The sequence below is a fragment of the Pseudothermotoga sp. genome (assembly GCF_031962025.1).
Taxonomy (GTDB): domain Bacteria; phylum Thermotogota; class Thermotogae; order Thermotogales; family DSM-5069; genus Pseudothermotoga_B.
The window spans coordinates 209,646-267,316 of sequence record NZ_JAVRKW010000001.1 but is presented as its reverse complement, the minus strand read 5'-3'; the positions used below and the strand labels follow the sequence as shown (position 1 = coordinate 267,316).

Here is a 57,671-nt window from a genome sequence, read left to right as displayed (position 1 = left end):
TAGGTCGTGCCAATTATATCGCTGCTGACAATTGGATCAGTGTTGTACTTAACGATGCCTTTTAGAGAACTTTCACACGCTTGCTTTACAACTTCGTTGACTTCATCAATCGTTGTTTGTTTCTCGACGACTGCAACAAAATCAGAGATAGATCCATCAGGCACCGGTACTCTCAATGCAACACCATCAAGCTTTCCTTTGAGTTCTGGAACAACTAAAGCAACAGCTTTTGCGGCACCAGTAGTAGTCGGTATTGTATTGATAGCAGCAGCTCTGGCTCTTCTCAAGTCTTTGTGTGGTAAATCAAGTACTCTCTGATCGTTGGTATAAGCATGCACAGTTGTCAGAAAACCACTCAAGATGTTGAATTTTTCATGCAGTACCTTGATTATCGGCGCAATTGAATTTGTTGTACAGGAAGCACATGAAATCACCGTATGTTCTGGTTTCAAATTCTTCTCGTTACATCCTATGACGACGGTTATATCTTCACCCTTTGCCGGAGCTGTGATTATGACTTTCTTGGCGCCTGCCTGAAGGTGCAGCGAAGCCTTCTCTTTGTCGGTGAAAACACCTGAAGACTCAATAACTATGTCCACACCGAGATCTTTCCAGGGAAGTTTGGATGGATCTTTTTCGCTGAAAACCATGTAGCTCTTTCCGTTGATGATCAATTCCTTATCCTTGGCAAGAACTTCGTTTGGATAAATTTTGTGAACAGAATCGTACTTGAATAGATGAGCAAGAGTCGGGGCATCGGTAACATCGTTGATGGCAACTACCTCGAGGTTCTTCCAGTTACGCCTCAGGATCTCTCTGAGTACAACTCTTCCCACTCTTCCAAAACCGTTGATAGCTACTTTCATACTTTTTCCCTCCTTAACGTGGGTGTCTAAGGATATTCTACTTGGTTATGTTTACAACATTTACGAATTTGTGTAAAATCTCACAAATTGGGAAGACCTTCAAAGCCAACAACTTTTGAGAATTCCTCATTCCTTTTCTTTGTAACTTCCCTCATGGCTTCATTGATTGCCGCAATCAGTAAATCGTTGAACATCTCACGATCCTCAAGCAGTGAATCATCGTATTCTATAGCAGAAACTTCATAATTGCACTTTGCAGTTATTTTAACGGCTCCTCCGCCAGATGTTCCAATAACCTCTATTTTCTCGAACTCTTCTTCGATTTTCTCAAACTGCTCTTTCATCTGTTGCTGGAGCTTTTCAATGCCTTCTGGTCTCTCAGGCTTGCCATAACTCCTTCCACCGAATCCTTTAATTTTTTTCACATCCACTCACTCCTCTATGCGAATTTTGCCTGGAAAGCTTTCCTGGAGTTTTTGAAGTATCCTTTTTTCCCGTTCTTCGTCAATGATGATGTTTATCACAACGTCTTTCTTCATCTTTGATTTGAAAAGATACTCAACTTCAAGGATCTTTTCTCTCAGATACTCGTATTGAAACTTCTGAGATGGAAGAAATGATATCTCAACAGTATCACCTTTTTGGACGATTTTTGACTGGGCAAGTGCGACGTATATCGATGTGTCTTTTTCTTCTTTTATCCAGTTCAGCACTTTTTCAATTTCAGATTCAGAGTTATCCTCTAATCGAGTTTTGCTGTTGATTTCTCCAACTGAATCTTTCTTGTGAATTTGCTCAACAGGCTTTTCCGAGGTTGTTTGCTCTGATAGATGTGCATTTGCAAGATTCATCGATAAAATCTTACAGATGACTTTCTTGTTCTCTGCAAATCTCAATTCTCTGGATATTTCAATCAAGTTTCTGGCAAGTTCGAGCAATTCTCTGGATGGTTTTTCTGAAATTTTTTCCTCTATTTTTTCAATTGCCAGCTGAACAAGCTGGTAGACATCATAGCCATCTTCGAAGACACTGTCGATCAGCCGATCTATTTGTGAGACCTTTCCGCCCAGTAGATACTCGATGTATCTCTCAACAGTCTGTGAAGGCACAAGACCGAGGGCTTTTTCGACAACCAAGCTTGTTATATCGTCCGTAGTGTAATTAGCGATTTGCTCTAAATAAGACAGAGCATCTCTCATCCCACCAGCCGATCTTTTTGCGATCAATTTTGCCGCATCTTCGTGAAGTTTCAGATTTTCCTTTTCCGAGATCTGTAAAAGGTTTTTGACAAGATCGTCTTCGGTGAAATTTTTAAATTCAATTACCTGGCACCTTGAGATTATGGTACTCGGTACCTTTTCCAGATTTGTTGTCGCAAGGATAAAGGTTATTTTCTCGGGTGGTTCTTCCAAGGTTTTCAATAAAGCATTGAATGCCTCACGTGTGAGCATGTGAAATTCATCGATTATGTAAACTTTGTATTTGCCAAGCATTGGTCTAAAGCCTACAGCATCTCTAATCCTGCGAATCTCATCTATTCCCCTATTGGAAGCTGCATCGAGTTCTATAACATCAGGATGTATACCCTTGTCGATTGCAATACAGCTATCACACTGACAGCACGGCTCATAATCATTCCTGTTGGGGCAGTTCAAGGCTTTTGCCAGTACTCTTGCCACTGAAGTTTTTCCGGTACCGCGAGGACCAGTGAAAATGTATGCATGGGACACCTTATCTTTCAGAATCGCATTCTGAAGAACCAGTTTGGCTTGTAACTGGTCTATAATTTGGTTGAAGTTCTTTGGCCTGTATTTGCGATAAAGAGCTTCCACAAAGTTCCACCCTGTGAAATTATAACAGATCAGAGCTCTGGAGGTGCAAAAAGTGTTTGCTGGGAAATTGAAGATAGCGACGTTGATTGTCATTTTGATCGCAGCTTTGTTAATTGCAGAACCTGCACCAGATTGGTTTAGAGACATGGTCGTACAAGCAAGGTCCAGGCACGGTTTGATTGTTGACAATGAGATCATCGATGAACTGTACACGGCAATCGTAGAGATAAGTAAAAAATATGATTTTGACCCAATCTTAGTAATAGCACTTATAAACGTCGAGAGTGAGTTCAGAAATGTGGTCGGTATGGCTGGAGAAATGGGATTGGTCCAGATAAAAAAAGAAACGGCAGAATTCGTAGCTCAGAAATATTCACTCGCCGAACCAGAGGGAGGATGGTCGGCTCTTTTATGGGATTTTCGCATAAACATTGAATATGGTATTCTATATCTCAAGTACCTGCTCGACAGGTACTCTGGCAACCTGTTAAAAGCACTTGAGATGTACAATGGTGGTAATATGAAAACAGAGTATGCCAACAGGATAGTCAAGGAGTACAAGGAGTTGATGCAGAATAAGGTTGTTAATAGTGGAAGATGATCAAAAAATATCCCGCCTTCTGGAAATACTCTTTTCGAATCACGGGTATGAGGTATACGTCGCAGGTACAGGCGAAGAAGGATGGAAGATGTACTCGATGTATAATCCTTCTCTGGTGATACTTGATTTGATGTTACCCGGTATGGATGGTTTTGAAGTCCTTGAAAAAATAAGGTCTGTAGATGAAGAAGTTGGGATAATCGTATTGACAGCTCGCGGAGAAGTGGAGAACAAGATACGTGGTCTCAAAAAAGGTGCAGATGACTACGTACCCAAACCGTTCCACTTAGATGAGTTACTGGCAAGAGTCGAAGCAGTTGCAAGGAGAGTGAGAAAACCAGAACAGTTCAAAATTGGGCAGCTTGTTTTTGATATAAATTCAAAGATGGTGATCTTTCCAGACGGTTCAGCCACAGTGCTTTCAGAAAGGGAAAGTAGCCTGCTTTACTATCTCTGCATAAATGAAGGCAAGGTTGTGAGTAGAGAAGAATTGCTCAAAGAAATCTGGGGTGACAGCGAATACATAAGCAAGAATATTGTTGATGTTTATGTGAAATACCTGAGAGATAAAATGAAAGAATATGGTCACATGATAAAGACCATCAGGGGAGTTGGATATGTTCTCAACACTTAAATGGAAAATGGTGTTCTGGCAGACGGTGCTTTTTTCCGTAATACTCGGTCTTGGATTGATAACTGCCTACACTTTGGTCAAGAATATGCACCTGAATCGCTCGACAGAAAATCTCAGAAGAGATGTACTAAACGCTCTCAAAATGCCCGGGAGAGTTTTAATGAACCTTCAGCTACCACCGGGTGTAGCTGTACTGGATGATAATGGAAATTTGGTATTGGGAAGCATCAACACAGAACATGAATATTTTAGGAAATTCGTTGAACAGGTTTTGAAAGTGAGACGACCAACTTACATAAAACTCGGGAAGGATGAATATTTTGTCGCAAAAGCCAGATTTGTAAGCGTTTTTGGAGAAAGAGATTTTTACTTGCTCGCTCCAGCAGGAGGTATGGGAGATTTTCTGAAAATTTTGTCGCGGGCATTTATCATCTTCTGGATATTCTTCAGCGGAATATCTTTTCTTGTGGGTAATTACTTTGTCAGTAAATCCCTTGCACCGATGAATAGAATCACAGATGAATTGAAAGAGATAAACACAACAGATCTGACAAAAAGGGTCTACGATCCTGGACTCAACGACGAAGTTTCCAAGCTTGCCAGGACTATCAACAACATGCTCGATCGCTTGAAGATCGGTTTTGAAGCCCAGAACGATTTCATAAACGATGTTTCACATGAACTGAGAACACCCCTGACCACAATACAGGGTTATGCGGAATTGATTCAGCGCTTTGCCGACAGAAAAGATATCGTCATAGAATCGGCTCAGACAATACAGGAGACTTCTGTAAAACTCATTAACCTTTCTGAGACATTGCTTATGCTCTCAAAACCTATAACCAAATTGGAAATAAAAACTATCGAATTAAGACCATTTTTGCAGGAGTTAGCTGATGAATTTAAGCACCAGTTCAGTGATTTTCAAATAGATGTGGAAGGAGAGGGAAGTGGCTGTGCAGATCCAAAGGTATTGCAGATTATCGTCAAAGCCCTGACTGAAAATGCGATAAAGTTCTCAAAAGATAAAAAACAGGTGATTCTAAGATGCGGTAATGGATGGATAAGTGTCAAGGATTTTGGCATAGGAATAGATGAATCGGAAAAAGAAAAGATCTTTCGAAAGTTCTACAAAGCCGATAAATCGAGATCGAGCAATGGGTATGGCTTGGGTCTGTCTTTGGTTGAAAAACTCTCTCGAATAATGGGATGCAAGATAGATGTTAAAAGTAAACCCAATGAAGGAAGTGAATTTACAGTGATTATGCCTGAATGTCACGAGGAGGAAAGGACATGAAAGTTGGAGGACAAGCGATCATCGAAGGCGTGCTGATGATGGGCACAAATGTGGCAATAGCAGTCAGAGACAACAAAGGAAAAGTGGTGGTTGAAGAGATCGGCAAAAAAACTCCATCGAATTCCAAACTGTTCAGAATAGCTTTTCTAAGAGGGATTGTCAGCCTTTACTATTCTCTTTACTACGGGATATACGCACTTGACAGGTCTGCTGAAATAAGTTCCGGGCAAAAAATGAAAAAATCACAAGCCATTACATCGCTGCTCTTTGCTATTGTCCTGGCTGTAGGTCTTTTCTTCGTTTTACCGGTTTTTCTGACAAATCTATTAAAGCCTTTAAGAGGCAATGAGTTTGTATTCTCTCTTGTTGAAGGCTTGATCAGATTGGGCTTGTTTTTGCTATATGTCTATGTCATTTCACTTTTCAAAGATGTGAAGAGAATCTTTCAGTATCACGGTGCTGAGCACATGGTCATTCACGCATACGAGGCAAATGAAGAGTTGACTGTCCAAAATATTAGAAAATACAGCACAATCCATCCAAGGTGTGGAACGAGCTTTGCCATGATTTTTTTGATAATCTCCATTGTCGTTTTCAGCGTACTTGGTTCATTAGTTTCTCTTGGAATATTCTGGAAAGTACTCAGCAGGATAGTACTGATTCCGGTTGTAATAGGATTTTCGTATGAATTTTTGAGAATATCCTCTATGGGTTCAAAACTCATGAAAATTCTGACTTCCCCTGGTTTGATACTTCAAAAACTCACAACAGCCATACCCGATGATTCACAGATCGAGGTTGCTGTGGCTGCCCTTAGAAAAGCAGTAGATGAACAGCCCGGTACAGATCAAAAGAAAAACACCGAAGGACCAGAATTTTTCGGTTAGTCCCAAAAGGTTACACATAAAAGAAAATCCAATCAACAGAACCAGAGTTCGCCAGACACCTATTTTTCTCATGAAAAGATGATGTGTGTGGTTTTTGTCAGCGATGAAAGGGTTTTTGTGCCTGATTGTGCGTCGTAAAAAACTGCTCACAACTTCATAAGCAGGATATCCTAGAAAAACTGTTGCGTAGCACAGATCTCCTTTGAAAAAAACGAGAGCAGAGAGTGGTAGAACAGCTCCCAGAATAGCTGAGCCACTGTTACCAAGAAACGATTTCGCTTTTGGCAGATTGAAGGGTAAAAAACCTGCAATTGCAAGACCAAGAGGCCATTCGCCAATTAAAAATGCACTGATCATTGAGGTAGAACATGCAAGCGCATCCATTCCATCGATCATGTTCAGGGCATTGAACATGGACATGAACCAGAATACCTGAACAATCTTTGCGACAAACCCGGGCAATGGATTGGAAAGAAAATATATCTCATCTGGACCGATCATCATTTGGACAAGAGCTATCATTAACTGGAATGGTAATTTTATTTTGTATGATAGCTGCTCAATATCGTCTAAGATGCCCAAAAAGAATGCAAGACAGATGATTAATGCCATTTTAGTCTGGTTTTCCACCACAAGCAAAGCCACAAAAATAGCTATCCCACCGGTCAGCGGTATTGGTATTTTATGAATCTTTCTGCTGCTCGGCAGATCTACAGGAAATTTCTGCGGGAAGAATCTGACAAACAGCAGACTCAAAAAGAATGATATTATAAAGCTCATCTGCAACCTCTCAAAATGACCTCAAAAATTTGTAGATTTTCTCAGCTACTTGATCAGGTTCGTTTACAGAAATTTGCAGAATTTGATCTATGGTATGACACAGAGTATTGTAATCAACGGATTTTTTATTTTTTACCACCATCACCTTTGGATGAGATGTTGGCATGACGATCTCATCCTGGTAAAAAAGCTCCTCTGTTATTTTCTCACCATTTCTGGCTCCCGTGTAAATTATCTTGATATCTTGGTCAGGAACAAGACCGTGCAGGATTATCAAAGTCCTTGCAAGTTCATCTATTGAAACAGGTTTACCCATATCCAGCACGAATAGATCCTTGTTTGTCCCAAAACTCGCAGCTTGCAGGATAAGAGAAACTGCCTCTGATATACTCATGAAGTACCTTGTCATCCTGGGATCTGTGACAGTTAATGGTCCTCCTCTTTCAATCTGTGCATTGAATTTTGGTATTACACTACCTCTACTGCCTATAACATTGCCGAATCTGACGATCACGAAGTTGGTCTCACATGCAGAATCGATAGAAAGAAGCAACAGTTCGGCAAGTCTTTTTGTTGCGCCCATTATCGATGACGGATTCACAGCTTTGTCGGTTGAAATGAATACCATTTTTTCCGCTTTGTATTTACAGCACAGCTCGGCAAGGATCTTTGTTCCAAGTGCATTTACTCGAACAGCCTCGTATGGATTTTCCTCCATCAACGGCACGTGTTTGTGAGCTGCCGCGTGAAATATTATCTGAGGCTGCATCAAAGCAAAAATTTGCTCCATTCTAACAGCATCTGCCACATCAGCTATTACACGTTTTTTTACCAGATCAGGATGGGCAATTGACAGTTCTTCGTCTATTTGATAAATACTGTTTTCTCCTTTACCAAGTAATATGAGCAACGACGGTTCAAGATTTGCAAGTTGCCTGCACAGTTCACTTCCTATGCTTCCACCGGCACCGGTTACGAGCACTCTTTTACCTTTTATATAGGATCTTATCATTTCTAAGTCAACTTTTGTCTCAGTCCTGCCAAGCAGATCTTCCACCGTCAGTTCTCTCAGATAACCCACTTTTGCTTGTCTGTCTGTCAGCTCATATATTCCCGGAAGAGTGCGGATTTTCACAGTTTTCGGATCAATCAGAGAAACTATTCTTCTCATCTGCTCAGCATTGGCTGATGGAATAGCTATTATAACTTCATCGACTTTCAATAGCTGGATAACGTCCTTTGCTCGATCGATCGGACCGAAGATCGGTACCCCGTGAATTTTTCTACCTATCTTTCTTGAAGAGTCGTCCAGAAAACCCACAACCTTTCCAAGGTTGGGTCTGTGCTCAAAATCTTCAAGCAACATCGTCCCTGCACTGCCAGCACCAACTATCAGCACTCTCTTCTTACCAGATGGTTGTACGCTGTTGAGCCACTGCCAGAAAAATCGACTTGCCATCAAGAGCATTGCAGAACCAAGAAAGGTCATCATACCAACCGAACGCGGCATAACAATAGATTTTGTCAGATGGAAAAACAAAACAGACAGCAAATAAGCTAATACAGATCCACGGATCAGAACAATCATATCCTTGAAAGATGCATATAGCCAGACGATGCTGTAAGTACCATTTAATGTGTAAACAACTGATGCTATCAAACAGTAAATAGGTATACTCCAAAAATACTTTGCAAGTTCTGGCCAGTCAAAACCAAGTCTGACAAACAGTGCCACAATTCCAGCAAAAAAAGTTAAACCAACATCAAAAACAAAGAGAATGAACTTTCTCAATATTTCACCACCTTGTTGTCAACTCCATTCCTGTTTTAGGCACAATGCCATACTTTTTGAGAATCTGGCGAACATCTTCAGTTACATAAACTCTCACTATCTGAACCAGATTGTTAGCCATTAATCGATAAGCTGGATATTCTTTGAGAAATTCATCCAGGGAGAAAACCTCATCCTTCGAAGGATCATACAGATAAACATTGCTCTTGAGAAATTCATCTGGATGCACGAGTGAAAGTTTGTACGGCGTGTCTGTCTTAAAGATCTCTTCAAAATCGTCCAGAATCCTTCTCAGTTCTTTTCTGTCCTCTTCTGGAATCTGTGAGGACTGCAACAGGTTTTCTAACTTCAATCTGATCTTTTGAAGTGTATCTGCTACAACACCTTTACTCATAATCGACGGATCGATACCCACAGCCGAAAAAGTGATCTCAGCAATCAGTTTCCACAAATCTCTCTTTTCAAAACGCCTCAGCAGTTTGTAGGCTTCTATCAAATAATATTCGTCTTCTTCTAAATCGATTTTCCCGCTTAAAAGATCTTCTTCATTTGCATTATATCTCTGCAATATATTTTCAAACTCCAGTTTTATCTGTGCAAAGATGAATTGATCTGTTAAGTCAAGGAACTTTTGAAGATCGTTCACTTTCTCAGAGAGTTTGAGTGGTTTGTAGATCAAAGAAAGCATTTGCTGAATCATCAAATCTGCTGCTCTTGAGGTCTTGTGAAAATACACATTTTTGTACATCATGAACCTGCCAAAAAGGCTTGTATAGATTTGATCCAGAACTTTGGCATGATAACATAAAATCCTGTGACCATCTTTTTCTTTGATGAACGAATTTCTTATGATTCTATCCACAGCTCCTACTCCAAAATGGGTTGTCCCACTGTAGTAAGAGTCACGCAAAAGAAAATCAAGCCTGTCAGCACCAAGAGGTCCCTGAACGACATTGTACTCAACTGTTCCCGATTCTTCTCCTTTGAAAATTTCATCAACCAAATACATCAATCTTAAAAAAGAGTCTTCATTGACGACATCAATTTTCAGCGTTTCAGAAAGGTCTTCAGCAACAGCTTTCTTCATCCTGGGATCAGATATTCTCTGGTATGATCTCATCATTTCAGATGGCATCAGTTCAAGTAGAATTCTTTTTCTGTACTCGTCATGACCATCCTTGAATCCCATTCTCGCGTACACGACATCGTCGAACTGGTGGCTGAAAGGACCGTGACCAATATCGTGCAGCAAACCTGCCAGTCGAACGATCCTTCTGGTTGCGTGATCTTCAAAAAGTCTCATCCCATAAAGACCACAGATATGCATAACGCCGAGCGAATGAGCAAATCTGGTGTGTGTTGCTCCGGGGTACACAAGTTCTGCACCGACAAGCTGGGAAAGATATCTCAATCTCTGCACAGGTCTTGTATCAATCGCTAAAATCTCTAAGGGATACAGAAATATCTCCGAATGTATGGGATCTCTCGATACTTTGTAATACAAGAAATATCACCTCTTTTCAATTCTGAAGAAATTATAGTATAATTTCCCAGTCAAGAGCACAGGAGGTAAAATGTACGCGGTTGTAAAGTATAAAAAATACGGTCTTATGAGGTTTTTATCGGCAATAGAAACATCGAATGCGATTGAGAGAAATATCCGTCGCGCCGGGTTACCTTTTGAACTGAGCAAAGGTTTCCATCAAAAAATTAAAATCTCGTACTTAGACCCAATGCCAACTGGTGTTGTAAATCTCGCACTTTATGCGAGAATCGAGTTGCAGTATAAAGCTGAAGAAACATTAGAAAAACTCAGAAAAACCTGCGTGTATCAACTGTACCCATACAGAATCTGGTGGACTGATTTGAATCCAAACAAAGTTGTAACAGGTTATGCATTTAGAATATTCATTCCACACAGGTGTGTCGATCTTTCCAGATATGATCCGAATAAGATAATACATGTAACTGAGAAATCAAAATCTGGTTCGATCAGTGATTTTTTTGAAAACGTGGAATTCAACTTTCAGGGTGAATTTGTTGTGATAAGATACATACAGCAAAGAAACAAACTCGTTCGTTCACGGTACCTGTACGAACCAATTCTGATTCAAAAGGATTGCTTCACACTAATTCAATGTGTGGAGGCGATCTGTGATGGGAAAGAACTCTCGGCGCTTTTGGAGGAATCTGCGTGGGCTATAGAGTATTAGTCGTTGACGATTCAGAAGTCCTAAGAAAAATTGTGAGCTTTAACCTCACTCGAGAAGGTTATCAGGTTGATGAAGCAAAAGACGGGAGAGAAGCCCTTGAGAAATTGCGTCAGATCAAACCGGATCTTGTCATACTTGACATAATGATGCCATACGTTGATGGCTTTGAGGTTCTCAGAAGTATGCGGAAAGACCCAGAACTTTCTCATATTCCCGTAATAATGCTGACTGCAAAAGGCGGTGAAGATGATCCGAAAACAGCACTCGAACTTGGTGCGAACGGTTTTCTCACCAAGCCTTTCAGTCCGCTGAAGCTCCTTGAAGAAGTTCGCAGGGTGATACAACGTGGAACATGAAATCAAGCAAGTTTATGAAAAGATCTCAAAAGCTGTGAACCTGCCGCCATATCAAGGCATGGCAAGTTTGAAGGATATAATCACAGCTATTGATAAAATACTGTCAGAGCTGAATGAACATCGCAAAGAATATGCAAAATTACTTGAAGAACATATCGAAGAGTTATCAAAAACCTATCAGGAGATCTCAACGCTTTTTGAGTTAAATAACGTTTTCACCAATGTGGTTGAGCCATCTGAAGGTCTTGAACCACTTGTAGAGTTACTTAGACAGACTATACCATTTTCAGGTATTCTCATTGAACTGAATGTCGCTGATAGACAGATAAAACACGAGAAAATCTTCGAACTTGACAAGGAAACTTTTCAGAAAGCAAAACAACTGATCAGAATGGATGATGACAGTATCGTTTTAATAGAACCAACTCACAATTATTTTGTTCGGAACCTGCTGTCTGTTCCCATAAAAAGCGGTAAATCTCTGTGGGGAAGAATAACTCTGATCGAAAGAACTCCTGACATGTTCACGGCAGCTGACAGAAAGATCCTTGAGGCTGCGGCTCAGCAGTTGTCTTCGATATGTGAAAGGTACATGAGGTTAAAACGAGAAGTGGAAAGGCAGAGGCTCAAAGAGCAACTCGAAATAGCCAGGCAAATACAAATGAGGCTTTTCCCAAGAAAATTACCAAATCTCAGTTACGTTGATATAAGTGCTGACACGGTACCAGCCATTCAGGTTGGAGGAGATTATTACGACATACTGATCAGAGAAAAACGGGTTTTTGTTACCGTGGCAGATGTATCTGGAAAGGGTATTCCAGCGGCTTTGATGATGACTTCGTTGCGAAGTGCTCTGAGAACACTTTCTAATAGCGTTGACAGTGTATCAAAGCTTGCCGAACAGCTTAACAATGTACTGTGTGAAGATCTCGAAGAAGACAGGTTTGTAACAATGGTTTTACTCTGCTTACATTGCGATGGCACACTTCAGCTTGTAAACGCCGGACACAATCCGGTGTTATTGCTGAGTCAGGACAAAATCAGCACTTTTGAGGCAGAAAATTTACCGCTTGGTATAATGAAAGACACGAATTTCAACACATCTGAATTGAAAATGAAGCCGGGAGATATCCTGGTTGCTTATACAGATGGCGTCGTTGAAGCTCGTGATATTCATGGTAATGAATATGGGTTTGAAAGATTGTGCAAACGAATTTTTGAGTCAAGGCACTGTGATGTTGCTCAAATTCTCCAGAGCGTGAAAAATGACCTTGAAAATTTCTCAGGTGAAAGCCCGAGGCATGACGATACAACCATAACGGTGATAAAATATCTTGGAGATAATTCTTCTTAGGAGGGAAGAAAATGTCTGGTCACAACAAATGGGCGAATATTAAACATCGAAAGATGGCTCAAGATGCAAAACGTTCTCAGATGTTCACCAAACTGATCAGGGAACTGATCGTCGCAGCTCGCGAAGGTGGAGGAGATCCGGAAACAAATCCAAGGCTGAGGACGGCAATCGAAAAAGCAAAAGAGGCAAACATGCCAAAAGACAACATCGAAAAGGCTATCAAGCGCGGTACAGGTGAGCTTGAAGGAGTAGATTATCAGGAGATCATCTACGAGGCTTACGGTCCTGCAGGTGTGGCACTGTATATACGCGCCCTGACCGATAACAAAAACAGAACTGCGCAGGAATTGAGGCACATTCTGAGCCGACACGGTGGAAGCCTTGCCGATCTTGGTGCGGTAAGCTGGATCTTCGAGAGAAAGGGAATCATCAATGTGCCGCGCGATCAGGTCGCTAACGTCGAAGAGGTAGTTATGCTGGCAATTGATGCCGGTGCAGAGGATATCAGCGACCAGGAAGATCCGATAAGGATAGTCACATCGTCCGAGAATATGATGGCGGTCAAAGAAGCACTTGAAAAAAACGGCTACAGAGTTGACGCCAGCATATCTTACATCCCAAAAAATACCGTTCAGGTTACTGGAAAGGATGCAGAAAGAGTACTTGCACTGTTGAATGCACTTGAAGATATGGACGATGTGCAAGATGTGTATTCAAACTTTGAAATGGACGATGCAGAAATGGAGGCAATACTTTCACAAATGAATCAATGAAAGGTTTTCTGCTTTTCTATTTGACAGTACCGGTCTATTTTTTAGCTGCCGTGGTAAACTTTGACACTGCCCTTGGCAGCTATTATTGGTTTGGCGTGACAGTTTCTCCGCACGTTGAATTTTGGCGTGTACAGGCAGATCTCGGATTCAGTTTGGCAGTTCTTGAAGACGAATCAAATTTGAAAGTTTTGCCAATTTATGAACCATTTGATAATCTGAAATATTTTTCGTTGAACCTTGGCGATGCAGGAGCCAGATATGTCGTACCATACAGTGGCTGGTTGAGTTACAGTAACCTTGATTATCAAAATCACACGCTCAGCTTCTGGTGGTTCAATGGCTCTATGGGATTTGTTTTGCAGGATAAATATTCCTTATTCTTCAAGGTTCCATATTTTTCTATCTGTGTTGACAGTACTGGTGGCTATCACCTTGGAATTGCTGTGAAATTCTCTGGTTTACAGATAGAACCTTTTACATCCAATTACGGTTATGGATTGGGATTAACACTGGATAAATTTTCTGCCTTTTTCATACCAAACATGGGCTTTAGAATCGGTCTTGGATTAGACAGACTTTTTTTCTTCGGACAGTATCTTGCAGGTAAAACAGACATAGGATTTGGCTGGTTCAACAAAGATGAATGGATTTTGATGACAGACAAATCTTTCGACGTCAGAAAAAAGATGGATCAGATTTATCTGATATTCCATTTTCAAAAGGAGCGGTGGTATGCAGGACTATCTTTCCCAATTTTCTGGTGAACTCCCGATGGAGGATTTTCAGTGGTTTATCAAAGAAGTTCACAGATATTTCGGATTGGACTTATCGGGCTACAAACCCCACAGAGTGAAGCGCAGAATAGAAATACTCATAAAAAAATACAGGCTGTCTTCTTTTCAGGAATATTTGAAATTTTTGCTTTCAAACCCGGCTGCCAAGGAAGAATTTCTCGACAAACTCACGATAAATGTGACAGAATTTTTCAGAAACCCGGAAAAGTGGTGGGAACTACGCGACAGATATTTGCCTGAGCTTCTTTCTGTGAGTAAAGGAAGGTTCAGAGCGTGGAGTGCAGGCTGTGCAAGCGGTGAAGAACCATATTCTCTGGCTATTTTACTTGAGGAACTGAAAGCCCCATTGGGCGCATCGATACTCGCAACAGATCTGGACGAAAGAGCACTTGAAGAAGCAAAAGAAGGTTTGTATGAAGCAAGATCTATGGTAAGTACTCCAAAATCCTATCTTGACAGATATTTTGAATTACTCGACGGTACTTACAGGATAAAAGATTTTGTAAAGAAAAGAGTTGAGTTCAAAAAGCACAACATGCTTCAGGATCCTTTCCCCAGTTCAATTGATCTGATAATCTGCAGGAATGTGGTGATATACTTTGAAGCCTCTGCAAAAGACCAGCTTTACAGGAATTTCGTGAAGGCTCTGAGACTTGGCGGCATCTTATTTGTCGGGAGCACGGAGAGAATTTTCGACTATGCAGAAATAGGTCTGAAGATAGTCAGTCCGTTCTTCTATCAGAGGGTGAAGTAAGGTGTTCTGGGTGACACTGGTCGTTTTGATGGATCAGTTTTCGAAAATGCTGATAGAAAAGTTTTTGTTTCAACCTTTCTTTGTCATTCCAGGAGTTTTGTGGTTTACCTACACCAGAAACACCGGTATAGTTTTCGGTCTGTTCTCAAGATCGCCTTGGGTGTTGTGGGTAACTCTTGCCGTGACGCTCCTTCTTTCGTTGGCTTTTGATTTCATAAAAAGTTCGGCTCTTACAAAAATCGGCCTGCAGATGATCGTTGGTGGAGCAATCGGCAATATCGTCGATAGGTTCAGGTTTGGCTATGTTGTTGATTTCATAAACCTGAGGTACTTTCCAGCCATTTTCAACGTTGCCGATCTTTTCATCACACTCGGTGGCATACTGATATTTTTGAGTCTCTTGATGGGGGAGAAGAGTCTTGGAAATAAAGGTGAACAAGGGTGAACAAGAGCAAAGACTCGATCTTTTCCTGCTGCAGAAGATCCCCGCAAAAATCTCAAGGAATTTTGTGCAAAAAGCCATAAAAGAAGGAAAGGTAAAAGTCAACGGTAAGCCACAAAAACCAAGTTACAGAGTGAAGATAAAAGATGTGATATTCATACCAGATCCCGAACCAGCCGTGGTTCCCTCAATTGAGCCAGAACCAATACAGCTTCAGATACTTTACGAGGATTCTGATTTGATAGTGATAAACAAACCAGCAGGCATGATAGTTCACCCTATCCCTTCGCATACAAGCGGGACACTTGTAAACGCATTGCTATATCATTGTAAAGACCTACAGGGGATTGGCGGGGAATTGAGGCCTGGTATTGTTCACAGGCTGGATAAAGATACCTCCGGAGTCATGGTTGTTGCGAAAAACGATCTGTCCCATAGAAGTCTTTCACAGCAATTCAAAGATCGGAAAGTTTCCAAGATGTACCTCGCTCTGGTTAGAGGTAAGATAGATGAACCACAGGGAGAGATCAAAGTATCCTTAGCACGCCACCCGGTTCTGAGAACAAAGATGGCTGTGAATGTATCTGGCAGAACTGCAATAACATTCTACAGAGTTTTGAAATACTTCGATGACAGAGCATCCTTGGTGGCAGTTTATCCCAAAACAGGACGTACTCACCAGATAAGAGTGCACATGAAATACATAGGTCATCCGATTTTAGGAGATAAACTCTACGGCAGTAGCTGTGATGCGCCCCGTCAGATGTTACATGCTGCAAAACTTGGTTTTTACCATCCAAGGACTGATGAATGGCTCAGTTTCAATGCTCCTGTACCCGATGATTTCAAAAAACTCATCGTTGAGTTGAATTTTCAAGCCGCAAAGATAACATGATACCAGCCATTGTCACTCCATATTCTTTTGATGGTTCGATTTTGAGAATTGAACAGGTTATCCAGAAAGCTTGTGAATCTGGCTTGAAATCTCTGCTAATTGCAGACAAAAATTTTCACAGTGCTGTGATTTTCAACAGTATTTGCAGAGAGAAAGGGTTGATACCTGTTCATGGATTGAGAATAGGGGAAAAGATCTTCTATGCGAAAAATCGCATGGAATTTGATGAACTCGTAAATGCATACAACCAAGGAAGAGAACCAAAAACCGACTGGTTGCCTGTTAATTCCGTGAAGTTGATTTACTACCTTGAAAACTCTCAATGCGATGCCCATGAAATAATGTGTCAACTGCTTTCAGTTAAAAGCAATCCGCAGGCATCCTTTGAAGGAAAGTTTGAAGATGTAGCCACATCACTTGGCTGTGAGATGTACGATTTACATGTAAACATGAAATTCCCCCAACCACAGAAATTCTGGTTAAGAAGTTTTCTGGACAAAATAGAACCCAGATACAAAGAGAGGTTTGAAAAAGAACTACAGGTAATCGAAAAACTGAATTTTGAGCCATATTTTTACACGGTGAAAAAAATCGTCGACATTGCAAAATCCTTGGATATCTGTGTTGGTCCTGGTCGTGGCAGTGCAGTGGGATCTGTCGTTTCCTATATACTGGGAATCACGAAGATCGATCCACTGAGATACAATCTGTTGTTTGAAAGATTCTTGAATGAATACCGTCAAAAGATGCCAGATATAGACATAGATGTCGAGGATGAAAAACGTGCTCTTTTAATCGAAAAACTTGCCCAGGAATTTGCCTTTGTAGCTCAAATTTCTACATTTTCAACGCTATCTTTAAAATCTCTGCAAAATGAATCGAAAAGGCTGGGGATAAAGATATCACCAAAGATAATCGATCTAATCAGCAAATTACCCTTTCACAGGAGCACGCACGCAGCCGGTATTGTCATAGCAGATTCCAGTATGTGTTTACCTGTCGTGCCAGGCACAAAACCCGCTTTACTCGAGTACGATATGGATTCTCTTGATAGGATTGGTGTCACGAAAATAGATGTTTTGGGTCTGGCGACTCTATCACTTTTATGTAAACTGAAAAAGTCCATCGGTCTCAAACAGATTCCGATCGATGATTCTTCGGCTTATAGAGACATCTCGACTGGCAGGACACATGGCATTTTTCAGTTGGAACGTTTATCGGTGCGAAGCCTATGTAGGCAGATCAGACCACAGAACATCGAAGAGCTTTCAGATCTGCTTGCGATGAACAGACCTGGACCATTACTCGCCAAACTGAATGAACTTTATTCTGAGAGAAAACGTGGCTGTGGTGAATCCAGTCAGTTTTTTAAAGAAACCTTTGGTGTGATGATATACCAGGAACAGTTGATGAAAATCGCCGTGGAGCTGGCTGGAATGACACCTGATGAATCAGATCTTTTCAGAAGTGCTATCTCGCAGAAAGATGCGATCGCCATGAAAGATGCTGCAGAACAGTTCAGGTACAAAGCAATGAGCAGAGGATACGATAAATCTGTGATAGAACAACTTATAGAAACTATACTCAGGTTCTCATCTTATGGTTTTAACAGATCTCACAGCATTGCCTACGCGCATATAAGTTATGAACTTGCTTATATAAAACACCATTTTCCAAAAGAATTTTTCACACATTATCTCAAAGAACACTTCAACGACAAAGACAAAATCTTTCTCTCAGTCCAGGAACTTCGTTCACTTGGCTTTCGAATAAGATGTCCTTCGGTCAACCCGATTGAATTACAGGAAAATGAATTTCAGCTACCGATTCAAGTAATAACAGGTGTGAGCAACTCTATCGCCGATGCGTGTACTCTTAAAGGTCCCTTTTCAAGTATCGATGATTTTGCAAGAAAGGTTCCTGTACCTACTTTGACTCTACAGAAACTGGTATTCGCGGGGGCTTTTGATTGTATATATTCCAGTCGTGAAGAATCGATAAAAGCCTTCAATGCGTACCAGAAAGGATACGATCCAACCTTAATTGAAATATCATCGATCTTTGGAACACACCGTGAGGAAAAACCTATAAAATTAAACCAAAAAGACATCGCGGCACTTGAAGAGCAAGCCTATGGTTTTCCCCTGACGCCTTTGCAGGTTTCTTTGAGCAGTACATTTGCTCCTGTGAGCGAAGTTTTCACAAGTGCAAGAATATTACCGGTAGCGGTACTGGCTGATTCCAATTTTGTCAGCGATGGCAAGACGATAACACGAATAAAGGGTAATTTGTCTGATGGAGAATATGTTTGTATTTTGAAACCGGATGGATCGATCGAGGCATATCATGACCTGTCAAAAGTAGACTCAGCCGTTTATGAGGTAAAAGGTTGTTTTGATCAAATGGATTTTGAACCTGCTTCAAACAAAGAAACCACTGAGGTTAGACTCACTGGTAGGAAAGTCTATATCGATTCAGCAAGACCGTTGATCGATAATTACAAAATAAAGATTGTCTTCAAGTAACTAAATCAGGTTGGATTGTTCCAATTTGAAACACAATTTGGACAACCACTATGGTAGAATTTCAAAGAAAACGCTGCAAAAAAGAGTGAGGTGTTACTATGCGTGTTATCCTTGATTGTGATCCTGGCCATGACGATGCTTTTGCCATTTTACTGGCTGCGGCTTGCAAAGAGATTGAGCTACTCGGTGTAACGACTGTTGTGGGAAATTCCTATCTGGAAAACACATCAAAAAATGCACGAACAATTTTAGATCTTTTTGATATAGATGTTCCTGTCTTTGCCGGATGTGGCAGACCGCTTTTCAGAGATATCGTTGTGGCACCGGACATACATGGCAAATCGGGGCTTGAAGGTGCACAGCTTCCTGCGGCAAAACGTCCTATTGAAAAAATTCACGCCGTTGATTTCATAGCCCAAATGCTGGAAAAATATTCAGACATCATCTTGGTTCCGACGGGACCTTTGACCAATATCGCACTTTTCATGATCCGTTATCCGCATTTGATTAAACGAATAAATTCGATTGTTTTGATGGGTGGTTCAATTGCATTCGGCAATGTTACGCCCGTTGCAGAGTTCAATATATTTGCCGATCCAGAAGCTGCAAAGATAGTATTCAATTCAGATGTTCCAATAGTCATGGCACCGCTGGATGTCACTCACAAGGTAATAGTCACAGAAAAAGAAGTAAACAGAATGAGACAGTTAGGTCCAAAATTCGACCTTCTGGCAGATCTTCTTGTATTTTTCAAATCCACGTACAAAAAGGTTTTTGGTATAGAAGGAGTGCCACTGCACGATCCATGTACTGTTATGTATCTTCTGCATCCGGAGATTTTCCAGGTCAGAGATTATCATGTTGATATTGAAACAAAGGGAGAGCTGACCTACGGACAGACAGTCGTAGACATATGGCGAACAACTGGAAAGAATCCGAATGCCAGAATCATGTTGAACGCAGACAGTTCAAAGTTCTTTGACATCTTCTTTGAAAAACTCAGTCTGTTGAAGGAGGTTTGATCTATGGTTGATCCCAGATATCACATAAGGGTGAAACCCGAAGATGTTGGAAAGTATGTCATCGTTGTTGGTGACAGGGGTAGAGTAGAGCGTGTAGCAAAGTACTTTGAAAACGCGGTGAAAGTGGCAGATAATCGAGAGTACCTGACCTATACCGGTTATTTGAAAGGCGAAAAGGTGAGCGTCATGTCAACCGGCATGGGTGCACCTGCCATGGCAATAGGTATCGAAGAACTCTCAACGACGAATGCAAGATTCGTGATACGGGTTGGTACGACAGGAGCCCTTCAGAAGAATTTGAAACTCGGAGACAGCATAATCGTGAATGCGGCTGTCAGATTAGATGGCACAACATCTCAATACATAATTCCTGAATATCCTGCCGTTGCGGATTTTCAAGTTGTCGATGCACTTGTAAAAGCGGCAAAAGATGTCAAAAATCCTTTTCATGTCGGTACAGTTCTCTCAACCGATTCGTACTATGGAAGGAATTTTGACCCACAAAAGCATGATTATCTTGAAAAGCAGTTGATAAAGGCAGGAGTTCTTGCCGTAGAAATGGAGATAGGAGCACTCTACGTAGTTGGTGGCATAAAACACTTAAAAACAGGCGCAGTCTTAACTGTCAGAGAAGAAATAATCGATGAAGGATACATACAGGCTGGTGAAAAATTCGAAATGGGTCTGGAAAATTCAATCAAGATAGCCGTCAGGGCTATAGAAATCCTGATTGAGGGAGGTGCTGGTAGGTGAGAAAATTACTGGTTCTGCTGCTTGCTGGATTAATGCTGATGAGTTTTGCGAAACCTCTGAAGGTAGCACTGCTTTTGAATGGAAATCTTGGAGACAAGTCCTTTTTTGATTCTGCCGGAAGAGGCTTGGAAATGGCTATCAAACAACTCGGAATTCAGGGAAAGATCATCGAAGCTTCTTACAAACAGGAAAACTGGAGACCGTACCTGGAAGACCTTTCTGATCAAGATTACGACATAATCATCGTTGGAACCTGGCAAATGCAGGAAATTCTCGAAGAAGTAGCCCCACTGAACCCAGACAAAAAATACTTCATTTTCGACACATCGGTCGATTACTCCAAACCCGGATTAAACAATGTTTACTCCATACTCTACAAACAAAATGAAGGTTCTTTCCTTGTAGGAGCTCTTGCGGCTTTGATCACAACTTCTGGAATGCCAAAAACCAATCCAGAACCAGTCATCGGTTTTCTCGGTGGTATGGATATTCCAGTTATAAATGACTTTTTGGTTGGTTACATCGAAGGTGCAAAGTATATAAATCCCAACATAAAAGTTCTCATATCCTATGTTGGAAGTTTCAACGATCCCGCAAAAGGTAAAGAATTGAGCCTTGCCATGTACCGTCAGGGAGCAGATATCATCTTCAACGTTGCCGGAAACACGGGAATAGGGTTGCTGGAAGCCGCAAAAGAAGCTGACCGCTGGGCAATAGGTGTCGATTCTGACCAGGCACTGATCTACGAAAGTACAGACATAGAAATAGCTAAAAGGATAGTAACATCTATGATGAAAAATGTCGATATTTCCATACTCAGAGGCATCAAATTGCACATGGAAGGTAAACTCACTTACGGTAAAGCAGAGGCACTTGGAATATCAGAAGGTGGCGTTGGAGTGGCAGATAACAAATATTACAGAGAATTGGTACCGGAGCAATTCCGCAACAAGATCAAGGAAATAGAAGACAAGATCACAAAAGGTGAGATCAAAGTTAGTACAATTTTTGGCATGTCTCAAGATGATTTGAACAAGTTGAGAATGAGCGTGAAACCCTGAGGGAGCATCTGCTCCCTCTTTCTGGTGGGGAGAAGATGAAGGCAATCGAAGCCATTGACATCACAAAGATTTATCCAAATGGTGTCGTTGCAAACAAAAATGTGAATGTTTCAATCAATCAAGGCGAAGTCCATGCAATAGTCGGTGAAAATGGTGCTGGGAAAACCACACTCATGAAGATCTTCTTTGGCATCGAAAAACCCACGAGTGGCGAGATAAGAGTCTTCGGTAAAACAGTTCATATAAATTCACCCAAGGAAGCCATTGCCCTTGGAATAGGCATGGTGCATCAACATTTCATGCTCGTCCCGTCATTCAGTGTGGTTGAGAACATCATGCTGGGTATAGAACCAAGAAAAAGGTTTTTCTCAGCCGACTTTAAAAAGATGGAGAATATAATTTCTGAATACGCCAGAAGTTTGAACTTCGAGATTCCACTGTGGGAAAAAGTTTTAGATCTGCCGGTTGGTGTGAAGCAGAGAATAGAGATTTTGAAAGCACTCGTGAGGGGTGCAAAGATACTGATACTCGATGAACCTTCGTCAGTTCTGACACCGCAGGAAGTGAATGACCTGTTCGAGGTGCTCAGAAGATTGATCAAAAATGGTTTAACAGTTATCTTTATAACACACAAACTGAATGAAGTTAAACAGATAGCCGACAGAATAACAGTGATGCGCAACGCACAGGTTGTTGGAACTTATGAAAACAAAGATCTCACCGAAACTGATATCGTTGAACTCATGATCGGAAGAAAATTTGAATATGACATAAAAAGAGAACTGAGAGAACCCGGGGAAATTTTGTTAACTGTGAAGGACCTGAATTATTTTCGTGAAGATGGTGCCCATGTTCTTAAAAATATCACTTTTTCTTTGAGAGCCGGGGAAATACTGGCTATAGCAGGACTTGAAGGTAACGGTCAGAAAGAACTGGTCGAAATATTAACCGGTTTGAGAGAAAAAGCCACTGGTCAGATCCTATTGAACAACAGCAATATACTCGGTGCATACCCCTGGAAGATCAGACAGGCTGGTATTTCTCACATTCCAGAGGACAGAGTTGAGGTGGGATGTGCACTTGACCTATCCATTGCAGAAAACCTGATATCAGATAGATTTCACACAAAACCCTATTCCGGTAAACTGTTTTATAAAAAGAAAACCGCAACTGATTTTGCCAGCAGGATGATAAAGGAATTCAACATCAGAGCAAAAAGTCCAGCGACAATGGTCAGAATGCTTTCCGGTGGAAATATGCAAAAAGTTGTCGTTGCCCGCGAGATGACCAATTCTTCAAAAATAGTAATAGCGAATCAACCTACTCACGGTATAGATGTTGCTTCAAGTGAATTCATTCGCAAAAAACTCATCCAGATAAGAAATGAAGGCAAAGGAGTGCTTCTCATATCGACCGATTTACAGGAGGTACTTCAGATCGCAGACAGAATACTCATCCTTTACAAAGGTGAAATAGTTGCACATTTGAGAAATCAAAATCTCACCGAAACAGATTTAGGATATTACATGCTCGGCGCAAAAAGGCAGAGCGATGATCAGATAAAGGAGTCTGTGAGTTTATGAAAAGAACACTTGTACTTCTGGAATTGATAAGGTTTGTCATAACTGTTGGGATAGCACTTTTGATCGGTTATTGTTTTTTACTCTTCAGCACAGATGAACCTATACAAGCTTTTAAACTTTTTCTGACAGGACCATTGACGACACAGAGACGGTTTTTCGAATTTCTCAACAACGCAGTCCCACTCATGATGACTGGGTTAGCGCTTTCTGTGGTTTTTCAAGCCAAGGTATTCAACATAGGAGCTGAAGGACAGTTGTTCTTTGGCGCATTCGGTGCAATGGTTTTCGCTCTGAATTTTCCCCAGATTTCATGGCTACACTTGATCATCACTCTGATTGGAGCTGCTCTGTTTGGTTCTATCTGGGCTTTTGTTCCGGCTATTTTGAGGGCAAAGTGGAAAGCAAGTGAGCTGGTCTCGTCGCTGATGATGAACTACATTTCGTATTTTCTCGTTCTGTTCCTGGTCAACAACTATTTTCGCGATAAAACGGCAGGCGCTCTTGTCTCGCACAAATTTCCACAAACTGCATGGTTGTCGACTTTAACAAAGTACAGGTTGAATTCTGGTCTTTTCATAGCCATCGGTCTGTCAGTTCTGGTGGGTTTACTACTTTACAGAACAAAGTGGGGATATAAGATAAGAGTCGTGGGAGCCAACAAAAAATTTGGACTTTACAGCGGCATCAAAACCATGAGTGTTATCTTCTGGGTACAGATTCTTTCGGGGGCAATAGCCGGTCTTGCAGGCGGAATAGAACTGGCGGCAATGTACAGAAGGTTTGTGTGGCAATCATTACCAGGTTATGGTTTTGACGGCATCATAGTGGCAATACTGGCACGAAATAACCCGTTCCTCGTCATACCGAGCGCACTGTTTATTGCATATCTGAGAATAGGTGCCAATATCATGGGCAGAACAACCGGAGTGGCTCCAGAAATAGTTGTAGTTCTTCAAAGCCTGATGATTCTTTTGATTACAGCAGAAGCTCTGCTGGAAAGGTTTAAGCAAAAAGCTGTTGCTAAAGAGGCGATGAAAGGTGATTGACCTTCTCAACCCTGAATTTTGGTACAGTGTCATTAGAGTTTCTACACCACTTTTATTCGGTGTCATGGCGGCGCTTGTCAGTTCAATAACCGGAACCATAAACATAGGGATCGAGGGTATGATGCTGATGTCTGCCTTTTGGAGTACGATAGTGGCTTCATTCTCTCACAACGCTTGGATAGGGCTTTTGATGGGCATTGCTTCATCTACAGTACTTGCGATGATACTTGCTTATTTTCATCTGAAACTGAAAACAGATCTGGTCATAGGTGGTGTGGCTTTGAATTTACTCTCGTCTGGTCTGACCGTTTTCTTGCTTTACGCGATCACAGGTGATAAGGGATCATCTGCATCGTTGAGAAGCTTCACCATACCAAAGGTTGACATTTTGTTTTTGAAAGACATCCCATTCATTGGAAGAGTTTTGAGTGGACATAACGCTTTGACTTATATAGCGATAATATCTGTTCTGGTTGTCAACTATCTGGTCAAGAGCACTCCATTGGGTATCAGGATGAGGTCTGTTGGTGAGAATCCGGATGCGGCTGTCTCGGTGGGTATTTCGGTGAACAGGATGAAATTTCTCTCCCTTGTTCTGAGCGGAATCTTTGCCGGTTTTGGTGGAGCATTTCTGTCAATGGGTTATGTCTCGTGGTTTGCAAGAGATATGACTTCAGGCAGAGGATTCATCTCAATCGCCGCTCAAGCCCTTGGAGGAAATTCTGCCCTGTTTGGTGCTTTCGGTGCCTTGCTGTTCGGTATAGCAGAAACAATCGGCATTACCTTACAATCGCTGAGGATACCCTCAGAGATCACCAACATGTTGCCATTCATACTCACAGTTATAGTGCTTGTAATTTATGCAAGATCAAAGATCAGATCACATTCACGAATTCAAGAGCAGTGAATTGATTTCCTTTTCAGAAAGTTCGCGAAAATCTCCGGGCTTGAGACTGCCAAGTTCGATCGTGCCAATTCTTATTCTCTGTATCCTTGAATACTTCAGATCCAGAAAGTTCATCATCTTTTTTACCTGATGGTATTTACCTTCAGTGATAACAAGGCTCAACACGCCGGGTTGAACATATTTCAAAACGGCTGGCTTGAACTGTTCGCCTTTGATCTTCAAACCTTTTTCGACAAGCTCTATCTTCTGGTCAGTGAGCTCTCCCTCGAACCACACAAGGTATTCTTTCTGAATGTGTTTTTTCGGACTTATTATTTTGTGTATAAAGTCACCGTCGTTTGATAAAATCAGCAAACCTTCAACATCTTTATCCAATCTACCTGCGACTTGAAGCTCATTTAAGTACGGATGGTCGATCAGATCGTATACAGAAGCTTGATCTTCAGTTCTGTCGCTCACATAACCGGCGGGTTTGTTGAAAATCAGGTAAATTTTTCGGTGTGGGACGACGATCTTTCCCCTTAACTCAACGACGTCTTTTTCAGAAACATGAAATCCCTCGTCTTTGATCTGTACACCGTTCACACTGACCAGTCCAGATCTTATGAACTTTTTAACCTCACTTCTTGTACCCATCTTCGCGTTTGAAAGAAACCTGTCCAGTCTCAAGTTTTCTCACCATCTTTTGTATTATCAGCGGCTGAGAGAATATCGTAAAAGATACACCAAAAGCTATCCCAAGTACGAGAAGTATCGATACATTTCTGAAAAGTGCAAGTCTTGAAAGTGACATAACCATAAAACCTGCAATCAAACCGAGTGCATTGGTGAGAACCGGCATACCAATGTTTTCGATTGACTTTGATATGTCCTTGGTTGTCTTCAAATCGTGTGCCAAATGTATGGAATAATCCACCACAAGACCGACCAGTATGCTTGCGACAATAGATGTTGCGATATCCAGCCTGAGCCTCATGAGGTAAATAAAAATGAAATTGAAAATTGCCGTCAACAGAACCGGTATCACTATGAGAGCTGAAAATTCGATACTTTTGAAGGCAATGACAATAGAAGCAAAGATCAGAATTAAAGATGTAATAAGGCTTTGAATCTGGCTTTTCAATATCTGGGAATTTATCTGATCTACGATAAACGATGCACTTGCTATCGTGAATCTGTATTCATTGTAATTTTTCAGCTCTTCATATAATGCTTTTTTGATCTTTCCAGCCTGCATGTATGCTTCATCGGTTATATTTGCGACTATTCTTATCGTCTTCCCGTCAGCCACAAAGTAATTTATAGCAGGTTGAACGCGTGCCAGTAATGCGAGAGTTGGAACTGGGTATGAAATTGGGAATTGAACTGAGGCGACACCATTTATACTGCTCACCTGTTCGAGTATTTGTTTGATGTTCTGTGTATCTTTGACTGTGAAAAAACTGTCCTTCTCTATCATTATGTAGACTGGTTCGCGGTAGGAGAATTGTTCACTGAGAATCCTCAAAGCCTGACCAACCTGACTGTTTCTGGAAAAATACGAAGCCTGATCCATCCCGATCTTTATTCGAGGAAAAACAAAGGGTGAAATTATGCAAATAACGGCGACAGCAAAGATCAGAATCTTGCCAAAAACTCCACCGTTTATTTTCAAAGAAAAGGTTCTTGCATACTCCTTTTTTTCATCATAAAAAAGTTCATATCCAGCCGTGAAGAGAATTAAAAAGATCAGTGAAAGACCGGATGAAACCATCAAACCAAGTTGCCTGAAAGCTGTTATTTTCACAAACAGAAAAGACAAAAAACCCACAGCGGTTGTGAACATCGAAAAAAAGATCGGTCTGAACATCTTTTTTCTAACATCTCTACCAAAGCGAACTATTCCATTGTAAAAATGCAGTCCGTAAGCAGAACCTATAACAAGCAGAAAACTGACACACATAACCGTCATGACGTTGAGCTCAACACCAACGATCGCTGAAAAACCATAAACAATGATGGTTGCAATCAGAGGAATAACAAGGGATAAAACACTTGCTTTTAAAGAACGTGTTTGAATCCAGAAAACCACAAGAATTGCCAGGAACATCAACGACGGATATAACAGCATCTGTCTTATAATCTCGTTGAACAGATGATCGTTTATGACCATCTGCCCAAAGACAAGAGGCGACATGGTCTGGTAATTTTTCAGTACATTATCGATCCTTCTAAGAACAGGTTTTGAATCATCCACAGGTGTGAGTATACAGTTCAAAAGCAAATACCTGCCGTCTTTTGAAATGAATGATTTCGCCTGAGGATCTTCTAAAATTTGTTCGCTGAGAGTGGTGCCGTTGAAATACGGTACCTTAAATGGGTAGTTCAGAGCACTCAGAACGGTTTTGATACCTTCCACTTTTGACAGATCATTTTGCAGATCGACGACCTTCATGATCTGATCTGACTGGAAAAATGTCCTGTCTGAGTGCAGTATCACAACTACCTGTGTTCCGTCGGAGAATTTTTTAGAAACATCCAGAAGATTTCTCAAATCCTGGTTTTCAATCTGCTCAAGTGTAGCGCCAGGAGTGTATCCTGGCAGGAAAACAACATAATCGGCGTTTATCTTTCCCTTAAAAAAAGCGGCAAGACCAAAGATAAACGCAAGAGCTAAGAAGATAACTGTCAATCTGTATCTTTTCATGTTATTCCTCCAGATCTTGGAGTCGATTTTACTGAGATTATATAGTTAAAAATTTTAACGATCAAGATATTTTATCAATAAGATACAGTGACAGTTCAAGAGTCACTTCAAAAATTTGTTGAACCAGTCAGTGATTTCCTTCAGTCTTCTCAATCTGTGCTTTGGTTTTCCGCTTCGACTGAGCTCGTGATTTTCCCCTTTGAAGATCACCAGTTTTGATTCAACACCGTGATACTTAAGCGATGTAAACATCTGAATCGCTTCAGCGATCCAGCATCTATAGTCTTCATCTGAATGTATGAAAAGAGTTGGTGTCTTAACTCTGTCGGCGTATTTCATCGGTGAATGCCACCAGAGTTTTTCAAAATCCGTCCATGGATTTGCAAGATGCTGGTCTTCGACGAAAAAGTAGCCTATGTCAGTGGTGCCGAATTTTGAAATCCAGTTAGATATACTTCTCTGAGAAACAGCAGCTCTGAAACGGTCTGTTTGAGTTATGATCCAGTTTGTCATATATCCACCATAGGAACCACCGGTGACTCCTAACCTGTCTTTGTCTATAAAGTCAAACCTTTTAATCGATTCATCTACAAAATTCATCAGATCCTGGTAATCCACAGTTCCGTACTTTCCTCTGATATCCGCAAATTCATTACCTCTTCCGTCGCTCCCACGCGGATTCGTGTAAAGAACAACATATCCTTCATTTGCCCAAAACTGCATTTCATGAAAGAAAACCTCTCCGTAAACCGTCTTTGGTCCACCGTGAATATCGAGTATCGCGGGATATTTCTTTGAAGGATCAAAATCCGCCGGTTTTATGATCCAACCTTCAAAAACTGTGTTGTCAAAGACAAACTCAAATCTTTCCGGTTTACACACAGATCTTTGTTTGAGAACCCATTCGTTGAAGGATGTGATCTTTTTTTCTTGTCCATCGGACAGTTCATAGATTTCCTGTAAATTCATATTTTTAAGACCGACAAAAGCTATTCTATCTTTTACAACATCGAATCCATCCACGGAACCGTTGTCCAAAGTGAGTTTTTCTATTTTTCCACTCAGATCTATTCTGTTCAGGTATGAACTGTGCCATTCTGTAGTGACAAAGTAAAGGTGTTCTGAATCGACTTTGCTCATCCTACTGCTGCCATATCGGCAATCTGAGTTAACGCTGTTGTGGAGGCTGAAATCAAAATCCGGTGTGAGAACTACCACTTCACCGGTTTTTGGATCAAGCGCATAGAATTTCGGGTTCTCATTGATTCCGAACTTTTTCATGTTGGTGCCGGCAAATACAATCTTGTCCTTCAAAAAGTGGGCAAAGGTGTAATCAAAAGGATCTTCGTGCGTGAGCTTTGTAGATTTATTCTCAACTATGTCGTAAAGATACAGATCGGAGCGTATCTGCATCTTGTCAGTGAAACGGTTGGCTATGTACAGTAAAAGCGTCCTTTGTTCGTTCAGTGAGAACTGTTCGACATTGGTGAACTCATCGGTAATTGGTGTCAGCGAATTTTTCTGCAGGTCAAACAGGTATAACCTGATTCTTTTCTTATTTGTGAACCCGCTGCCATTTGACCAGAAAGGTATCTCATCCACGACCTGATAATCCTTCTCTTCTTTGACTTTTTTCAGATATTCTTCTTTTTCTTTTTCATTCATTTTGGAAAGATCCTGCAAGTTGTTGTCCCAAATGGCTGTTAATACAAATCTGTTCTGGTCAAGTTTTTCAATCTGCTTGACTGTCAATGGCACTTCGAAAGCCCTTTGAGCTTCACCTCCAAAGATGTTGATTTTATAAAAGATCGTGAATGGCTCTGAATTTTCCTTCCTTTTTCTGTCTTTTTCTTCTCTCAGACTTGGGAACAATATAGTCTGTTCATCAAGCCAGATGAACGTACTTTCCTGCCCGAAGGTTGTCAGTTGTTTTACATCACCATCTTTATAGAGCCAGATTGTTGAAAGATATCTGTTATCGTCGTAATCGCTTTCATGAACTACGAAGGCAAGATATTTCCCGTCCTCGGAAAAGGTTGGATTTGACAAAAACTTGTAATTCAGAAAATCATCGATTTTAAGTCTTTCCACAGTCTCAACCCCTTTTCTTTGTTCGCTAATAGTACAATTTTAATTTTACCACCAGTTAGGGGGAAAATAGTAATTAAGATCGGTAATTTTCGCAGATATATTAAATTGCCATTGAAATCACTTGACTTTGAATCATTCTGGGTGTATCATCAAGCACAAGAGGTGCAAATGCTTGAGTATTTTTCTTAAAGGTTTTGTTGCCATAGTTGATAACAATCAATGGTGGTGGTACTGCCCCAATTCGGTGGGGTAGTACCACTTTTGTTTTGCTACACCGAATTGGGGCTCTCAACAAAGAGAGCCCCTTTTTTTTATTTTAAATCATCAGGAGGTGGTTTTATGAGAATCAGGGTGGATCTAAAGGTCGACGAAATTCCAAGGTACTGGTACAACGTGCTGGCTGATCTGCCGTTCAAACTCGATCCCCCACTCGATCCAAAAACAAAACAGCCCATATCACCACAAGCACTTTCGGCAATTTTCCCGATGCCTTTGATCGAACAGGAGGTAAGTGACAGGCGCGAGATTCCAATTCCAGAAGCAGTCCTCGAAGAGTACGCTGTCTTTAGACCAACTCCTTTGATCAGGGCAACTTATCTTGAACAGTTTTTGCAGACTCCAGCCAAGATCTACTACAAATACGAAGGTGCAAGCCCAACTGGCAGCCATAAGACGAACACAGCCCTTGCACAGGCTTATTACAACAAAATCTCTGGTACAGAAAGGCTTGTCACCGAAACAGGTGCAGGACAGTGGGGAAGCGCACTGTGCTATTCCGGTGCAAAATTCGGTTTAACAGTCAATGTTTTCATGGTCAAGATCAGTTATGAACAAAAGCCAATGCGAAAATACCTGATGAAGTTCTTCGGTGGAGATGTTGTACCAAGTCCAAGTGAACGCACCAAGTTCGGTAGATCTCTGCTTGAGAAAAATGGTGATATGCCAGGAAGTCTCGGTATAGCGATCAGCGAAGCAATCGAAGTCGCACTATCAGATCCAAAAACCAAGTATTCACTTGGAAGTGTTCTCAACCATGTTCTTCTGCATCAGACGGTGATAGGGCTTGAAATCAAAAAACAACTGCAGATCATTGATGAGAAACCAGACGTTGTTATAGGCTGCCATGGTGGGGGCTCAAACTTTGGTGGAACAATTCTGCCGTTTGTACCGGACAAACTTTCTGGAAAACAGATCAAACTCTTAGCCTGTGAACCAACTGCATGCCCATCTCTAACTCAGGGTCGTTACGAGTACGATTATGGAGATACCGCCGGAATGACACCGCTTTTGAAAATGTACACACTGGGCAAAGATTTCATCCCGCCCAAGATCCACGCGGGAGGCTTGCGCTATCACGGTGCTGCACCGATAATCTCCAAACTGGTTAAAGAAAAACTCGTTGAAGCAATTGCACTGGATCAGGATGAAGTTTTCAAAGCGGCAAAATTATTTGCGAGATTGGAAGGTATTGTTCCTGCACCAGAGAGTTCTTATGCAATTGCCGGAGCAATCAGAGAAGCTCAAATGGCAAAACAGGAAAAAGCCAGAAAAGTTATAGTTTTCAACCTCAGCGGTCACGGACTGTTTGATCTGACTGCTTACATCTGACTTCCCTCCTTTGGGGTGGGCGAGCTCACCCCATATTTTTTCAGCATATTTTGAGTATATTTTCAGAAGATTATCAGGGATTTATCAATGTTTTTTCAATGCCACCTGATAGATTTATAGCCAGGGGGTTATGAGAGTGGAAAGATTTCTGAATAATATAAAGATGTTAATAATATTCTTAATGACTCTCATAACCATTGGACTTTCTTACACACCTGCTCCAAAAGTTTACAGATACGATCCAGCAACAGGTCTTTGGCAAAGAGTGAATAAAGATGTATCGGAACTGATTGTTATGCCGAATGTACAGAGTGGTTCGTCCAACATAAGCGTGTCTCATGAAATAAACGGAACAATCGTTGTGGAGCCTGAAAACACAGAAAAGTTCTCAGTGAAAGGTCAGTGGTACTACTACATGGAATATGTTATCAGAAACAGCACAGAAAAAAGTTACTACGGTATCGTGGCTGGTCAGAATCAAAATATAGGTATAACAACTGTGTGGAACGACGACACCTACCTGTACATCAAATTTGAACTACTCTACGGATGGCTTGCAAGTGAATCTCACCTGAAGATAAGCTATCAAGAGCCCAGTGGAAATCAAAGTCCAGGTCAATTCCCTTACAAAACGGAGCACAATCCACCGACAGCCACTTATGAATACAAAGTCGACTACCGCAACTTGAAAGATATAAAGTGTATCCAAAACAAAGTCTTTATACTGCTTCATCTGTCGGTGAAAAAGAACAACCAGCAGGAGACTGCCTGGGCAGGAGGAGAGCCACCATCGGGTATGTGTGTGGAAGTTTCTAACTCAAAGATACTGTGGTACATCAGAAAACCGGGCAAATACGCCACCAATGCCTTTGAAGTCAAAGTCAACAGTGTGTATCCTGTGGTTGTCAGCTTCAGTAACTTTGATTATCTTCAACCACAAGGGGGGATAGGGCTTGAGGGTGTAGAGGTATATTATGCAATCAGCGACGATCTTACTGAAAACATCGATTGGATCAGTGCTCCTGCGTTAAACAACCGCTCTATGACACTCAGTTCTGGTTCATCGTCCGTGAATTTCTACCAGCTTGTAGATCTGAAAAATCAATCCTCAGGTATTTACAGAAACACCGGTACGATAACTTTCACAATTCAAAACTCCAAAGTTTATGTCGACAGAAAATAGGTTTTCACAAAATCTCACCCAAGAGGGTGAAAAGGAGGGAATTTTTATGAGAAAAGCTCTTATTCTTATCATGGCAGTTCTGGCAATAACAGCACTCGCAGTGTTCGCAACAGAAGAGTTAACAGTCTGGAAATGGACAGATAACGGATGGGTTTCGCTGGGTACGGGACAACCAGCAGTAGAGGCAAGGGCGTTCAAGAGTGGAGCAACCAATGGTAGTTGCAACAAATTCAACTGGACATTTAATTTTGAAACAGAAATTCAGGTTGCTCAGTGGGTTAACTGGCAAATCGATGGAACCAAATGGACATGGTATGTCAGAAAACCTGGAACTTACATTACAGATTGTATAAGCTTTTTCATTCAGAGCAATGGTGAAATAGTTATAAGCTTCACAGGTCTTGCAAGCCCGACATTTGTTCCAGGTACAACCCCACCATATTTTAACAGTGCAGTCAATCCGTACATCGATGCATGGTATGCCTACGGCATAGGCAATGAACCAACTGGTATCCAGGAAATTGCAGCTGCTGGACAGATGAACGATGTACACGTGTTTATACGTGATGATGCGGCTCTTCACGAAGGAATAAGCAGAAAGCTGTGGAACAAGATTAAAGTCGTAGAATGCAACTCTGCTGGAGTTTACAAAAACAGTGGTACTATAACAATAACATTGCAAAGACAGATGCCATGGATTGATGGAGCAAGTGGAAATTATAACTTCTGAGAACCAATGAACAGAAAATGCAGTAGGGGGGGAATCCCCCTACTGTTTTTAAGAAGGATTGGGGTGAATTTGCTTGAAAAAATTTTTGTATGTGTTTTTGATACTCATCTGCATGGATATTTTTGCTCAAGGAACTTTCGGCGTCAGGCTCGATCCAATGGTTGTGACAAAATCCGTCGCTCAAGGAAGCCAGTTCAGCTACGAAATTTATTTGGAAAATTCCGACCCACTCAATCCGGTAACTATAGAAGCAAAAGTCGAGGATGTTGTTGAAGATATCGATGGCATGTACAACATCGCTCCGGCCGGTTCGACGAAATATTCTGCCGCAAGATGGATCAAAGTCGATCCAGAGGTCTTTACCATTTCACCAAGTTCTGGTAAGCAGGTTACTGTGAATGTGAGCATTCCACGTGGGATCACAGGTGGAAGATATGCGGCTATTGTATTCAAAATCGTTCCCCCGCAGCAGACACCGCAGGTTATGGAAGAAGCTGTTGGCTTTGCTGTTCAGTTTCAGTTCCAGCTTGCAAGTTTCTTAGAGTTAACCGTGGAAGCTGGACAGAGAAGAATAGAGGCGTACGCTGTTGATTTCCAAATACAGAAAATAAGTGAGATAAAAAGCCTGATTGAAGTAGCAAGAATGGTTGGAGAAGATGCCACGGTGTTCAGTGTTTCTGTTTTAAACAAGAGCAATGTTCATGTACAGACAACAGGAGAGCTGACCATCAAAACATCGGAAGGTAGAACACTGGTAAAAATGCCGCTTGGTTCTGGCAGAGGGATAATATTACCGGATGCCACTGTGAAAATAAGAAGCATCACTACCAGAAAACTCCCCCCGGGAGATTACACGGCAAAAGCTGTTGTTAATTACGGCGGTCACAGACCTGCCATCGTCGAAACACAGTTTTCTGTCAAAGAAGACACAGCTCAAGTTGAACAGGCAAAAGTGAGTAGTGTTCCGATGTTTTATATCGAACCCGGGAACATAGAATTAAAGGTGATGCCAAAGACTTTCAGAAGTACACTGATCAGTATCACAAATCGCGGAAATGAAACTGCACAGATAAACGCCTCGATTTACCCTCTTGAATATGACATCAATGGTGAACTCGTTCCAATTGAAAATAGACAGAAAGCAGTTGATTGGATAGAATTATCGCCAAATTCATTTGAGCTGAAACCAAATCAAACTCGAAAATTGAGGATCGTTGCCAGACCACCAGAAGACGCTCTTGGTGGATATTACTTCGATCTGGTGTTTTCCTCTTCAAATGAAAATGCAAAAGCCGAGTTCGGAGCCAATCTTCTGGTTTATGTCGGATCAGATGAAACCATCGTCAAGAAACTTTCAGCAGATTTTCACTTAATTCAGCCAGTCGCAGATGGGCTGAATGTTGATCTGTTAGTCAGAAACGAAGGAAATTATCACGTCATTCCTTCGATAACAGTTGGTCTTGAAAAAGTCATACCACAGCGAGAAGAAGAAAACGGCGTGATATTCCCAGAGAGTACACAAAGACTTGTCAGCGCTTCTTATTCTGGAGAGATACCCATCCTTCCCGGTGAGGAAAGAATTTATGGTGTTATGCTTCCTGCTCAGATTCAGCCGGGTGAATACGAAGTTGTCGCGAGAATAGATTTCAAAGATGGTCAGCCGATCACGCTGAGAAAGAGAATCAAATTAGAGGGGGGCGAAGAAAAATGAAAAGATTCTCCACGTTGATAGTTTTTTTGATGGTTCTGACAGTATTTGCCGAGCAAGAGCCTCTTGTGACAAATATCTTTCAGGATACCTATATTCTCGACGCCCTTAGGGATATATCAGCTCAAACCGGTGTACCAATCATCGCAGATACCACCGTCAGTGGTTTTGTCACCATAGAATTGAATGAAGTGCCGCTCGAAAAGGCTTTGAAAATGATTCTCATGCCGGGTGGATATACCTTTATAAAGGTTGATGGTTTTTATTTTGTCGGCGCGCCAGATCCAAAAAACCCAGCGTTCAGATATCTTGCTCAGACCAAAGCAATAAAACCAAAGTATCTGAAAGTAGATTCGATCAAAAACCTGATACCATCTTTTTATGAACCTTTTCTGAAAATCGACACTCAGAACAACCTGATAACTATCACCGCACCCGAACAGATCATAGAGCGATTTGAAGAAGACCTACAGAAAATAGATCTTGCACCAAAACAGGTAAAGGTAAGTGTTGTCGTCACAGAGGTTTCGAAGGATGCCATGATGGATCTTGGCTTGGATCAACTTGGCTACAGTTTCGGAGCAAACCAGCAATTCAATGAGAACTGGTCTACTACGCTGGGATTAATATCCGGCGTGCTGTCTGTTCAGACAAACGCATTTGGAACGATTGTTGCCAGATTACAAGCCCTTGAAGAACAACACAAAGCGACCATAAAGGCAGATCCATGGATCATCGTTCAGGAAAACAAACCAGCAAGACTTTTTGTCGGTCAAAGAGAGATCATCATAATTCAGCCCGAAGCCGGTACAACCACAACACAGACTGTTGATGTTGGCGTGGGGCTCGATATCACAGCAAGAGTGCTTAAAGATAACGAGCTCGAGATAGCTGTCGCACCGAGCGTGAGTCATTTCTCAACAGCACAGATGAGCAGTTCTCTTTCCACAAAAAGAAGTGAATTGTCCACAACTCTTTGCATACAGAGCGGTCAAACAGTTGTGATAAGTGGTCTAACTGTTCAACAGTCATCTAATTCTTACACAGGTTTTCCATTCCTTGGAAACATACCGATTCTAAGATATCTCTTTGGTGTGAAATCCGACAGTGAGAACAAAAGAGAACTCGTGATATTTCTCAGCGCTGAAGTACTGTGAGGAAGTGTAGAAAATGGCAAGATCACGATTGATTCTCTCATTGCTTTTATTCTGTTCTTTCATTTTTGCCGCTCAGACTGTTGTGATATACCAGCTTGAAATAGTTCAGCTCAGTGATGAAACCATTGGCAAATTCAACTTCAAGGAACTTCATCTGGACAAACCTGATCTATCTAATTACGAATTCAGAATTCTCTATGATCCATCTGTGATGGAACTTTTAGTGAAAATTCCTTTTGTTACCGCAACCTTTGAGGTTGGCACAAAGCAGGAAAAAACAAAGACAATTTTCCGACCATGGGTTTCCACGCTCTTAGGTAAGCCTGCTGTTTTATTCGCTGGTACCAGCCAGCTGTCTCTTAAAACCGGCACGACAACCGGCAGTGGTTTAAGAATAGAACTCACTCCAGAGAGCATTTCAGATGAGAAAGTCAGCACCAAAGTTGTGATTTCAGATCCATACAATCCCACTTTATTTGACAATGAATTATGGATAGGTCAAGAATTTTCACCGGTTTGTCTGGCAACCGTCAAGACGCAGGAAAATATGAAGTACTTTGCGGTGTATATCAGGGCGTTTTTTGCAAATGAACCACCAAAAGAAAATATCGTTTTTGTCGGTGGAATGGATGAATTTGCAAATCTTTTCAATTCTTCAAGTGTCAATCACGAAAGTGAAGTTTACGGTTTTTTATTGACTGATTTTTCCGATTTCAGTGCACGCGCAGGTACCTGTTTGTGGTTTGCTGATTCACTGGTTTTTCAATCAGAGGTTGTGTTTATTCCATTCAGTGCCGTGGTGGCAATTGAAAATACCGTGGGTAAGGAAGGGCTCAGAGCGGGGATAAAATTCATTTACGATCAGGATTTTTTCATCGCTCTTGGTGTATCTGATTATTCAGAGCTTTCTGATGTACTCACACTATTTGCAGAGCTCTATCCATTCAAACTGTCGGTGACAGATTTTAAGTTTGCTGCACCTGTGTGGAAGGCTGGTGCAGTGCTCAATTTTGAAAATTTCTCAATTACCCTTGGTGCATACAACAATCGTGATATCAATATCTGGTTTGATGGAAGAATAAAAATGGCTCACGGTTTTTTCATGGTAATTGGTGGTGAATATTCGCTGAGCGGGAAAATACAGCTGAGAGCTGGACTCAGTGTTAAATTTTGACCCATGTTCTATACAAACGAAAGAACAACTTTCAAAGCTTGCCTTTCTTCAACCAGCTCAAGTGCCTGGTTTGATTGTGAGAAGATGTATGTTTTTCCAGACAAGATCATGGTAAACATCCAGCAAAATTGATTGCTGAGGCACGGCAACTCCCGCAATTAAATAGGTACCTCCCTTTCTCAGAAGCTTAAAACCTTCCAAAAGTGCTTTACTGCTGCCACTGGCTTCTATTACTATGTCCGCTCCCCTGCGGACCCCTGCTTTCATCTCTCAATAAAATTGAAGTTAAGATCACTCTTGCCAGAATGAGCATGTTTCTTGTCTCAAGAAAATGAGTCAAACCATTTTCATCTATGCAAATACCCTGATTCTCAATAGATTCGATAGTACTCAGAGCTTTTGTGATCTCCTGTTCCTGCCTGACAAGAAATGCTGATTCTGAAACAGTATCTGTGATCATTTTTCGTGCTTTTGAAGATGGTATTGTGCCATATGAGAATGGATCTTCATCTGGGTTGATTTGACTCAGTGTGATCTGTCTCGCTTCGATTGCAGCATTTCGACCGGCAATTTTCCCAAAGACCTGTGTGTCAAGTAGTGAGTTCCCGCCGGGTCTGTTTGCACCATGCTGTCCGCCAGCACATTCACCGGCGGCGTACAGTCCTTTGAGATTCGTTCGTGCATCGGTGTCGATTTTCACTCCACCCTGGAAATGCTGAATAGCATTTTGTATTTGCATAGGTTCTTTTGAAAGGTCAATATGTCTTTGTTTAAGCCATTCAAATACAGCTGGATTTATCTTAATGAGTCTTTCTTATGGCTTTCACTCTGCAAAAAACCACAGACAGAGCGAGAACAACTAAAGATCTAAAATGCAACAATAATCTTTCAAATATATGATATGATCGACAAAAAGAATGCAGGGGGAGTCTGCCATGATTGGAATAATCGGTGTTGGAAATATCGGTTCAATAATTGCAAAAAGACTTGTTGAAAGTGGTTACTTCAAACCACAGGAGGTTGTTTTGAGTAATCGATCTTTCAGCAAGATCAAGTCTTTTGCTGAAAATGGGTATCGAGTCACGACTAACAGAGAAACTATTGAAATGTGTGAAATAATATTTTTTTGCGTCAAGCCTCAGGACAGCGATCAGTTGTTTTCAAATATTGGGCAGATTGGCGATAAGGTTTTGATAAGCACAATGACAGCCGTGAGTATTGAAAAGATCATAAAACAAACACAGTGCAAGAAAGTCATAAGGATAATGCCAAATATTCCCAGCATGATTGGTAAAGGTGTGGTGGGTGCCGCGCGCTCTAAGCAGTTAGATGACGACACGTGGAATAAATGCTGTAAAATATTATCCTGCTTAGGAAAAATTGTTGAAGTTGATGAAGATCACATCGCGGCTGTGACTGCTTTGAGTGGTAGCGCGCCAGCTTTCATTTTTGTCATTATAGAAGCTTTGATCGATGCAGGTATCAGAATGGGGCTTTCATATGAGACTTCAAGGCTCATGGTACTTGAGACAATTATAGGTTCTGCAGAGCTTTTGCTCAAACTCAAAAATCACCCTGGTGAATTCAGACATGTGGTGACTTCACCCGGTGGAACAACAATAGAAGGAATATACAGAATGGAGAGAGAAGGTATCAGAGGAGCCTTGATGAAAACCATACAGGAAACATATCTGAAGGCATTACAACTACAAAAAGACCTGAATTTGTAAGAAGGTGGTTCAAATGGGGAAAATCAGTATAAGCGGCACATTAGTTGCTATTTTCTTGATCATCTTTGGTATATTTCTGATATTCAACCTCAATGCAAACTACGTCTGGTCTGTGATACTGATTGTGCTTGGACTTGGTTTTGAATTTGGTGCGTTTGGTAAGTCGACTGGCAGATTCATACCTGGTGGAATTCTCACCACCATAGGTCTTCTTTTACTTTTCTGTACTTTTAAAGGTTTTTCATACATGGTTTATCTCTGGCCCGTCTTTGTCATGGCACCGGCTGTTGGCATGATTCAAACTTATTTTGCCAGTCGCAGTAAAGGTGTTCTTGTCGGATCAATTATTCTTTTTTCAATCAGTGCAATTTTATTTGGTATAAGTTTGTATCAATCGCGAATGATTTTTGGAACACTCGTTGTCATATTTGGAATAATAATGCTCGTGGCAAGCAGAAAAAAGTGAACCACTTACCGTCGTTGCCCGTAGTTTTTCTTGAGAAATTCAATTGCTTCTTTTGCATGTTTTTCATCGATCGTTTGAACTGCGAAACCTGTTGAGAGTGCTGTGATATAAATCTGTGCGCCCCTTTCGACAGTTTCACACATATCGAATGCCTCTTTAAGTGTTCCCGCTGCGCAGATGAGTCCGTGGTTTGCCATAATAACCGCCCTGCTTTTTTTCATGCACTCAACAACGTTTTTGGCAAGTTCTAAGGAACCAGCATTTGCATATTCGCTGACAGGTATCAACTGACCGATCATCAAAAGCGTTTCATTAATTGCAGGCAATGGTTTACGGAGTACGGACAGAACTGTCGAGTAGATCGAATGGGTATGAATAACAGCGGCGATATCCTGAAAGGTTTTGTATATCATCGTGTGAAGTTGATACTCTATCGATGGCTTGAGATTTCCTTCGATCAACCGACCTTGTAAATCTATGACAGGTATGTCCTGGGGATGAAGTTCATCGTACGGAATTCCACTGGGTGTGATCAACAATAAATCATTGGAAACTCTCAAACTTATATTACCGGAAGTACCACTCACATGATTGGATCTGAGAATCTTCAAGCCAAACTGTACCACCTGACTCTTTTGTTCTTCGTACACTGTATCACCTCAAACTCCTTCAATTTGTGAAGAAAACATGTAACCGGCAGATGTGTTCTTTGCTCTGTACATAGCTCTATCTGCATTTTTGATCAGTTCTTCCACTGTTTTTCCATCATCTGGGAAAACTGCTATACCTGCACTTGCCCCAAGACAGAATTGTACACCATTGATTATAATTGGGCGAGAAATTTTTTCAACAACTCTTTTTGCCACCTCCTCAGCCACCTTCCAGTCTGAATCTGGTAAAAAGAACACAAATTCATCTCCACCAAACCTTGCTATTAGATCTTTATTTCTAACAGTGGTCTTAATCCTTTTACCGACTATCCCAAGTACCTCATCTCCAGTGTGATGACCGTGGTAATCGTTGACAGATTTGAATTTGTTCAGATCAACATATATAATAGCTGCATTTTTATCTTTCTCAGACAGAACTCTAAGTGTTTTTTGTGCCTGATATAAAAACGCATGCCTGTTCATCAAACCCGTTAATGAATCCGAAAAAGCCAGGTTGAATAATTGATCATTCAAAACATTTCTGGACAGCAAAATCAGGCTGACTGCTACCAGAACAACACCACTTGTTTCCAAAATCACACCTATTTCAGAAACTATCTTAGTAGAGGAAATGATTCCAACGATTTTGAATATTTTTGAATAAGCAAAAAGAAATACACCAGCTTTCAAAAAGATATAAGAATAACTGAAAAGAATGCATATTATGAAAATACGTGCAAAAAAATCCATGATCTCAAAATAGCCAAGGCCACCAACATTCTGATTTTTCGGATACAGTATCAACAAAATCAGCATCGTGAAAAGAAAAACCATAAACAATCTGATGAACCCTTTTTGCCGCTTTCTGGTTTTCACTTTATCACCCCGGATACTCCCCCATTGTAAATTTTACACCCAAACCGAGATTCACATAAGCATTTGTGATCCAGCGAATAAAGTGATAAAATTAAAAAAGTAGAAATTTTTTGTTTGAGTTTTCATGCTGAAAAGTAGACCGAGCCTTTGAGTTGCTTGGTATCAGACAGAAGGAGGTGGACTATGGCACCTGTGAAGATCAGTATCATTGGAGCCGGCAGCGCAGTGTTTTCCATGAGACTGGTGAATGATCTTTGTAAGACGAACAGCCTTGCTGGGAGTCTGGTGTCATTGATGGATATCGATGAAACCAGATTGAACGGTGTCTATGATCTCGCAACAAGGTACGTTAAGGAACTCGGAGGAGATCTGCGTTTTGAGAAAACCACACGACTTGAAGATTCGCTGAGAGATGCAGACTTTGTGATAAACACAGCCATGGTTGGTGGACATAGCTATCTTGAAAGAACCCGACAGATCGGCGAAAAATACGGGTATTATAGGGGAATTGATACTCAGGAGTTCAACATGGTTTCAGATTACTACACCATCAGCAACTTTAACCAGTTGAAGTTTTTCGTTGACGTGGCAAGAAAAATGGAGGAACTCTGTCCAAATGCATGGCTTTTGCAAACAGCAAATCCCGTCTTCGAGGGTACAAACCTGATAAATCGATGTTCAAAAATCAAGGTAGTGGGATTTTGCCACGGACACTACGGTGTTCATGAAATGGTCGAAGCTCTCGGACTGGATATGAAAAAAGTTGACTGGCAGGTAGCCGGATTCAATCACGCTATCTGGCTCAATAGATTTCTCTACGACAAAAGCGATGGCTATCGATTCGTCGAAAAGTGGATTGAACAGAATTCAAAATCGTGGAAACCAAAAACACCCTTTGATTTGCAATTGAGCCCCGCTTCCATTGATATGTACAAATTCTACGGTCAGATGCCCATAGGTGATACTCCAAGGAACGGTTCATGGAAATACAATTACAACCTTGAGGTGAAGAAGAAATGGTATGGAGAACCATGGGGAGGTGCCGACTCAGAACTTGGATGGAAATGGTATCAAGACAGGCTGAAGATGATAACAGACGCGATAAATTATCTGTCGACAAACAAATCCATCAAACTCCTTTCTTTAGAGTCTTACCTTAAATTCCTGCCAAAGGGATCTGTACCTGAAGAACTCAAGCAAGAAATAAAAATCTTCACATCCCCCACCGCTCTAAGCGGAGAACAACACATACCCTTCATAGACGCAATTGTCAACAACAACGCTCAAAGATTTGTCATAAATGTTCCAAACCGGGGGTATATACCACAGATACCAGACCAAGTTGTGGTCGAAGTGCCTGCAATAGTTGATAGAAACGGCTGGCACGTGGAAAAAATCGACCCGCCGTTGAGTGAAAAGGTCATAAAAATGTACCTGTTTCCAAGGATGCTCAGGATGGAATGGGCGCTGTATGCGATAATGAACGGTGATAAAGAAGCTCTGGTGGAAATATTGATTAAAGATGTAAGAACAAAATCTTACGAACAAGCTGTAAAAGTCATAGAGGAAATAATGTCTCTGCCGGAAAATGAAGCAATGAAAAACCATTACAACAATCGACAAAAATTGTGATATACTTTCTGACAGAACTGTTATTCTGAAGGGAGGAATATGAATGAAGAAAGTGTTGGTCTTATTTGCAGCTCTTCTGGGTGTTGTTGCTCTGGCTCAGGTGAATACCGATATCTTTGGTTCTTACGATTTTGTGTTGTTTGCTACACCAACCACTGCATCTCCAACTGCCTATGTATCTTTTGGAGCGCTGATAACGTATGAAGTATCCGAAGGTGTAGAAATTGGTGGGGGAGTTGGACTGTCCTGGTTCATTTCTAATTCGACAGATACCATAGCAAATTTCTTAGGTGGTGTAGATACTCAGTATACGCTTGATCTATTAGTTGCGGCTAAATACAATCTGCCGATCGATGATTTTTCATCTGTTACAGTCAAAGGTTACGGTGGTTTATCGATACCTGGTTTTACAAATTTTGATAAACTTGGTTATGTAGTTGGAATAGGTGTCTTTTACACCTTTGATATGAGCAACTTTGCCATTGGAGCAGGAGCAGGCATAGAAATGAGAACATATGGTAACAATAATAGTTGTACATCAGTACCTGTCGGAGCAAATGTGTCCATAAGATTCTAAGGTGCAAATTGAGAAAATAAAAGCCCCGCACATTGCGGGGCTTTAATTATGGTCAGGTTTTTGCCATCACCCAACAACTTTTACATGGGCTGCCTGAGGACCTTTTGGACCATCTTGAATCTCGAATTCAACTTCCTGACCTTCCTTGAGGGTTTTGAAGCCGTCCATTTCTAATGCTGACCAGTGGACAAAAACATCTCCACCCTCCTTCTTAGTGATAAAACCATACCCCTTTTTGGGGTCAAACCACTTGACAGTACCTTTCATGGTAAAACTCCTCCCTGCAAAAACGAAATAACCCCTTTCGGGCTTACAAGATTATACGCCCTTTAGCAAAAAAAGTCAAAATCACCCGAGCATCATATGAACAATGATGAAGTACATAACAATTCCCGCAACATCGACTATGGTTGTCAGCAGTGGACCAGCCATTAAAGCCGGGTCTATATGTACAAGACGCGCTAAGAACGGCAGAAAAGCACCAAGGATGTTAGCAAAAATCACAACAACAGTCAAAGCTAAGGAAACCGCCAATCCAACTTTGATAGACGGACTGATCATCATCGATCTGAAAAATAAAACCAGACCAAGCAAGATCCCAAGCACAGAGCCGATCAGTATCTCACGTAAAATGATCTTCCACCAATCTTTTGATTTTATCTCACCAAGTGCCATGCCTCTTATGATAAGTGCTGAAATCTGCGAACCAATATTTCCCCCGGTGTCCATCATTGTCGGCATAAAAGCAGCAACTATGGGCAAAGATGCGAGAAAATGCTCAAATTTTGCTATCACATTACCGTTGATACTTTCAATTAAAAGCAAAGCCACAAGCCAGGGCAGTCTTTTAAATACCAATTTCCATCCACTCACGTGAAGATAAGGTTCTTCGGTTGTAACTATCGAGCTCATTTTCTGGATGTCTTCCGTTGCCTCTTCATCTATCACATCTACGATGTCATCTATGGTGATGATCCCTATCAGTCGCTGTTCGCTGTCCACAACTGGTACGACAAACAGGTCATACTTTCTCATTATCTGAGCAACTTCTTCCTGATCTGTGGTGGCATAAACAAAAATAGGTTCTGAATTCATGATCTGTTCAACTAAGGAAGTCGGTTCTGCAAAGATCAAATCCTGCAGTTCCACGCTACCAAGCAACTTTCTTGATCTATCTATTACGGGCATCAGGTGAACTGTTTCTTTGTCCTTACCCTCCTTCCTGATCTTCTCCAGGGCTTCGCTAACAGTCATACCTGAATACAGCTCAAGGCACTTTGGAGTTGTCAAACGACCCGCAGAGTTCTCAGGATAGTTGAGCAAAGACAAAGTAATTTTTCTCTCTTCTGGCGTCAGATAGGAAAGCAATTTGTTCACAACGTTTGCCGGCATTTCTTCCAAAAGCTCTGCTCTGTCATCTGGATCCATTGAAGATATGATTTCTCTGAGCCTTTCTTCCTTGAACAACTTTATTAATGCTATCTGGTCATCTGTCTCAAGCTCACTGAAAACCAAAGCTGCCTGGTCTTTGGGAAGCAGACGAAAAACTATTATCTTTTCATCTGGCGGAAGTTCTTCAATCATTTCAAGTATTTCGGCAGGTTCCTGTTGGGTCAGTATCGTTTTCAGCGTTCTGAAATCTCCATTTTCGATAAACCTTTTGATATCGACTTGCACTTTTACTTTCATCAAGTCACCTCCTCAATATCTATGGCGGTAAACTGAATGAACTACTGGTGCTTTCCAAGGAAACTCACCTCCTCAAAAGTGGTCTCACTGTTATTTTACGCGTTGATAAACATTTTTGCCGATGAAAATCTTTAAAAACCAGGCACCGTGAAGTTACAGTTATTCTACAATCTCGGTTGCGGCTTTTCTCAAGCGATTCATTACAGAAAAAAGTATACCTTTTGGTTCAAAACCAATTACAATTGCAGCTTCAACTGTAACTGAGTCCACCGTTCTGAGTACGTGAAAAAGATTCTGAGCAATCGTGAAAGGTTCTTTCAGCGTCCCAAGAACGATGGTTTTTCTACCATAGAACTTTGTAACCATTTCTTGAGGACATATGACGGGGGCATCAGGGTATTTCAAGAGTATTTCATCGAGTCTTTTTTCATTCACCACAAGAATCAAAGGTTTTTCGGGTGCATAGTGTCTGTAAGTCATACCAGGGGAAAGTGGTCTGACAGGCTCGTCCACTTTTTTCAGAAGAAACTCTGGAATTTCGAGATTTGGTATGAGTCTTTGTATTTCCTCTATTGTGGCAGGACCCGGGCGCAAAAGAACGGGCTTTTGTCTTGAAAAGTCTACTATGGTTGACTCAATTCCAAAAGGAGTTTCTCCACCATCTATGATCGCATCAACCAAACCATAAAGATCTTCTATCACGTGTTCAGCTCTTGTTGGGCTTGGTCTTCCAGATAGATTTGCACTCGGTGCGGCTACGGGTGTACCACACAGCATCAAAAACTTCTGTGCAACCGGATGGCTTGGCATTCTGACGGCTATGGTTTCAAGTCCTCCTGTTACTTCTTTCGGAACAGCGGGCTTTTTTCTGAATATGAGAGTTACTGGACCGGGCCAGAAAACATCCATGATCGCAGAAGCTTTCTGGTAATCCTGATCTATGAGATCGCCAAGTTGTTTTCTATCAAATATGTGAACGATCAAAGGATTATCGGCAGGTCTGTTTTTTATTTGAAAAACTTTCAATACAGCTGATACATTGAAACAATCGGCACCAAGGCCATAGACTGTTTCTGTAGGAAACGCAACAACACCACCTTCCCTTATCAAATCAGCCGCCTTGCGAAGGACATCTTCAGCTGGTTTAAGCGGGTCTACTTTAATCAGCATGGTCATTTTCTATCCCTCCATTATTTACTTTACCATCACATGTGCTTTTTTCAACCAAAAGTGGTATAATCGAGCTGAAGTTTGTGAATTTATTAACAGGAGGTGGAACAATTGCCAGATCTCTGCACTACAGGTGAACGACTGTTCAAGGAATTGGACAACTACATCAGTTCTATCGGTGCAAAACCGGATAAGCTCATCTCTGTCTTGCAAAAAGCCCAGGAGTTGTTTGGTTATCTTTCCGTAGAGGTGCAGCAGCATATTGCAGATGCACTTAACATCCCGGTCTCTCAAGTCTATGGAGTTGTGACCTTCTACAATTTCTTTTCAACCAAACCGAAAGGAAAGGTACAGATCAAGGTATGTCTTGGTACAGCCTGCTACGTCAAGGGTGGAGACAGAGTTTTCGAGAGGTTTTTAGAAGAACTTGGCACGAAACCAGAAGAGCCGACCAAGGATGGACAATTTTCAGTTCATCCCGTCAGGTGCCTCGGCGCTTGCAGTATGGCACCGGTGGTTCTCATAGGTGAAAAGGATTTCTATGGCAGAGTAAAGCCAGATATGGTTCCAAGGATTATTGAAAAATACAAGGAGGTGAAGGAATAATGAACAAAATAAAATCGATTGAGGATTTAATGAAAATCAAAGAGAAGGCTGTTAAAGAACTTCAGTTAAGAGATACGGGAAAAAGAGGAAAAATTACAGTGGCAATGGGTACCTGTGGTATAGCCGCTGGAGCCAAGGATACTCTCAAAGCTATTGTTGAAGCTCTCAGCGAGAATAATATCAACGACATCTCAGTTGTACAGTCAGGATGCATGGGCTTGTGTGAAGTTGAACCAACTGTTGAGGTGAGAATAGAAGGTCAAGAACCGGTCGTTTACGGTCATGTAACTCCCGAAAACGCAAGAAGAATCGTAAAACTACACATAATGTCCAATCAAATTGTCACTGACTTACTGGTCAAAAGAGGAGAAATCTAAGAAGAGGTGATCTGAGTGCCACTGGCAGCGACTACGATCCTGATTTGTGCAGGAGGTGCTTGCATTTCTGCAGGAGAAGAGAGCGTGAAGCAAGCACTTGAAAAAGAGATTGAAAAATACGCTCTGAATGATGTCGTGAGAGTTGTTGAAACTGGTTGTATGGGAGCCTGCAGTTTGGGACCTTTGATGGTAATCTACCCTGAAGGCGTTTTTTATCAAAAACTGACACCACAAGCCGCAAGAAAAATCGTTGAAGAACACATATTGAAGGGAAGAATTGTCAAGGAATACCTTTACAAAATGCCAACCGGTGAAACGATACCGCAAGCCGTTGAAAAGCTACCGTTTTTTGCAAAACAAGTGAAAATAGCCACACGAAATGTGGGTTATATAGATCCAGTCAATATCGAAGAGTACATAGCAAGAGACGGCTACTTTGCTCTGGCAAAAGTCTTGAAAGAAATGAGTCCTGAACAGGTCATAGAAGAAGTAAAGAAAAGTGGTCTTCGCGGTAGAGGTGGAGCAGGTTTCCCAACTGGTTTAAAATGGGAACTGACCAGAAAATCTAAAGGCGAGAGAAAGTACATCGTGTGCAATGCTGATGAAGGTGACCCCGGAGCATTCATGGATCGTTCGGTACTCGAAGGAGATCCACATACTGTACTCGAAGCGATGGCTATTGGTGGATATGCGATAGGTGCAAATCAGGGGTATATATACGTGAGGGCGGAGTATCCACTGGCTATTGAAAGGCTTAACATAGCTATTTCACAGGCAAAGGAATACGGTTTTCTTGGGCAAAACATCATGGGCAGCAACTTCGATTTTGACATCGAAATAAGAATAGGTGCAGGTGCTTTCGTGTGCGGTGAGGAAACGGCACTGATTGCGTCAATCGAAGGGAAAAGAGGTCAGCCTCGAGTTAAACCACCTTACCCTGCACAGAGTGGTGTTTGGGGTTGTCCAACTGTTATAAACAACGTTGAAACCTTCGCCTGTATACCACCAATCATAATCAAAGGAGCAGACTGGTTCAGAAGTATAGGCACAGAAAAATCCCCCGGTACAAAGGTTTTCGCTCTCGCTGGAAAGATTACCAACACAGGTCTTGTTGAAGTGCCGATGGGCATAACCTTAAAAGAACTTCTGTATGAAATAGGTGGTGGTTCATCAACAGGCAAAAAGATCAAAGCAGTACAGACCGGAGGTCCAAGTGGAGGTTGTATACCATCCGAGTACTTTGATACACCAGTGGATTATGAATCACTTCAGAAACTTGGTGCAATCATGGGTTCAGGCGGAATGATAGTAATGGATGAAGACGACTGTATGGTTGATGTTGCCAGATTTTTCCTGGAATTCACAGTAGATGAATCGTGTGGAAAATGTACTCCATGTAGGGAAGGGACAAGGCAGATGTTGAAGATCTTAGATAAGATAACATCCGGAGAAGGAACAGAAGAAGATCTTGAGGAGTTAGAGCATTTAGCAAATGTTATCAAAGACACATCCCTGTGCGGGCTTGGTCAAACAGCTCCTAATCCTGTTTTGAGCACCCTGAGATACTACCGCAAAGAGTACGAAGCACACGTTAAAGAAAAACGTTGTCCATCTCTCAAATGCAAAAAACTGATCAGATACACTATAGACCCGGCAAAATGTGTTGGATGTACCGCCTGTGCAAGAGTATGTCCTGTAAATGCAATTTCAGGTGAAGTAAGAAAAGTACACCAAATTGATAACGAGATCTGTATAAGATGCGGTAGCTGCATTGAAGTTTGTAGGTTTGGTGCAATAAGCAAAGTATCACCGTAAAAAGGGGGCGTTGGTTGTGGTCGATCGCGAGAAGGTGAGTGCTCTTGTTCGAGAGGCAAAATCTGAGTCCTTAGAAGAAAGAGATATATTGATCAATACACTCCATAAAGTTCAGGACTATTTTGGTAATTACATTCCAATCGAAGCGGCAGAGATAGTCGCAGAAGAACTCATGATACCAAAATCGAAAGTTTACGAAGTTCTGACTTTTTACACGATGTTCTCCACCAAACCCAGAGGTAAATATGTAATACGTGTCTGTGTGAATTTGCCATGTCATGTAACCGGCGGCAGAGAAATAGTTCAAACTTTGCAGGAGATACTCGGAGTGAAGTTTGGTGAAACTACCAAAGATAACCTCTTCACACTCGAAACAACGAGTTGTCTTGGACTGTGTGGTGTGGCACCAGTGATAATGATAAACGATCAATATTATGGTGATCTCACACCGAAGAAAGTCAGAGAAATAATCGAAAACCTCCGAAATGGAGGTGATGCGCGATGAAACCAATGTTAGTACTCGTATCGGTTGATTCCAACAGTGTACTGCTTGGTGCAAAACACTTTGTCAATTATTTGAAAGAACTGGTTGAAAAGTACAATCTCAGGGATACAGTGGATGTTTTAGAAACAGGTACAATGGGTGTATACACGCAAGGTGTCGTCATGGCAGTCTTTCCTGACGATGTTTATTACTCAATTCGTTCCACACAGGATATTGAGAAAGTTGTAACCGAACATCTGCTCAAAGGAAGAGCTGTTCTATCACTTGAAATACCAAAAGACAGGCTAAAACTCGTTGTGGAAAAAGAAAAAGTCAGTGCAGAAACAAGAATCGTTTTGAGAAATGTTGGCAATATCGATCCAAGGAACATAGATGAATACATAGCCAGAGACGGGTATTTTGCACTTCACAAGGTCCTGACCCAGATGAAACCGCAACAAGTACTCGATTGCGTAAAAGCTTCCGGTCTTCGTGGACGTGGCGGCGCTGGTTTTCCAACCGGGTTGAAATGGGAATTCACTGCCAAGGTCCAAGCTGATCAGAAATACGTGGTTTGCAACGCCGATGAGGGTGAACCTGGTACTTTCAAAGACAGGTTGATAATGGAAGGTGATCCACATTCGGTAGTTGAAGCAATGATCATCTGCGGATATGCCGTTGGAGCAACCAAAGGATATATATACATACGCGGTGAGTATTACGGGTCAGTAGAAAATATTCAAAAGGCAATCAGGGATGCATATGAGTATGGATTTTTGGGCAAGGACATAATGGGTAGCGGTTTTGACTTCGACCTGACAGTCAGACTCGGTGCGGGTGCTTATATATGCGGTGAAGAAACCGCCCTGCTTGAATCAATTGAAGGAAAATCTGGCAGACCGAGGCTGAAACCACCATATCCACCAACGAACGGTCTATTCGGTAAACCCACGGTGATTAACAACGTGGAAACTTTTGCCAATGTTCCTTCCATAATTCTCAATGGCCCAGACTGGTTCAAATCCTTTGGAACTGCTGGTTCACCAGGGACAAAAGTGTTCTCACTTGTTGGCAATGTCGTCAGAAGAGGCATTGTAGAGGTTCCAATGGGTACAACTGTTCGTGACCTTATCTACAGATTTGGTGGTGGCCTTGTTGGAGGTAAGGATCTGTACATGGTTCAAACTGGTGGAACGGCAGGTACTTTTATCGGTGTCGATAAACTCGATGTACCCTTAGACTATGATTCGTTCAAGAATTATGGAGTTTCCATCGGATCAGGTGTCATACTGGCTATGTCAGATGAAGTCTGCCCTGTGGATGTTGCACTCAATACGATGCAATTTTTTGCACATGAATCATGTGGTAAATGCACACCGTGCCGTGAAGGTACAAGGCTTGCCGTGCAGATACTCGAAAAAATGAGTATGGGGCAGGGAAAACTGGAAGATTTGGAAACACTGAAGCAAATAGCATATGTCACTCAAGAAGCATCTTTGTGTGGTCTTGGACAGAGTATCAACGTTCCTTTGCTGTCAATTCTTGAAAACTTCGAAGAAGATTTCGTCAAACACATAAAATCTTCTTCTTGCCCGCATGGTGTGTGCAAATTCGTCAAGGCTCAGAAGTCAAAGGCGAAGGTTTAGTGATGTTCTGGTGCTCGATCGTCTGATCGAGCACCCCTTCTATCATCAGAAAATCTCTAAAGCTTTCATTCAAATTATAAACATAGGTGTTTGAGAGTTTTTTTCTCACCAAAACGCCTGATTTGTGCAAAGATCTAACTACCGCACTGGAATCTTTCCCTCTCAATTCATTGAGCGCCTGTATCGTAGAAGGACCATTTAAAAGTATTGCTGCGATTATCTCCATCTGGCTTGAAGAAAGTTTTGCATAAAAGGTCTTTGTTGTTTTGCTAATTACTTGAGAATATTCTGGTTTTGTGTAGAAACGATACACATCGCCGACTTTTTTCAATTCCACACCGTGGTCCTGGCTACTATATTCCTGAACCAATTCATCCACGGCTTTTGCAACAGCTTCCATATCACTGCCGGTTATTTTTGCAAGCTTTTCTAAGGTCATGCCACGTGCGGCAAAGATCAAAGCCTCGACCAAGGCTTTAAGGTTCAAGGTCATTCCTCCTCAAAATGAGATTTCCATCGACCTCGAAAAGCAAAATTTTTTTGAAAAAAAGTAATTCGAGGACTGCCAAAAGATAGACTATCATCTGATAGCGGTTCTCGCCTGATTTAAGAATATCGTACAAAGCAACGTTGTCATTGCCCATTAATAAATCAAGCACTCTGCTCATAGCCTGCTCCACGGTCAAACTCTGTCTTCTTATTTTGTAAACAGCTCTGCGGATATTCAGTTCTTGTAAAGCAGCCTGGAGAACCTTATTCAATTTCTCCTGCTCGATTTGCGGTAATGACGGAAGTCTCACTAACTGTCTGGCTCCGATGTCTTTGACTCTTTCTTTGATCTGCTCGCTCAACTGCTTTATCTTCTCGTACATCTCGATTCTTCTATAGAGATCTTCCTCCTGCTGTGCCAGTTGCTTTGTTTCCTTCTCAGTCAGCGAAGGAAGAATGTATTTGGATTTCATCTCCATCAGTTGAGTTGCCATCGCAATGAAATCAGAGGTGATGTTCAAGTCGAATTTTTTCATTTGTTCGACATACGCAACAAATTCATCAGCCAACTGGGAAATAGAAATCTGGCGCACACTTATCTTGCGCTTTTTAACAAGATAGAGCAGTAGATCCAATGGACCTTCGAATTCCTGCAAACGAAATACAAGTTCCAACAGATCACCTCAGAAAAGCAGATTCATTTTTTCTCTGACGCACTGCATGGTTTTTTGCGCAATCAATCTTGCTTTTTCATTACCCTTAGCTATAACGTCATCCACATAGTGTGGGTCTGAATCAATTTCACCGTACTTTTCCCAAATTGGTTCAAGTTCTCTCTTCATGTTTTTCAGTAACAATTTCTTACAGTCTATGCATCCTATCTTTGCCTTAGTACATCCTTCGATAACCCACTGACTGTCCTGTTCATTTATTCCAAATGCTATGTGATAATTCCAAACTGGACATTTTTCGGGATCACCAGGGTCTGTTCTTCTCTTTCTGGCTGGGTCGGTCATCATTGGAAGTATTTTTTTCTCAAGATCGGCAAAGCTGTTTTCAAGTGGTATTATGTTGCCATAGCTCTTACTCATCTTTCTGCCGTCTGTACCGGGTAATTTCGGCACGATAGACAGTAAAGATTGCGGTTCCGGGAAAAGCTCGCCATAGAGGAAGTTGAATCTTCTTGCAATCTCTCTGGTGAGTTCGACGTGATACACCTGATCTTCTCCAACCGGTACTCCTTCAGCCATGTAGATCAATATGTCAGCCGCTTGTAGTACGGGATATAGCAGAAAACCCGCATTTGAAAGATCCTTTTCAGAGAGTTGCTGTTTCATCTCTTTGTATGTTGGTACCCTTTCGAGCCATGAAAGAGGGACTATCATAGAAAACAAAAGTGCCAGTTCAGAATGTTCTTTTACTGCAGACTGCACAAAAAGTGTGGACTTTTCCGGATCAAGTCCACAGGCAAGAAAAGATCTCATGACTTCTCTTGTATGGGATTTTAACTCCTTAGTTTCATCATAAGAAGTGGTCAAAGCGTGCCAGTCAGCTACAAAATAGAAGCATTCATGTCCTTCGTCTTGAAGTTTTTTCCAATTTTTCAGAGCTCCTATGTAATTACCTATGTGTGGTTTTCCAGTCGGTCTGACACCACTCAGTACTCTCAATTCATACCACCTCTCAGAGCATTTCTCACAACCCTGTTCATCAAAATGGATGTTGTCACAACTCCAACTCCACCTGGGACAGGAGTTACAAGTGCTTTTTGCTGAACACACTTATCTACATCTCCAAATACTTTTCCATCGATCACGTTTATTCCAACATCTATAACAATCGAACCATCGCGAACCATTTCCGGTGTTAAAAAACCAGCCTTTCCAACTGCGACAATTACCACATCTGCTTCTTCAGTTATCTTTTGGATATCCCTTGTCTTGCTGTGACATACCGTAACAGTAGCGCTTCTATCGCGCCTTAAAAGCATAATCGAGACGGGTAATCCAACTGTGGTACTTCTTCCGATAACAACAACATTCTTACCCACTAAATCAGTGACTGAAGTGAGAATTTTCACAACTGCCGCAGCAGTACATGGTGCAAAGTCTTCTATACCATAGGCAAGATATCCAAGATTCAAAGGATTTCTCCCTTCAATATCTTTGTTTGCATCTATAGATCCAGCTATCTTCATTTCATCAACTTCTGCTGGCAAAGGGTGCGACACGAATATTCCACAGATGGACTCGTCCCGAGAAGCTTTCGTCAGAGTTTCTTCGAGTAATGATGAATCTTCCAGGTTTATCATTTCACATTCAATGCCAAGAGATTGTGCCTTTTTCTTTTGACTTTTCAGGTAAGAAATTGTACCCTGGTCTGGTTTTACTGCAATGCTCACGAACTTTGGTTTTTTTGAAGTTTTCTCCAGTAAAGACAAAGTTTCAGCATCTATTGATTGTGCTATAGATTTACAATCTATCAACATGGGATCATCCCCTAAAATAGACCTGTGATGTTCCCATTTTCATCAATGTCTATGTTGATGGCATTTGGTCTTTTGCCAAGCCCAGGCATCAACATGATATCGCCGCAAATCGCAACAACAAAACCTGCACCAGCAGATAATTTCAAATCTCTCACAGTGAAAGAATAATTGCTTGGTGCACCAAGTTTGGACGGATCATCTGATAGCGAATATTGAGTTTTTGCAACGATCACAGGCAAAGTCGAAAAACCATCTTTTGAAAGTTTCTTGAGTGAATCAACGGCATCTTTTGTGTAAACAACATCTTTTGCATGGTAAATTTCTCTGGCAAGGATTTCTATTTTTTTCTCAACTGGTAGATCCCAACTGTAAATTGGACTGAACTTCGATTCATCTGCAATGTCTATGACTTTTTTCGCCAGATCTATGGTTCCCTCACTTCCCTTTACAAAGGCTTCGTTCAGCGAGGCTTTCACACCGAGTTTCTCAACAAAGTCAAGTACATACTGTATCTCGCGTTCGGTATCTGTGTCGAATCTGTTGAGCGCTACAACAATGGGAAGGTTGTACTTTTTCACATTTTCTATATGAGCTTTCAGGTTTTCAATACCCATGGCAATAGCTTCTAAATTCTCAGTCCCAAGATCTTTGATGGAAACTCCACCGTGGTACTTAATAGCCCTGATCGTTGCGACTATTACTACCGCAGCAGGTTTAAGTTCAGCAAGTGGTGCAACAAAATCGAAGAATTTTTCTGCACCAAGGTCCGACCCAAAACCTGTCTCTGTGACAACATACTCCGATAATCCAAGTGCCATTTTCGTGGCGATTATAGAATTTGTACCATGAGCAATGTTTGCAAACGGACCACCATGAACCAAAGCAGGAGTGTTTTCAATCGTCTGTACCAAATTTGGATCAATAGCGTCTTTGAGAATAACAGCAGCAGCACCTTCGACTCCAAGCTCATGAACTGTAACTGGTTTACCTGATCTTGACCAGCCAATGACGATATTTCCCAATCTTTTTTTGAGATCGGCTATGTCCTTAGATAGACACAGTATAGCCATTATCTCCGAAGCCGCCGTAATGACAAAATGATCCTGTCTTGGATAGCCATTTGCGTGACCTCCAAGTCCAACTACAATATCCCTCAGAGCCCTATCGTTCATATCCATAGTCCTTGGCCAGGTTATGCGGGTTAAATCGATATCAAGCTCGTTTTCGAAACGTATATGGGCATCTATCATAGCAGAAATCAGATTGTGTGCTGTGGATACAGCATGTATGTCGCCTGTGAAATGCAGATTTATGTCCTCCATTGGTAGTACCTGCGAGTACCCGCCACCTGCCGCTCCGCCTTTCACTCCAAAAACTGGACCCAATGAAGGCTCTCTCAAAGTAACAAAAGACTTGTAACCAAGCCTATTTAAAGCCATTGACAGACCAATACTCGTTGTAGTTTTACCTTCACCAGCAGGAGTCGGTGTCATAGCCGTTACTATTATTAGTTTGCCTTTTGTCGAATTCAGCGTACTCAAAAATTTATGGGATATCTTGGCGATGTAATCCCCATAATTTCGAAAATACTCTTTTGGAATTGAGAGATCTTTTGCTATATCCTGGATGGGTTTCAACTTAGCTGCCCGTGCTATTTGAAGATCATTCAACATCTTTCTTTCCCCCCTTCAAAGGTAGTGTTTCACCTCTGGTGCGAAAGATCTTGCTATCTTATCAAGTACACCATTTACAAATTTACCGCTATTCTCCGTTCCGTATTTCTTTGCAAGTTCAACAGCTTCATCCAGAGTAACTTCTATTGGTACATCTTCCTCATACAATAATTCATACGTCCCTAAGCGCAGGATAGATCTGTCCACAGACGACAATCTTTCAAGATGCCAGTTCTCAAGGCAGATAGAAATTTTTTCATCGATCTGTGACAGATTATCATAAATCCCGCGCACATATCTTGCAACATCGTTTTTGATTGAATCGTTTTTCTCGTTGTTCATGATCTCCTGCAGTAAAACATCTATGGATTCATTCCGAAACTCATTTTGAAAGATCGTTTTGAAAACGGTGTCCCTCATCTTACTGCGACGAGTCACAGGATATGATCACTCCTTTTCTTGGGTTTTCTGTTCCTCTCCTTCTTCGACATCTTCAATGGTCACGTTCACTGCAACTACCTGGAGTTCTGTCATTCTTTCGATATCCATTTTCACTCTTTCCATGATCTTTTGTGCTACTTCAACTAAGGATTTGCCGAACGGGACGGTTATCTTCAAATTGATCGTTACATTATCCTCTGGAGAACGGTCAATCTCAATTGATTTTCTGATTCTCTTTTGCTTTTTTTCGTCTGCAATCTCAAGCGTCGAAAAAACGCTTCTCAAAGCAATCTCTTTTATGGCATCATCTGAAATATCGATACTGCCCATTCCTTTTGTTTCCATTTTTTCACCTCCTATGCGCGTTCAACATATTCACCTGTTCTCGTATCCACTTTCACAAGTTCACCATTTTCGACAAAGAATGGCACGGTGATTTTTAAACCTGTTTCAAGTGTGGCTGGTTTACCTCCACCTGAGACGGTGTCACCTTTAAAAGTTGGTTCAGTCTCTACGATTTTCAGCACAACAACATTTGGTAATTGTATACCTATGGGTTTGTCCTCCAGGAACACTATGCTGACCTCGAGATTTTCGATCAAATACCACTTTGCGTCCTGAATATCATCTTCTGTGAGTGCGTACTGTTCATAATCATCCAGAGCCATGAAATAGTAGTGATCGCCGTCGTTGTACAAATACTGTGCAGCTTTAAAGGTTAAATTTGCTTCGTCGACACGCTCGCCGCTGCTGAAATTGACGTCTTTAACCAGACCGGTTTTGACGCTTTTCAACCTCGTTCTGATGATACCTCTTCCCATTGCCATGTGATGCTTGTTCACGTCGATCACACGGTATGGTTCTCCGTCGACCATTATAACCATACCTTTTTTCAGATCACCAACTTCTACCACAGTTTCACCTCCGAATCAAATAATAATCAACTCTCTGGACAAACTCGTGAGTCTTTCAAGAGAGTCTTTTCTTACCAAGACATCTTCTTCTATTCTAACCCCGTATCTGCCTTCTATGTAAATCCCGGGTTCTATTGTGACCACGGCAGATTCTGGCAAAGGTTCCTCACTGGTTGAGTTCACTCTCGGTGATTCGTGAACCTCAAGACCTATCCCATGTCCCAAACCGTGACCAAAATACTGACCATAACCTTTCTGAATGATGTGATTCCTTGCAAGAAAATCGACAGATTTACCTTTCATGTTTGCACTTGCACCGTTCAAAGCCAGAGTCTGTGCTTCATAAACGATCTGATAGATCTTTTTGAACTCGTCATCGGGTTTGCCAAAGAAAATCGTACGTGTTATATCTGCGCAGTAACCATTCACGACGGCACCGAAATC

General features: G+C 41.5%; 58 protein-coding genes (2 of these 58 cut by a window edge). 34 read left to right on the top strand and 24 right to left on the bottom strand.

Annotation, left to right across the window (positions count from 1 at the left end; translation table 11 throughout):
* The 3 genes from gap to dnaX all read right to left on the bottom strand — a co-directional run.
* Positions 1-866: the 5' portion of a type I glyceraldehyde-3-phosphate dehydrogenase gene (gene gap, locus AC4E92_RS01430; RefSeq protein ID WP_490238794.1), read on the bottom strand. It extends 133 nt beyond the left edge of the window; 866 of the gene's 999 nt are visible here — the first part of the coding sequence; its start codon is at positions 864-866; the stop codon falls past the left edge of the window.
* Positions 867-946: 80 nt separating this feature from the next.
* Positions 947-1,291: a YbaB/EbfC family nucleoid-associated protein gene (locus AC4E92_RS01425; RefSeq protein ID WP_490238793.1), complete on the bottom strand. Its 345-nt coding sequence runs from the start codon at positions 1,289-1,291 to the stop codon at positions 947-949.
* A gap of 6 nt (positions 1,292-1,297) precedes the next feature.
* Positions 1,298-2,698, bottom strand: a complete 1,401-nt coding sequence (gene dnaX / locus AC4E92_RS01420; RefSeq protein WP_490238792.1) for a DNA polymerase III subunit gamma/tau — start codon at positions 2,696-2,698, stop codon at positions 1,298-1,300.
* A gap of 52 nt (positions 2,699-2,750) precedes the next feature.
* On the opposite strand from dnaX, the gene AC4E92_RS01415 reads away from it, so the two are divergent.
* The 4 genes from AC4E92_RS01415 to AC4E92_RS01400 are packed head-to-tail and all read left to right on the top strand — an operon-like array spanning position 2,751 to position 6,117.
* Entirely contained in the window at positions 2,751-3,299 is a 549-nt protein-coding gene (locus tag AC4E92_RS01415; protein ID WP_490238791.1) for a transglycosylase SLT domain-containing protein, read from the top strand.
* A complete protein-coding gene (locus AC4E92_RS01410; RefSeq protein WP_490238886.1) occupies positions 3,289-3,933 on the top strand; it encodes a response regulator transcription factor in 645 nt (214 codons plus the stop codon). Before AC4E92_RS01415 ends, AC4E92_RS01410 begins: the two co-directional genes overlap by 11 nt.
* Positions 3,917-5,230: a sensor histidine kinase gene (locus AC4E92_RS01405; RefSeq protein WP_490238790.1), complete on the top strand. Its 1,314-nt coding sequence runs from the start codon at positions 3,917-3,919 to the stop codon at positions 5,228-5,230. Before AC4E92_RS01410 ends, AC4E92_RS01405 begins: the two co-directional genes overlap by 17 nt.
* Positions 5,227-6,117 (top strand): DUF1385 domain-containing protein, encoded by an 891-nt coding sequence (locus AC4E92_RS01400; RefSeq protein WP_490238789.1) that lies wholly within the window; start codon positions 5,227-5,229, stop codon positions 6,115-6,117. The genes AC4E92_RS01405 and AC4E92_RS01400 overlap by 4 nt, the downstream gene beginning before the upstream one ends.
* On the opposite strand, the gene AC4E92_RS01395 is transcribed toward AC4E92_RS01400, so the two are convergent.
* The 3 genes from AC4E92_RS01395 to AC4E92_RS01385 are packed head-to-tail and all read right to left on the bottom strand — an operon-like array spanning position 6,016 to position 10,193.
* Positions 6,016-6,897 carry a glycosyltransferase family 4 protein gene (locus AC4E92_RS01395; protein WP_490238788.1) on the bottom strand — a complete coding sequence of 294 codons (882 nt, stop codon included), beginning with the start codon at positions 6,895-6,897 and terminating at the stop codon, positions 6,016-6,018. The two genes, AC4E92_RS01400 and AC4E92_RS01395, sit on opposite strands and share 102 nt — an antisense overlap.
* A gap of 10 nt (positions 6,898-6,907) precedes the next feature.
* A complete protein-coding gene (locus AC4E92_RS01390; RefSeq protein ID WP_490238787.1) occupies positions 6,908-8,689 on the bottom strand; it encodes a polysaccharide biosynthesis protein in 1,782 nt (593 codons plus the stop codon).
* Positions 8,690-8,693: 4 nt separating this feature from the next.
* Complete coding sequence (locus AC4E92_RS01385) at positions 8,694-10,193, bottom strand: HD domain-containing protein (protein ID WP_490238786.1); 1,500 nt, start codon at positions 10,191-10,193, stop codon at positions 8,694-8,696.
* Between the two features lie 70 nt (positions 10,194-10,263).
* On the opposite strand from AC4E92_RS01385, the gene AC4E92_RS01380 reads away from it, so the two are divergent.
* The 15 genes from AC4E92_RS01380 to AC4E92_RS01310 all read left to right on the top strand — a co-directional run bounded on the left by AC4E92_RS01380 (position 10,264) and on the right by AC4E92_RS01310 (position 25,167).
* Positions 10,264-10,902, top strand: a complete 639-nt coding sequence (locus AC4E92_RS01380; RefSeq protein WP_490238785.1) for a TIGR03936 family radical SAM-associated protein — start codon at positions 10,264-10,266, stop codon at positions 10,900-10,902.
* On the top strand, positions 10,884-11,258 hold the full coding sequence (locus AC4E92_RS01375; RefSeq protein ID WP_490238784.1) for a response regulator transcription factor: 375 nt from the start codon (positions 10,884-10,886) through the stop codon (positions 11,256-11,258). Before AC4E92_RS01380 ends, AC4E92_RS01375 begins: the two co-directional genes overlap by 19 nt.
* Entirely contained in the window at positions 11,248-12,612 is a 1,365-nt protein-coding gene (locus AC4E92_RS01370) for a PP2C family protein-serine/threonine phosphatase (protein ID WP_490238783.1), read from the top strand. The genes AC4E92_RS01375 and AC4E92_RS01370 overlap by 11 nt, the downstream gene beginning before the upstream one ends.
* An 11-nt stretch (positions 12,613-12,623) precedes the next feature.
* Positions 12,624-13,385 carry a YebC/PmpR family DNA-binding transcriptional regulator gene (locus tag AC4E92_RS01365; protein WP_490238782.1) on the top strand — a complete coding sequence of 254 codons (762 nt, stop codon included), beginning with the start codon at positions 12,624-12,626 and terminating at the stop codon, positions 13,383-13,385.
* Complete coding sequence (locus tag AC4E92_RS01360; protein ID WP_490238781.1) at positions 13,382-14,149, top strand: hypothetical protein; 768 nt, start codon at positions 13,382-13,384, stop codon at positions 14,147-14,149. Before AC4E92_RS01365 ends, AC4E92_RS01360 begins: the two co-directional genes overlap by 4 nt.
* On the top strand, positions 14,118-14,933 hold the full coding sequence (locus tag AC4E92_RS01355; protein WP_490238780.1) for a CheR family methyltransferase: 816 nt from the start codon (positions 14,118-14,120) through the stop codon (positions 14,931-14,933). Before AC4E92_RS01360 ends, AC4E92_RS01355 begins: the two co-directional genes overlap by 32 nt.
* A 1-nt stretch (position 14,934) precedes the next feature.
* The gene (gene lspA, locus AC4E92_RS01350; RefSeq protein ID WP_490238779.1) at positions 14,935-15,378 is read left to right on the top strand and encodes a signal peptidase II; all 444 of its coding nucleotides are present in this window, start codon (positions 14,935-14,937) and stop codon (positions 15,376-15,378) included.
* Positions 15,353-16,270, top strand: coding sequence for an RluA family pseudouridine synthase (locus AC4E92_RS01345; RefSeq protein WP_490238778.1), 918 nt, complete (start codon positions 15,353-15,355; stop codon positions 16,268-16,270). Before lspA ends, AC4E92_RS01345 begins: the two co-directional genes overlap by 26 nt.
* A 41-nt stretch (positions 16,271-16,311) precedes the next feature.
* The gene (locus AC4E92_RS01340; protein WP_490238777.1) at positions 16,312-18,795 is read left to right on the top strand and encodes a helix-hairpin-helix domain-containing protein; all 2,484 of its coding nucleotides are present in this window, start codon (positions 16,312-16,314) and stop codon (positions 18,793-18,795) included.
* Positions 18,796-18,893: 98 nt separating this feature from the next.
* Positions 18,894-19,817 (top strand): nucleoside hydrolase, encoded by a 924-nt coding sequence (locus AC4E92_RS01335; protein WP_490238776.1) that lies wholly within the window; start codon positions 18,894-18,896, stop codon positions 19,815-19,817.
* Between the two features lie 3 nt (positions 19,818-19,820).
* The gene (locus tag AC4E92_RS01330; protein ID WP_490238775.1) at positions 19,821-20,570 is read left to right on the top strand and encodes a nucleoside phosphorylase; all 750 of its coding nucleotides are present in this window, start codon (positions 19,821-19,823) and stop codon (positions 20,568-20,570) included.
* Positions 20,567-21,631, top strand: a complete 1,065-nt coding sequence (locus AC4E92_RS01325) for a BMP family ABC transporter substrate-binding protein (RefSeq protein WP_490238774.1) — start codon at positions 20,567-20,569, stop codon at positions 21,629-21,631. Before AC4E92_RS01330 ends, AC4E92_RS01325 begins: the two co-directional genes overlap by 4 nt.
* A 35-nt stretch (positions 21,632-21,666) precedes the next feature.
* On the top strand, positions 21,667-23,214 hold the full coding sequence (locus AC4E92_RS01320; protein WP_490238773.1) for an ABC transporter ATP-binding protein: 1,548 nt from the start codon (positions 21,667-21,669) through the stop codon (positions 23,212-23,214).
* Entirely contained in the window at positions 23,211-24,260 is a 1,050-nt protein-coding gene (locus AC4E92_RS01315; protein ID WP_490238772.1) for an ABC transporter permease, read from the top strand. Before AC4E92_RS01320 ends, AC4E92_RS01315 begins: the two co-directional genes overlap by 4 nt.
* The gene (locus AC4E92_RS01310) at positions 24,253-25,167 is read left to right on the top strand and encodes an ABC transporter permease (RefSeq protein ID WP_490238771.1); all 915 of its coding nucleotides are present in this window, start codon (positions 24,253-24,255) and stop codon (positions 25,165-25,167) included. Before AC4E92_RS01315 ends, AC4E92_RS01310 begins: the two co-directional genes overlap by 8 nt.
* On the opposite strand, the gene AC4E92_RS01305 is transcribed toward AC4E92_RS01310, so the two are convergent.
* The 3 genes from AC4E92_RS01305 to AC4E92_RS01295 form a co-directional block, all read right to left on the bottom strand.
* Positions 25,147-25,836 carry a pseudouridine synthase gene (locus AC4E92_RS01305; protein ID WP_490238770.1) on the bottom strand — a complete coding sequence of 230 codons (690 nt, stop codon included), beginning with the start codon at positions 25,834-25,836 and terminating at the stop codon, positions 25,147-25,149. The genes AC4E92_RS01310 and AC4E92_RS01305 overlap by 21 nt on opposite strands.
* Positions 25,787-27,853, bottom strand: a complete 2,067-nt coding sequence (locus AC4E92_RS01300; RefSeq protein ID WP_490238769.1) for an efflux RND transporter permease subunit — start codon at positions 27,851-27,853, stop codon at positions 25,787-25,789. The genes AC4E92_RS01305 and AC4E92_RS01300 overlap by 50 nt, the downstream gene beginning before the upstream one ends.
* 102 nt (positions 27,854-27,955) lie before the next feature.
* Positions 27,956-29,944, bottom strand: coding sequence for a S9 family peptidase (locus AC4E92_RS01295; RefSeq protein WP_490238768.1), 1,989 nt, complete (start codon positions 29,942-29,944; stop codon positions 27,956-27,958).
* A gap of 339 nt (positions 29,945-30,283) precedes the next feature.
* Between AC4E92_RS01295 and AC4E92_RS01290 the strand changes: the two genes are divergently transcribed.
* The 6 genes from AC4E92_RS01290 to AC4E92_RS01265 all read left to right on the top strand — a co-directional run bounded on the left by AC4E92_RS01290 (position 30,284) and on the right by AC4E92_RS01265 (position 37,504).
* Positions 30,284-31,552: a TrpB-like pyridoxal phosphate-dependent enzyme gene (locus AC4E92_RS01290; protein ID WP_490238767.1), complete on the top strand. Its 1,269-nt coding sequence runs from the start codon at positions 30,284-30,286 to the stop codon at positions 31,550-31,552.
* A 136-nt stretch (positions 31,553-31,688) separates the two neighbouring features.
* Positions 31,689-32,735: a hypothetical protein gene (locus AC4E92_RS01285; RefSeq protein WP_490238766.1), complete on the top strand. Its 1,047-nt coding sequence runs from the start codon at positions 31,689-31,691 to the stop codon at positions 32,733-32,735.
* Between the two features lie 46 nt (positions 32,736-32,781).
* On the top strand, positions 32,782-33,465 hold the full coding sequence (locus AC4E92_RS01280) for a hypothetical protein (protein WP_490238765.1): 684 nt from the start codon (positions 32,782-32,784) through the stop codon (positions 33,463-33,465).
* 73 nt (positions 33,466-33,538) lie between these two features.
* The gene (locus AC4E92_RS01275; RefSeq protein ID WP_490238764.1) at positions 33,539-35,176 is read left to right on the top strand and encodes a COG1470 family protein; all 1,638 of its coding nucleotides are present in this window, start codon (positions 33,539-33,541) and stop codon (positions 35,174-35,176) included.
* Positions 35,173-36,330 (top strand): type II secretion system protein GspD, encoded by a 1,158-nt coding sequence (locus tag AC4E92_RS01270; protein WP_490238763.1) that lies wholly within the window; start codon positions 35,173-35,175, stop codon positions 36,328-36,330. Before AC4E92_RS01275 ends, AC4E92_RS01270 begins: the two co-directional genes overlap by 4 nt.
* Positions 36,331-36,343: 13 nt before the next feature.
* Complete coding sequence (locus AC4E92_RS01265; protein WP_490238762.1) at positions 36,344-37,504, top strand: hypothetical protein; 1,161 nt, start codon at positions 36,344-36,346, stop codon at positions 37,502-37,504.
* Positions 37,505-37,712: 208 nt separating this feature from the next.
* Here the strand turns inward: AC4E92_RS01265 and AC4E92_RS01260 are convergent, their stop codons facing one another.
* A complete protein-coding gene (locus AC4E92_RS01260) occupies positions 37,713-38,264 on the bottom strand; it encodes an FAD-binding protein (RefSeq protein WP_490238885.1) in 552 nt (183 codons plus the stop codon).
* Positions 38,265-38,439: 175 nt separating this feature from the next.
* On the opposite strand from AC4E92_RS01260, the gene proC reads away from it, so the two are divergent.
* Together proC and AC4E92_RS01250 are read left to right on the top strand one after the other, a co-directional pair.
* Positions 38,440-39,234: a pyrroline-5-carboxylate reductase gene (proC, locus tag AC4E92_RS01255; RefSeq protein WP_490238761.1), complete on the top strand. Its 795-nt coding sequence runs from the start codon at positions 38,440-38,442 to the stop codon at positions 39,232-39,234.
* A 13-nt stretch (positions 39,235-39,247) separates the two neighbouring features.
* Positions 39,248-39,700 carry a hypothetical protein gene (locus AC4E92_RS01250; RefSeq protein ID WP_490238760.1) on the top strand — a complete coding sequence of 151 codons (453 nt, stop codon included), beginning with the start codon at positions 39,248-39,250 and terminating at the stop codon, positions 39,698-39,700.
* A gap of 5 nt (positions 39,701-39,705) precedes the next feature.
* Here the strand turns inward: AC4E92_RS01250 and AC4E92_RS01245 are convergent, their stop codons facing one another.
* Both AC4E92_RS01245 and AC4E92_RS01240 read right to left on the bottom strand, forming a co-directional pair.
* Complete coding sequence (locus tag AC4E92_RS01245; protein WP_490238759.1) at positions 39,706-40,350, bottom strand: class II aldolase/adducin family protein; 645 nt, start codon at positions 40,348-40,350, stop codon at positions 39,706-39,708.
* 9 nt (positions 40,351-40,359) lie between these two features.
* Positions 40,360-41,226, bottom strand: a complete 867-nt coding sequence (locus AC4E92_RS01240; RefSeq protein WP_490238758.1) for a diguanylate cyclase domain-containing protein — start codon at positions 41,224-41,226, stop codon at positions 40,360-40,362.
* 183 nt (positions 41,227-41,409) lie between these two features.
* On the opposite strand from AC4E92_RS01240, the gene aglA reads away from it, so the two are divergent.
* A complete protein-coding gene (gene aglA / locus AC4E92_RS01235; protein WP_490238757.1) occupies positions 41,410-42,858 on the top strand; it encodes an alpha-glucosidase AglA in 1,449 nt (482 codons plus the stop codon).
* Positions 42,859-42,901: 43 nt separating this feature from the next.
* Positions 42,902-43,435 carry a hypothetical protein gene (locus AC4E92_RS01230; RefSeq protein ID WP_490238756.1) on the top strand — a complete coding sequence of 178 codons (534 nt, stop codon included), beginning with the start codon at positions 42,902-42,904 and terminating at the stop codon, positions 43,433-43,435.
* A gap of 66 nt (positions 43,436-43,501) precedes the next feature.
* Here AC4E92_RS01230 and AC4E92_RS01225 read toward each other — a convergent pair whose 3' ends face one another.
* The 3 genes from AC4E92_RS01225 to AC4E92_RS01215 form a co-directional block, all read right to left on the bottom strand.
* A complete protein-coding gene (locus tag AC4E92_RS01225) occupies positions 43,502-43,702 on the bottom strand; it encodes a cold-shock protein (protein WP_041082518.1) in 201 nt (66 codons plus the stop codon).
* Positions 43,703-43,783: 81 nt separating this feature from the next.
* Complete coding sequence (gene mgtE, locus AC4E92_RS01220) at positions 43,784-45,124, bottom strand: magnesium transporter (protein WP_490238755.1); 1,341 nt, start codon at positions 45,122-45,124, stop codon at positions 43,784-43,786.
* A gap of 159 nt (positions 45,125-45,283) precedes the next feature.
* A complete protein-coding gene (locus AC4E92_RS01215) occupies positions 45,284-46,300 on the bottom strand; it encodes an L-threonylcarbamoyladenylate synthase (RefSeq protein WP_490238754.1) in 1,017 nt (338 codons plus the stop codon).
* Positions 46,301-46,405: 105 nt separating this feature from the next.
* Between AC4E92_RS01215 and AC4E92_RS01210 the strand changes: the two genes are divergently transcribed.
* Genes AC4E92_RS01210 through nuoF (AC4E92_RS01190) form a run of 5 tightly spaced genes read left to right on the top strand, consistent with a single transcriptional unit; the run spans position 46,406 to position 51,222 of the window.
* Complete coding sequence (locus tag AC4E92_RS01210; RefSeq protein WP_490238753.1) at positions 46,406-46,900, top strand: NADH-quinone oxidoreductase subunit NuoE family protein; 495 nt, start codon at positions 46,406-46,408, stop codon at positions 46,898-46,900.
* Positions 46,900-47,277 (top strand): (2Fe-2S) ferredoxin domain-containing protein, encoded by a 378-nt coding sequence (locus tag AC4E92_RS01205; RefSeq protein ID WP_490238752.1) that lies wholly within the window; start codon positions 46,900-46,902, stop codon positions 47,275-47,277. The genes AC4E92_RS01210 and AC4E92_RS01205 overlap by 1 nt, the downstream gene beginning before the upstream one ends.
* A 15-nt stretch (positions 47,278-47,292) precedes the next feature.
* On the top strand, positions 47,293-49,092 hold the full coding sequence (gene nuoF / locus AC4E92_RS01200) for an NADH-quinone oxidoreductase subunit NuoF (RefSeq protein WP_490238751.1): 1,800 nt from the start codon (positions 47,293-47,295) through the stop codon (positions 49,090-49,092).
* Positions 49,093-49,108: 16 nt separating this feature from the next.
* Positions 49,109-49,597, top strand: coding sequence for an NADH-quinone oxidoreductase subunit NuoE (gene nuoE / locus AC4E92_RS01195; protein WP_490238750.1), 489 nt, complete (start codon positions 49,109-49,111; stop codon positions 49,595-49,597).
* Positions 49,594-51,222 (top strand): NADH-quinone oxidoreductase subunit NuoF, encoded by a 1,629-nt coding sequence (gene nuoF / locus AC4E92_RS01190; protein ID WP_490238749.1) that lies wholly within the window; start codon positions 49,594-49,596, stop codon positions 51,220-51,222. Before nuoE ends, nuoF (AC4E92_RS01190) begins: the two co-directional genes overlap by 4 nt.
* On the opposite strand, the gene AC4E92_RS01185 is transcribed toward nuoF (AC4E92_RS01190), so the two are convergent.
* The 9 genes in view from AC4E92_RS01185 to AC4E92_RS01145 are tightly spaced (at most 27 nt apart) and all read right to left on the bottom strand, a layout consistent with a single transcriptional unit that may run on beyond the window.
* A complete protein-coding gene (locus tag AC4E92_RS01185) occupies positions 51,191-51,715 on the bottom strand; it encodes an SMC-Scp complex subunit ScpB (protein ID WP_490238748.1) in 525 nt (174 codons plus the stop codon). The genes nuoF (AC4E92_RS01190) and AC4E92_RS01185 overlap by 32 nt on opposite strands.
* Complete coding sequence (locus AC4E92_RS01180) at positions 51,699-52,385, bottom strand: segregation and condensation protein A (protein ID WP_490238747.1); 687 nt, start codon at positions 52,383-52,385, stop codon at positions 51,699-51,701. The genes AC4E92_RS01185 and AC4E92_RS01180 overlap by 17 nt, the downstream gene beginning before the upstream one ends.
* A 9-nt stretch (positions 52,386-52,394) precedes the next feature.
* A complete protein-coding gene (gene trpS, locus AC4E92_RS01175) occupies positions 52,395-53,381 on the bottom strand; it encodes a tryptophan--tRNA ligase (protein WP_490238746.1) in 987 nt (328 codons plus the stop codon).
* Positions 53,378-54,199, bottom strand: coding sequence for a bifunctional 5,10-methylenetetrahydrofolate dehydrogenase/5,10-methenyltetrahydrofolate cyclohydrolase (locus tag AC4E92_RS01170; protein ID WP_490238745.1), 822 nt, complete (start codon positions 54,197-54,199; stop codon positions 53,378-53,380). The genes trpS and AC4E92_RS01170 overlap by 4 nt, the downstream gene beginning before the upstream one ends.
* 11 nt (positions 54,200-54,210) lie before the next feature.
* The gene (locus AC4E92_RS01165) at positions 54,211-55,872 is read right to left on the bottom strand and encodes a formate--tetrahydrofolate ligase (RefSeq protein ID WP_490238744.1); all 1,662 of its coding nucleotides are present in this window, start codon (positions 55,870-55,872) and stop codon (positions 54,211-54,213) included.
* 15 nt (positions 55,873-55,887) lie between these two features.
* Positions 55,888-56,292, bottom strand: a complete 405-nt coding sequence (nusB, locus tag AC4E92_RS01160; protein WP_490238884.1) for a transcription antitermination factor NusB — start codon at positions 56,290-56,292, stop codon at positions 55,888-55,890.
* 27 nt (positions 56,293-56,319) lie between these two features.
* Positions 56,320-56,658 carry an Asp23/Gls24 family envelope stress response protein gene (locus AC4E92_RS01155; RefSeq protein WP_490238743.1) on the bottom strand — a complete coding sequence of 113 codons (339 nt, stop codon included), beginning with the start codon at positions 56,656-56,658 and terminating at the stop codon, positions 56,320-56,322.
* An 11-nt stretch (positions 56,659-56,669) separates the two neighbouring features.
* Complete coding sequence (gene efp / locus AC4E92_RS01150) at positions 56,670-57,227, bottom strand: elongation factor P (RefSeq protein ID WP_490238742.1); 558 nt, start codon at positions 57,225-57,227, stop codon at positions 56,670-56,672.
* Positions 57,228-57,242: 15 nt separating this feature from the next.
* Positions 57,243-57,671: the 3' end of a M24 family metallopeptidase gene (locus tag AC4E92_RS01145; RefSeq protein ID WP_490238741.1), read on the bottom strand. 657 nt of this gene lie beyond the right edge of the window; the window shows 429 of its 1,086 coding nt (coding positions 658-1,086); its start codon lies beyond the right edge, outside the window — the gene reads right to left on this strand; it ends in the stop codon at positions 57,243-57,245.

Excerpts from the sequence above, each read along its gene's own strand:
- AC4E92_RS01365 (WP_490238782.1), top strand. The coding sequence starts at position 12,624 with ATGTCTGGTCACAACAAATGGGCGAATATTAAACATCGAAAGATGGCT.
- nuoF (WP_490238749.1), top strand. The coding sequence starts at position 49,594 with ATGAAACCAATGTTAGTACTCGTATCGGTTGATTCCAACAGTGTACTG.
- AC4E92_RS01185 (WP_490238748.1), bottom strand. The coding sequence starts at position 51,715 with ATGACCTTGAACCTTAAAGCCTTGGTCGAGGCTTTGATCTTTGCCGCA.
- AC4E92_RS01300 (WP_490238769.1), bottom strand. The coding sequence starts at position 27,853 with ATGAAAAGATACAGATTGACAGTTATCTTCTTAGCTCTTGCGTTTATC.
- AC4E92_RS01230 (WP_490238756.1), top strand. The coding sequence starts at position 42,902 with ATGAAGAAAGTGTTGGTCTTATTTGCAGCTCTTCTGGGTGTTGTTGCT.
- proC (WP_490238761.1), top strand. The coding sequence starts at position 38,440 with ATGATTGGAATAATCGGTGTTGGAAATATCGGTTCAATAATTGCAAAA.
- AC4E92_RS01215 (WP_490238754.1), bottom strand. The coding sequence starts at position 46,300 with ATGACCATGCTGATTAAAGTAGACCCGCTTAAACCAGCTGAAGATGTC.
- AC4E92_RS01360 (WP_490238781.1), top strand. The coding sequence starts at position 13,382 with ATGAAAGGTTTTCTGCTTTTCTATTTGACAGTACCGGTCTATTTTTTA.
- aglA (WP_490238757.1), top strand. The coding sequence starts at position 41,410 with ATGGCACCTGTGAAGATCAGTATCATTGGAGCCGGCAGCGCAGTGTTT.
- AC4E92_RS01355 (WP_490238780.1), top strand. The coding sequence starts at position 14,118 with ATGCAGGACTATCTTTCCCAATTTTCTGGTGAACTCCCGATGGAGGAT.
- AC4E92_RS01155 (WP_490238743.1), bottom strand. The coding sequence starts at position 56,658 with ATGGAAACAAAAGGAATGGGCAGTATCGATATTTCAGATGATGCCATA.
- AC4E92_RS01250 (WP_490238760.1), top strand. The coding sequence starts at position 39,248 with ATGGGGAAAATCAGTATAAGCGGCACATTAGTTGCTATTTTCTTGATC.
- AC4E92_RS01395 (WP_490238788.1), bottom strand. The coding sequence starts at position 6,897 with ATGAGCTTTATAATATCATTCTTTTTGAGTCTGCTGTTTGTCAGATTC.
- AC4E92_RS01265 (WP_490238762.1), top strand. The coding sequence starts at position 36,344 with ATGGCAAGATCACGATTGATTCTCTCATTGCTTTTATTCTGTTCTTTC.
- AC4E92_RS01335 (WP_490238776.1), top strand. The coding sequence starts at position 18,894 with ATGCGTGTTATCCTTGATTGTGATCCTGGCCATGACGATGCTTTTGCC.
- AC4E92_RS01380 (WP_490238785.1), top strand. The coding sequence starts at position 10,264 with ATGTACGCGGTTGTAAAGTATAAAAAATACGGTCTTATGAGGTTTTTA.
- AC4E92_RS01315 (WP_490238772.1), top strand. The coding sequence starts at position 23,211 with ATGAAAAGAACACTTGTACTTCTGGAATTGATAAGGTTTGTCATAACT.
- AC4E92_RS01405 (WP_490238790.1), top strand. The coding sequence starts at position 3,917 with ATGTTCTCAACACTTAAATGGAAAATGGTGTTCTGGCAGACGGTGCTT.
- AC4E92_RS01330 (WP_490238775.1), top strand. The coding sequence starts at position 19,821 with ATGGTTGATCCCAGATATCACATAAGGGTGAAACCCGAAGATGTTGGA.
- AC4E92_RS01270 (WP_490238763.1), top strand. The coding sequence starts at position 35,173 with ATGAAAAGATTCTCCACGTTGATAGTTTTTTTGATGGTTCTGACAGTA.
- AC4E92_RS01280 (WP_490238765.1), top strand. The coding sequence starts at position 32,782 with ATGAGAAAAGCTCTTATTCTTATCATGGCAGTTCTGGCAATAACAGCA.
- mgtE (WP_490238755.1), bottom strand. The coding sequence starts at position 45,124 with ATGAAAGTAAAAGTGCAAGTCGATATCAAAAGGTTTATCGAAAATGGA.
- AC4E92_RS01170 (WP_490238745.1), bottom strand. The coding sequence starts at position 54,199 with ATGTTGATAGATTGTAAATCTATAGCACAATCAATAGATGCTGAAACT.
- AC4E92_RS01205 (WP_490238752.1), top strand. The coding sequence starts at position 46,900 with ATGAACAAAATAAAATCGATTGAGGATTTAATGAAAATCAAAGAGAAG.
- nusB (WP_490238884.1), bottom strand. The coding sequence starts at position 56,292 with ATGAGGGACACCGTTTTCAAAACGATCTTTCAAAATGAGTTTCGGAAT.
- AC4E92_RS01290 (WP_490238767.1), top strand. The coding sequence starts at position 30,284 with ATGAGAATCAGGGTGGATCTAAAGGTCGACGAAATTCCAAGGTACTGG.
- AC4E92_RS01225 (WP_041082518.1), bottom strand. The coding sequence starts at position 43,702 with ATGAAAGGTACTGTCAAGTGGTTTGACCCCAAAAAGGGGTATGGTTTT.
- AC4E92_RS01400 (WP_490238789.1), top strand. The coding sequence starts at position 5,227 with ATGAAAGTTGGAGGACAAGCGATCATCGAAGGCGTGCTGATGATGGGC.
- AC4E92_RS01320 (WP_490238773.1), top strand. The coding sequence starts at position 21,667 with ATGAAGGCAATCGAAGCCATTGACATCACAAAGATTTATCCAAATGGT.
- AC4E92_RS01165 (WP_490238744.1), bottom strand. The coding sequence starts at position 55,872 with ATGTTGAATGATCTTCAAATAGCACGGGCAGCTAAGTTGAAACCCATC.